57 protein-coding genes and 1 pseudogene (2 of these 58 cut by a window edge) are annotated in these 55,984 nt (G+C 65.2%); 28 read left to right on the forward strand and 30 right to left on the reverse strand.

Annotated features, from left to right (window positions below):
* Positions 1-163 carry the 5' portion of an amidohydrolase family protein gene (locus BLU74_RS08060; RefSeq protein ID WP_089766756.1) on the reverse strand. It extends 926 nt beyond the left edge of the window, so only the first 163 of its 1,089 coding nucleotides appear in the window; it begins with the start codon at positions 161-163; its stop codon lies off the left edge, out of view.
* A 192-nt stretch (positions 164-355) separates the two neighbouring features.
* Between BLU74_RS08060 and BLU74_RS08065 the strand changes: the two genes are divergently transcribed.
* Positions 356-1,504, forward strand: a complete 1,149-nt coding sequence (locus tag BLU74_RS08065; RefSeq protein ID WP_089766757.1) for a thiamine pyrophosphate-dependent enzyme — start codon at positions 356-358, stop codon at positions 1,502-1,504.
* Positions 1,505-1,507: 3 nt separating this feature from the next.
* The gene (locus BLU74_RS08070; protein ID WP_089766758.1) at positions 1,508-2,473 is read left to right on the forward strand and encodes an alpha-ketoacid dehydrogenase subunit beta; all 966 of its coding nucleotides are present in this window, start codon (positions 1,508-1,510) and stop codon (positions 2,471-2,473) included.
* Positions 2,474-2,552: 79 nt separating this feature from the next.
* On the opposite strand, the gene BLU74_RS08075 is transcribed toward BLU74_RS08070, so the two are convergent.
* The 12 genes from BLU74_RS08075 to BLU74_RS08130 all read right to left on the reverse strand — a co-directional run bounded on the left by BLU74_RS08075 (position 2,553) and on the right by BLU74_RS08130 (position 15,304).
* Positions 2,553-3,485, reverse strand: a complete 933-nt coding sequence (locus tag BLU74_RS08075; protein WP_089766759.1) for a VOC family protein — start codon at positions 3,483-3,485, stop codon at positions 2,553-2,555.
* 98 nt (positions 3,486-3,583) lie between these two features.
* Positions 3,584-4,369 carry an HpcH/HpaI aldolase family protein gene (locus tag BLU74_RS08080; RefSeq protein ID WP_089766760.1) on the reverse strand — a complete coding sequence of 262 codons (786 nt, stop codon included), beginning with the start codon at positions 4,367-4,369 and terminating at the stop codon, positions 3,584-3,586.
* Between the two features lie 127 nt (positions 4,370-4,496).
* Positions 4,497-4,862: a VOC family protein gene (locus tag BLU74_RS08085; RefSeq protein ID WP_089766761.1), complete on the reverse strand. Its 366-nt coding sequence runs from the start codon at positions 4,860-4,862 to the stop codon at positions 4,497-4,499.
* Positions 4,863-4,933: 71 nt separating this feature from the next.
* Entirely contained in the window at positions 4,934-6,505 is a 1,572-nt protein-coding gene (locus tag BLU74_RS08090; RefSeq protein WP_089766762.1) for a class I adenylate-forming enzyme family protein, read from the reverse strand.
* Positions 6,506-6,517: 12 nt separating this feature from the next.
* A complete protein-coding gene (locus BLU74_RS08095) occupies positions 6,518-7,600 on the reverse strand; it encodes an amidohydrolase family protein (RefSeq protein ID WP_175454599.1) in 1,083 nt (360 codons plus the stop codon).
* A gap of 204 nt (positions 7,601-7,804) precedes the next feature.
* Complete coding sequence (locus BLU74_RS08100) at positions 7,805-9,106, reverse strand: ABC transporter substrate-binding protein (protein ID WP_089766764.1); 1,302 nt, start codon at positions 9,104-9,106, stop codon at positions 7,805-7,807.
* Positions 9,107-9,253: 147 nt separating this feature from the next.
* On the reverse strand, positions 9,254-10,216 hold the full coding sequence (locus BLU74_RS08105) for a branched-chain amino acid ABC transporter permease (RefSeq protein WP_089766765.1): 963 nt from the start codon (positions 10,214-10,216) through the stop codon (positions 9,254-9,256).
* Complete coding sequence (locus tag BLU74_RS08110; RefSeq protein ID WP_089766766.1) at positions 10,213-11,100, reverse strand: branched-chain amino acid ABC transporter permease; 888 nt, start codon at positions 11,098-11,100, stop codon at positions 10,213-10,215. Before BLU74_RS08110 ends, BLU74_RS08105 begins: the two co-directional genes overlap by 4 nt.
* A gap of 249 nt (positions 11,101-11,349) precedes the next feature.
* The gene (locus BLU74_RS08115; protein WP_217635347.1) at positions 11,350-12,060 is read right to left on the reverse strand and encodes an ABC transporter ATP-binding protein; all 711 of its coding nucleotides are present in this window, start codon (positions 12,058-12,060) and stop codon (positions 11,350-11,352) included.
* Complete coding sequence (locus BLU74_RS08120) at positions 12,053-12,775, reverse strand: ABC transporter ATP-binding protein (protein ID WP_089766768.1); 723 nt, start codon at positions 12,773-12,775, stop codon at positions 12,053-12,055. The genes BLU74_RS08115 and BLU74_RS08120 overlap by 8 nt, the downstream gene beginning before the upstream one ends.
* 182 nt (positions 12,776-12,957) lie before the next feature.
* The gene (locus BLU74_RS08125) at positions 12,958-13,812 is read right to left on the reverse strand and encodes a methylenetetrahydrofolate reductase (protein ID WP_089766769.1); all 855 of its coding nucleotides are present in this window, start codon (positions 13,810-13,812) and stop codon (positions 12,958-12,960) included.
* A 142-nt stretch (positions 13,813-13,954) separates the two neighbouring features.
* The gene (locus tag BLU74_RS08130) at positions 13,955-15,304 is read right to left on the reverse strand and encodes an aminomethyl transferase family protein (protein WP_175454600.1); all 1,350 of its coding nucleotides are present in this window, start codon (positions 15,302-15,304) and stop codon (positions 13,955-13,957) included.
* 106 nt (positions 15,305-15,410) lie between these two features.
* Between BLU74_RS08130 and BLU74_RS08135 the strand changes: the two genes are divergently transcribed.
* The gene (locus BLU74_RS08135) at positions 15,411-15,812 is read left to right on the forward strand and encodes an acyl-CoA thioesterase (protein WP_089766842.1); all 402 of its coding nucleotides are present in this window, start codon (positions 15,411-15,413) and stop codon (positions 15,810-15,812) included.
* A 55-nt stretch (positions 15,813-15,867) separates the two neighbouring features.
* On the opposite strand, the gene BLU74_RS08140 is transcribed toward BLU74_RS08135, so the two are convergent.
* From BLU74_RS08140 to BLU74_RS08155, 4 genes are all read right to left on the reverse strand, one after another.
* The gene (locus tag BLU74_RS08140; protein WP_089766771.1) at positions 15,868-16,629 is read right to left on the reverse strand and encodes an IclR family transcriptional regulator; all 762 of its coding nucleotides are present in this window, start codon (positions 16,627-16,629) and stop codon (positions 15,868-15,870) included.
* A gap of 609 nt (positions 16,630-17,238) precedes the next feature.
* Positions 17,239-18,201 carry an NAD(P)-dependent oxidoreductase gene (locus BLU74_RS08145; RefSeq protein WP_245705762.1) on the reverse strand — a complete coding sequence of 321 codons (963 nt, stop codon included), beginning with the start codon at positions 18,199-18,201 and terminating at the stop codon, positions 17,239-17,241.
* 197 nt (positions 18,202-18,398) lie between these two features.
* Entirely contained in the window at positions 18,399-19,718 is a 1,320-nt protein-coding gene (locus BLU74_RS08150) for an aminomethyltransferase family protein (RefSeq protein ID WP_089766773.1), read from the reverse strand.
* Between the two features lie 254 nt (positions 19,719-19,972).
* Complete coding sequence (locus tag BLU74_RS08155) at positions 19,973-21,535, reverse strand: class I adenylate-forming enzyme family protein (RefSeq protein ID WP_089766774.1); 1,563 nt, start codon at positions 21,533-21,535, stop codon at positions 19,973-19,975.
* Positions 21,536-21,985: 450 nt separating this feature from the next.
* Between BLU74_RS08155 and BLU74_RS08160 the strand changes: the two genes are divergently transcribed.
* From BLU74_RS08160 to BLU74_RS08170, 3 genes are read left to right on the forward strand one after another with little or no spacing between them, the layout of a single operon-like run.
* A complete protein-coding gene (locus BLU74_RS08160; protein WP_089766775.1) occupies positions 21,986-22,567 on the forward strand; it encodes a DUF1684 domain-containing protein in 582 nt (193 codons plus the stop codon).
* Between the two features lie 51 nt (positions 22,568-22,618).
* Positions 22,619-23,734: an ABC transporter ATP-binding protein gene (locus BLU74_RS08165; RefSeq protein ID WP_089766776.1), complete on the forward strand. Its 1,116-nt coding sequence runs from the start codon at positions 22,619-22,621 to the stop codon at positions 23,732-23,734.
* Positions 23,731-24,537 (forward strand): ABC transporter permease, encoded by an 807-nt coding sequence (locus BLU74_RS08170; protein ID WP_089766777.1) that lies wholly within the window; start codon positions 23,731-23,733, stop codon positions 24,535-24,537. The genes BLU74_RS08165 and BLU74_RS08170 overlap by 4 nt, the downstream gene beginning before the upstream one ends.
* 57 nt (positions 24,538-24,594) lie before the next feature.
* Here the strand turns inward: BLU74_RS08170 and BLU74_RS08175 are convergent, their stop codons facing one another.
* From BLU74_RS08175 to BLU74_RS08185, 3 genes are all read right to left on the reverse strand, one after another.
* Positions 24,595-25,749 carry a LolA family protein gene (locus BLU74_RS08175; protein WP_089766778.1) on the reverse strand — a complete coding sequence of 385 codons (1,155 nt, stop codon included), beginning with the start codon at positions 25,747-25,749 and terminating at the stop codon, positions 24,595-24,597.
* Positions 25,750-25,975: 226 nt separating this feature from the next.
* Positions 25,976-26,170 (reverse strand): hypothetical protein, encoded by a 195-nt coding sequence (locus BLU74_RS08180; RefSeq protein ID WP_089766779.1) that lies wholly within the window; start codon positions 26,168-26,170, stop codon positions 25,976-25,978.
* Between the two features lie 195 nt (positions 26,171-26,365).
* Positions 26,366-28,873 (reverse strand): PAS domain S-box protein, encoded by a 2,508-nt coding sequence (locus BLU74_RS08185; protein WP_175454601.1) that lies wholly within the window; start codon positions 28,871-28,873, stop codon positions 26,366-26,368.
* 90 nt (positions 28,874-28,963) lie between these two features.
* Here BLU74_RS08185 and BLU74_RS08190 point away from each other — a divergent pair, with 90 nt between their 5' ends.
* Entirely contained in the window at positions 28,964-29,386 is a 423-nt protein-coding gene (locus BLU74_RS08190) for a dual specificity protein phosphatase family protein (protein WP_089766781.1), read from the forward strand.
* A 44-nt stretch (positions 29,387-29,430) separates the two neighbouring features.
* Here the strand turns inward: BLU74_RS08190 and BLU74_RS08195 are convergent, their stop codons facing one another.
* Positions 29,431-30,027 (reverse strand): beta-class carbonic anhydrase, encoded by a 597-nt coding sequence (locus BLU74_RS08195; protein ID WP_089766782.1) that lies wholly within the window; start codon positions 30,025-30,027, stop codon positions 29,431-29,433.
* Positions 30,028-30,177: 150 nt separating this feature from the next.
* Between BLU74_RS08195 and BLU74_RS08200 the strand changes: the two genes are divergently transcribed.
* From BLU74_RS08200 to BLU74_RS08215, 4 genes and pseudogenes are all read left to right on the forward strand, one after another.
* On the forward strand, positions 30,178-30,876 hold the full coding sequence (locus BLU74_RS08200) for an ABC transporter ATP-binding protein (RefSeq protein ID WP_089766783.1): 699 nt from the start codon (positions 30,178-30,180) through the stop codon (positions 30,874-30,876).
* Between the two features lie 16 nt (positions 30,877-30,892).
* The gene (locus BLU74_RS08205; protein ID WP_089766843.1) at positions 30,893-32,128 is read left to right on the forward strand and encodes an ABC transporter permease; all 1,236 of its coding nucleotides are present in this window, start codon (positions 30,893-30,895) and stop codon (positions 32,126-32,128) included.
* Positions 32,129-32,190: 62 nt separating this feature from the next.
* Positions 32,191-34,467: a PAS domain S-box protein gene (locus BLU74_RS08210; RefSeq protein WP_089766784.1), complete on the forward strand. Its 2,277-nt coding sequence runs from the start codon at positions 32,191-32,193 to the stop codon at positions 34,465-34,467.
* A gap of 62 nt (positions 34,468-34,529) precedes the next feature.
* Positions 34,530-34,691: pseudogene (locus tag BLU74_RS08215) on the forward strand (TetR/AcrR family transcriptional regulator); the annotation flags it as partial.
* A gap of 59 nt (positions 34,692-34,750) precedes the next feature.
* On the opposite strand, the gene tnpA reads toward BLU74_RS08215, so the two are convergent.
* Positions 34,751-35,149, reverse strand: coding sequence for an IS200/IS605-like element ISHti1 family transposase (gene tnpA, locus BLU74_RS08220; RefSeq protein ID WP_008525921.1), 399 nt, complete (start codon positions 35,147-35,149; stop codon positions 34,751-34,753).
* A 94-nt stretch (positions 35,150-35,243) separates the two neighbouring features.
* On the opposite strand from tnpA, the gene BLU74_RS18910 reads away from it, so the two are divergent.
* The 5 genes from BLU74_RS18910 to BLU74_RS08240 all read left to right on the forward strand — a co-directional run bounded on the left by BLU74_RS18910 (position 35,244) and on the right by BLU74_RS08240 (position 38,895).
* The gene (locus BLU74_RS18910; protein ID WP_175454602.1) at positions 35,244-35,384 is read left to right on the forward strand and encodes a hypothetical protein; all 141 of its coding nucleotides are present in this window, start codon (positions 35,244-35,246) and stop codon (positions 35,382-35,384) included.
* Positions 35,381-36,658: an RNA-guided endonuclease InsQ/TnpB family protein gene (locus tag BLU74_RS08225; RefSeq protein WP_089766785.1), complete on the forward strand. Its 1,278-nt coding sequence runs from the start codon at positions 35,381-35,383 to the stop codon at positions 36,656-36,658. The genes BLU74_RS18910 and BLU74_RS08225 overlap by 4 nt, the downstream gene beginning before the upstream one ends.
* Before the next feature lie 206 nt (positions 36,659-36,864).
* Positions 36,865-38,115, forward strand: a complete 1,251-nt coding sequence (locus BLU74_RS08230; protein ID WP_089766786.1) for a hypothetical protein — start codon at positions 36,865-36,867, stop codon at positions 38,113-38,115.
* 79 nt (positions 38,116-38,194) lie between these two features.
* Positions 38,195-38,554 carry a winged helix-turn-helix domain-containing protein gene (locus BLU74_RS08235; RefSeq protein ID WP_089766787.1) on the forward strand — a complete coding sequence of 120 codons (360 nt, stop codon included), beginning with the start codon at positions 38,195-38,197 and terminating at the stop codon, positions 38,552-38,554.
* The gene (locus BLU74_RS08240) at positions 38,554-38,895 is read left to right on the forward strand and encodes a DUF7521 family protein (RefSeq protein ID WP_089766788.1); all 342 of its coding nucleotides are present in this window, start codon (positions 38,554-38,556) and stop codon (positions 38,893-38,895) included. Before BLU74_RS08235 ends, BLU74_RS08240 begins: the two co-directional genes overlap by 1 nt.
* A 19-nt stretch (positions 38,896-38,914) precedes the next feature.
* Here BLU74_RS08240 and BLU74_RS08245 read toward each other — a convergent pair whose 3' ends face one another.
* Positions 38,915-39,931 (reverse strand): BGTF surface domain-containing protein, encoded by a 1,017-nt coding sequence (locus tag BLU74_RS08245; RefSeq protein ID WP_089766789.1) that lies wholly within the window; start codon positions 39,929-39,931, stop codon positions 38,915-38,917.
* 181 nt (positions 39,932-40,112) lie between these two features.
* On the opposite strand from BLU74_RS08245, the gene BLU74_RS08250 reads away from it, so the two are divergent.
* The 6 genes from BLU74_RS08250 (at position 40,113) to BLU74_RS08275 (ending at position 45,609) form a co-directional block, all read left to right on the forward strand.
* Positions 40,113-41,480, forward strand: coding sequence for a S8 family serine peptidase (locus tag BLU74_RS08250; RefSeq protein WP_139175686.1), 1,368 nt, complete (start codon positions 40,113-40,115; stop codon positions 41,478-41,480).
* 87 nt (positions 41,481-41,567) lie between these two features.
* Positions 41,568-42,173 (forward strand): ArsR/SmtB family transcription factor, encoded by a 606-nt coding sequence (locus BLU74_RS08255; protein WP_089766791.1) that lies wholly within the window; start codon positions 41,568-41,570, stop codon positions 42,171-42,173.
* A gap of 177 nt (positions 42,174-42,350) precedes the next feature.
* Positions 42,351-43,637, forward strand: coding sequence for an MFS transporter (locus BLU74_RS08260; protein WP_217635351.1), 1,287 nt, complete (start codon positions 42,351-42,353; stop codon positions 43,635-43,637).
* 119 nt (positions 43,638-43,756) lie between these two features.
* Positions 43,757-44,422 carry an SCO family protein gene (locus BLU74_RS08265; protein WP_089766792.1) on the forward strand — a complete coding sequence of 222 codons (666 nt, stop codon included), beginning with the start codon at positions 43,757-43,759 and terminating at the stop codon, positions 44,420-44,422.
* On the forward strand, positions 44,419-44,955 hold the full coding sequence (locus BLU74_RS08270; RefSeq protein ID WP_089766793.1) for a TlpA family protein disulfide reductase: 537 nt from the start codon (positions 44,419-44,421) through the stop codon (positions 44,953-44,955). The genes BLU74_RS08265 and BLU74_RS08270 overlap by 4 nt, the downstream gene beginning before the upstream one ends.
* Entirely contained in the window at positions 44,956-45,609 is a 654-nt protein-coding gene (locus BLU74_RS08275; RefSeq protein WP_089766794.1) for a cytochrome c biogenesis CcdA family protein, read from the forward strand.
* Between the two features lie 35 nt (positions 45,610-45,644).
* Here the strand turns inward: BLU74_RS08275 and BLU74_RS08280 are convergent, their stop codons facing one another.
* Complete coding sequence (locus tag BLU74_RS08280) at positions 45,645-46,319, reverse strand: MBL fold metallo-hydrolase (RefSeq protein ID WP_089766795.1); 675 nt, start codon at positions 46,317-46,319, stop codon at positions 45,645-45,647.
* 51 nt (positions 46,320-46,370) lie between these two features.
* A complete protein-coding gene (locus BLU74_RS08285; protein WP_089766796.1) occupies positions 46,371-47,144 on the reverse strand; it encodes a pirin family protein in 774 nt (257 codons plus the stop codon).
* 99 nt (positions 47,145-47,243) lie between these two features.
* Here BLU74_RS08285 and BLU74_RS08290 point away from each other — a divergent pair, with 99 nt between their 5' ends.
* The 4 genes from BLU74_RS08290 (at position 47,244) to BLU74_RS08305 (ending at position 52,231) form a co-directional block, all read left to right on the forward strand.
* Positions 47,244-48,026: an XdhC family protein gene (locus BLU74_RS08290; protein ID WP_089766797.1), complete on the forward strand. Its 783-nt coding sequence runs from the start codon at positions 47,244-47,246 to the stop codon at positions 48,024-48,026.
* Between the two features lie 86 nt (positions 48,027-48,112).
* Entirely contained in the window at positions 48,113-48,772 is a 660-nt protein-coding gene (locus tag BLU74_RS08295) for a (2Fe-2S)-binding protein (RefSeq protein WP_089766798.1), read from the forward strand.
* 2 nt (positions 48,773-48,774) lie between these two features.
* The gene (locus BLU74_RS08300) at positions 48,775-51,237 is read left to right on the forward strand and encodes a xanthine dehydrogenase family protein molybdopterin-binding subunit (RefSeq protein ID WP_089766799.1); all 2,463 of its coding nucleotides are present in this window, start codon (positions 48,775-48,777) and stop codon (positions 51,235-51,237) included.
* Positions 51,238-51,241: 4 nt separating this feature from the next.
* The gene (locus BLU74_RS08305) at positions 51,242-52,231 is read left to right on the forward strand and encodes an FAD binding domain-containing protein (RefSeq protein ID WP_089766800.1); all 990 of its coding nucleotides are present in this window, start codon (positions 51,242-51,244) and stop codon (positions 52,229-52,231) included.
* A gap of 77 nt (positions 52,232-52,308) precedes the next feature.
* Here BLU74_RS08305 and BLU74_RS08310 read toward each other — a convergent pair whose 3' ends face one another.
* Positions 52,309-53,004: an FxLYD domain-containing protein gene (locus tag BLU74_RS08310; RefSeq protein ID WP_089766801.1), complete on the reverse strand. Its 696-nt coding sequence runs from the start codon at positions 53,002-53,004 to the stop codon at positions 52,309-52,311.
* An 83-nt stretch (positions 53,005-53,087) separates the two neighbouring features.
* Between BLU74_RS08310 and BLU74_RS08315 the strand changes: the two genes are divergently transcribed.
* Both BLU74_RS08315 and BLU74_RS08320 read left to right on the forward strand, forming a co-directional pair.
* The gene (locus BLU74_RS08315; protein ID WP_175454603.1) at positions 53,088-53,999 is read left to right on the forward strand and encodes a DsbA family protein; all 912 of its coding nucleotides are present in this window, start codon (positions 53,088-53,090) and stop codon (positions 53,997-53,999) included.
* Positions 53,996-54,325: a hypothetical protein gene (locus tag BLU74_RS08320; protein WP_089766803.1), complete on the forward strand. Its 330-nt coding sequence runs from the start codon at positions 53,996-53,998 to the stop codon at positions 54,323-54,325. Before BLU74_RS08315 ends, BLU74_RS08320 begins: the two co-directional genes overlap by 4 nt.
* Before the next feature lie 13 nt (positions 54,326-54,338).
* Here the strand turns inward: BLU74_RS08320 and BLU74_RS08325 are convergent, their stop codons facing one another.
* The 4 genes in view from BLU74_RS08325 to BLU74_RS08340 are tightly spaced (at most 48 nt apart) and all read right to left on the reverse strand, a layout consistent with a single transcriptional unit that may run on beyond the window.
* Positions 54,339-54,758 carry a hypothetical protein gene (locus tag BLU74_RS08325; RefSeq protein WP_089766804.1) on the reverse strand — a complete coding sequence of 140 codons (420 nt, stop codon included), beginning with the start codon at positions 54,756-54,758 and terminating at the stop codon, positions 54,339-54,341.
* Positions 54,759-54,806: 48 nt separating this feature from the next.
* Positions 54,807-55,463, reverse strand: a complete 657-nt coding sequence (locus tag BLU74_RS08330; RefSeq protein WP_089766805.1) for a nucleotidyltransferase family protein — start codon at positions 55,461-55,463, stop codon at positions 54,807-54,809.
* Entirely contained in the window at positions 55,456-55,905 is a 450-nt protein-coding gene (locus tag BLU74_RS08335; RefSeq protein ID WP_139175688.1) for a VHS/ENTH/ANTH domain-containing protein, read from the reverse strand. The genes BLU74_RS08330 and BLU74_RS08335 overlap by 8 nt, the downstream gene beginning before the upstream one ends.
* A 24-nt stretch (positions 55,906-55,929) precedes the next feature.
* Positions 55,930-55,984 carry the final stretch of a thioredoxin domain-containing protein gene (locus BLU74_RS08340; protein WP_089766807.1) on the reverse strand. It continues 1,007 nt past the right edge of the window, so only the last 55 of its 1,062 coding nucleotides appear in the window; its start codon lies beyond the right edge, outside the window; the stop codon is at positions 55,930-55,932.

The raw sequence follows: 55,984 nt of genomic DNA on the forward strand, positions 1-55,984 counted from the left end.
TCGGAAAGAACGAACTGAGCGCCTGAGTGACGCCGCTGTCCTCCCAGAAGCTATCGTTGTACTTGGTCCGCCAGGGCTCGGGCATATACTCGGCGACTTCCTTGAACGAGTCCTGATAGTGCCAGTCGCAGTCGACGACGGTCTCACTCTCGACGTCGATCATCGGCTTTCTCTTCCCCCCGTGGCGGCGGTGTGTGGCCTCTCCAGCGTGACGTCGGGCGTCATCGTTCGAATTCTTATCGAATTTTGATTTAAATTTCTACCGGTGGAGGGGTCCGGGGACCGAGATCTATCATAGACGAAAGTGCGGTATACTTATTAGCCGGCCTGCGGTTGACCCGGGTACGAACGGGATATGGCACCGAACACATCGGAGGCGGCGGTCGATCTCGACGCCCCCTGGATCTCTCAGGAGGACCTCCCAGTCGAGACCTACCAGATCATCGACGAGGACGGGACGTACGATTCCGCCGACGTCCCGGATCTGGCCGACGAGGAGTTCTTGGATCTGTACCGCTGGATGCTCGTCGAGAAGCGCTACGCCGAGCGGATGATCAAACTCCAGCGGCGGGGCCAGATGGGAACGGTCGGCTCCAGCCGCGGCCACGAGGCCAGTATCGTCGGGAGCGGCTACGCCCTCCAGGACGGCGACTGGCTCCTGGGGATGGGGCGGGAGACGAGCGCGATGCTCCTCCGCGACGTTTCGCTGCGGGACATCATCCTCTTCTGGCGCGGCGTCGAGGACGCACAGCGGTTCCTGACCGAGCAGAACTGTATGATCGGCATCTCGGTCGGTGGCTACCTCCCGATGACGACCGGGATCGGTTGGGGGATGAACCTCACCGACAGCGACAGCGTCGTGACGGCCCACTTCGGCGACGGTGCGACGAGCACCGGTGCATTCCACGAGGCTGTCAACTTCGCGGGCGTCCTCGACGCGCCGGCGATCTTCTACTGTCAGAACAACCAGTGGGCGATCTCGACGCCCTTCGAGAAGCAGACCAACGCCAACACCATCGCCCAGCGGGGCCTCGGCTACGGCGTCCACGGCATCCGCGCCGACGGCAACGACGTGCTGGCGGTGTACGACGCGATGCGCGAAGCCCGGAAACTCGCCCGCGCGGGCCATCCGGTCCTCTTCGAGGCGCTGACGTATCGCACCGAGGGGCACTCGACCAGCGACGATCCCACGGAGTACCGCGAGCGCGACGCGGTCGAGGAGTGGCTCGAGCGCGACCCGATCGAGCGCTACGAATCGTTCCTCAAATCCAAGGGGCTCTGGGACGAAGTCGACAAGGACGCACTCGTCGCGGAGGTCGACGAGGAGTTCTCCGCCGCCGTCGAGGCCGCAGACGAGTACGGCCCACGCGACGTGGACGAACTGTTCGAGTACGTCTACGACGACCTCCCGCCGATCCTCCAGGAACAACTCGACGAGATGGAGCGGGAGCTGGCCGAACTGGACGACCTCGAAGCGTACATCGAGCGGCGACCCAAGGGGTGACCGATGGCTGAGACAATCATCAACGCCATCAATATGGCGCTGACCGAAGAGATGGACCGAGACGACCGGGTGGTCGTCTTCGGCGAGGACGTCGCCGAGACCGGTGGGGTCTTCCGGGCCACCGAGGGCCTGAAAGAGCAGTTCGGCGGCGACCGCGTCGTCGACACACCGCTATCGGAGATCGCCATCACCGGCGGTGCGGTCGGCCTCGCGGTGTTCGGGCTCCGCCCGGTCGCCGAGATCCAGTTCTCGGGGTTCCTCCCGCCGGCGTTCGACCAACTCGTGACGCACGCCAGCCGGATGCGCTGGCGGACGCGCGGGCAGTGGAGCGCGCCGATGGTCGTCCGGACGCCGTACGGGGCCGGCATCCGTGCGCTCGAACATCACTCCGAGAGCCTGGAGGGCGCGTACGCCCACGTGCCGGGCCTCCGGGTCGTGATCCCGAGCACCCCCTACGACACGAAGGGGCTGCTCAAATCCGCGATCCGGAGCCCCGACCCGGTGCTGTTTATGGAACCCAAGCACATCTATCGGTCCATCCGGGAGGACGTCCCCGACGAGGACTACGAGGTCCCGATCGGCGAGGCCGCCGTCCGGCGAGAGGGCGAGGACATCACGGTGATCTCCTGGGGCGCGATGATGCAGAAGACCCTCGAAGCGGTCGACCGAATCGACGCCGACGTGGAGGTGATCGACCTCCGGACGATCTCGCCGATGGACCGCGAGACTGTCGTCGCGTCGGTGCAGAAGACGGGCCGCTGCGCCGTCGTCCACGAGGCCCCCTACAGCGGCGGGTGGGCCGGCGAGATCGTCGGCACGCTCAACGACGAGGCGCTGATGTACCTGGAGGCGCCGGTCGAACGGGTCACCGGCTACGACATCCCCGTCCCACTGCTGTCGATGGAGGATTACTACATCCCGCACCCGCCGCGGATCGCGGCGGCCATCGAAGACGTGCTGGCGTACTGATCGGCCAGCGCAGCGCCCGGCTGATCGTTCGACAGCCAGTTCGGTGACGTACCGCGGATTGTGCCACGCGTGCCGTGACTCAGTACTCGACGCGTGCCTTCGACTCGATCTGCCCGATCCACTGGCGGTCCTCGAGGTCGCCCTCCTCCCACTCGATCGTGTCCCAATCGGGGTCGAAGACGACGTACCCGCCGGCGTTGAACTCGATGCGGTGACCGCTGACCGGATCCCGCACGTAGAGGAACTTCCCGCGGGAGATCGAGTGCTGCCCGATCCCGTCGGTCGGGATGCCGTGTTCGTTCATCGCGTCGTGCGCGTCGAAGAGGTCGTCCGCAGAGGGCACCTTGTACGCGATGTGGTGGAGCGCGGGCCCCATAGCCGCCTCCTCGTCTTCGATCACGGCGGCCTCGATCTTGTTGCCGTTCGCGCTGAGGAACGTCCCCCACCGCGAGCCGTCAGTGCGGTTGTAGCGCTCCTGGACGCGGAAGTTCAGCGCCTCCGTGAGCCACGCGCGGAAGTCGTTCGCGTCGGGGTCCCACAACTGGACGTGATCGATCCGCCGCGGAGCGATCGCGTTGGTCGTGGTCCGGTCGTACGTCTTGTTCTTGAGCTTCGAGCGCCGCTCGGCCGGCGGATCCGGCTTCTCCATTTCGTAGTAGAACTCGAACTCGTGGCCCGTCGGGGTCGTGAACCGGAACGCCTCGCCCTGCCCGGCCTCCTTGCCGGCGTCCACCCAGGTCACCTCGATGCCCTGGTCTTCGAGGACCGTCTCGAACTCCCCGAGGTACTCCGGCTTCCGCGTCTGCCAGCCGACGTGGCCGACGCCGGCTTCCTCGGCTTCCGAGAGGGCGATCGAGTGGTGATCGAACTCGTCGACCGCACGCAGATACGCGGTGTCTCCCTCGCGTTCGACTTCCTCGAATCCGACCGCGTCGACGAAGAAGTCGAGCGATCCCTCGAGGTCGGGCGTTTCGAGCGCGACGTGACCGAGGCGAGCCAGCTCTGGCGACATATATGGTCTGGTACTGCAGCGCTCATAATAATTCATTCGACACCGTCACACGCGGCTCCCGTCGCGACCGTCGATCGACCGCCGGCGCCTCCGGCCCGCTATCGGAGGTGGTCGACGGCGTCCAGTCGCTCTGTCAGGACTGACTTCACCGAGGCGAGGTCGCCGCCGAGCCGGATGATCTGGTGTCCGTCCTCGACAGCCGCCTCGATCCCCTCTGGATCGTTCGCGATCACGCCTGTCGGGATGCCGGCGTCGTGGGCGGCCTCGCGGATCTCGGCGATCTGTTCGACGACGTCGGGGTGGGTCTTATCGCCCGGATGCCCCATCTGGACCGAGAGATCCGAGGGACCAATGAAGACGAAGCCGAGATCCGGCACAGAGAGGATCGCTTCGAGTTCGTCTACGGCGGTGGTCTTCTCGATCATCACGCCGATGCAGACCTCCTCGTCTTCGGTCTGGATGTAGTCGTCGCCGCCGAGACCCCACGTCCGCGACCGGCCGCTGGCCATCCCGCGTTCGCCGGGTTCGCCGTCGTAGACGAAGCGGGTCGCCTTCACCGCCTCGCGAACCGCCGCGGCGGAGTCAACCCGTGGGATGAACACGTTGCGGACGCCCGCATCGAGCACCTTGCGAATCAGCGATGGGTCGCCGGTCGGGAGGCGGACGAACAGTTCCGTGCCGCCGACTTCTGCGGCCCGCGTCAACTCCTCGAAGATCGTACTGTCCCACGGCGTTGGCCCCATATGCTCGAAGTCGAGCCAGACGAAGTCGACGCCGAGTTCCCCGTAGATCTCGATTACCTCCGGTGCGAACGTCGAGGACCGCGCTCCGAAGACCACCCCATCGTTCTCGATCGTCGCTCGAAAGTCGTTGTGTTGATCCATACGGGGATGGTGCGACAGCACCCGGGTTATAGATTCCGATGGCGGCGGATCGCGGCGTGGGATGGTGCCAGCTCCGGACGGAGCCGTGGCTCACGCACTTGAAAAAACGCAGAATGTGGCTGCGACGTTACTCGCTGTCGTCGACGACCTGGAAGCGGCGACCGTCGGGATCGCGGAAGTTCGTGATCGTGCGGCCGGTCTCTTCGACGTCGTAGGGGCCGACGATGGAGTCGACGTCCTGCGCCTCGAGTTCCTCGGTGATCTCCTCGATGTTGTCCACGGCGAACGCGATGTGGTTGATGCCGGGGACTTCCTCGCCGTCGACGGTGTGGATCTCGAAGAGCGGACCGTCCTCCTCACCGGGGACGAGTTCGTAGGACTCGCCGTGATGCTCCGTCGTGCGCAGCTCCTCGTAGCCGAGTTTCTTCAGGAAGTCGGCCATCTCTGTTGCGTCGCTCGCCTCGATTTCGATGTGGTCGATTTCACCGATCATACGCGAAGGATCCTGTCGGACGGTACTAAGTATTCCGATACGCGGATCCGCCGTCAGCGACCGCGGTGGGCTCACTCCCGCGCGTCTTCGAGCAGATCGCGGACTGACTGCCGGTCCAGTTTCTCGGTCGCCGTCCGGGGAAACGCCTCCTCGAGGAAGTGGAACTCGCGGGGGCGCTCGAACCGCGCGACCGTCTCGCTCTCCAGACACCACTCCGCTAACTCCTCGGCGGTCACGTCGGGGTCAGACCGGCGGACCGCGGCGACGACCTTCTCGCCGAACTCCTCGTCGTCGACCCCCACGACGACCGCCTGCGCGACCCCGGGATGATCGAGGAGCCGTTCCTCGATGGGCGTGGGAAACACCTTGATGCCCTTCGATTTGATCATGAAGTCGGTCCGTCCCTCGACGAAGAGGTACCCGTCGTCGTCTTTGTAGCCGAGATCGCCCGAGAACCACCAGCCGTCCTCGAACGCTTCCTCGGTCTTCTCGGTGTCGTTCCACGCCCAGACGGCGCAGTCCGGGCCCTTCACGATGATTTCGCCGACTTCGCCGGGCTCTTTCGTCGCGTCCGGGGGACCGCCGGGGTCTACGATCCGGATCCGCGTCGCCGACATCGGCTTGCCCACGCTCTTGATCCGGTCGCCCTCGAGTTCCCGGTCGGAGATGTAGGTCCCGAGCACCTCGGTTGCGGCGTAGCTGTTGTACACGCTGTCGCAGATCCGCTCTCGGATCCCCGTCAGCGTCGATTCGTCGAGGGCCTCGCCGCTCGTGATGGCGCGGCGGAGCGACCCGAGGTCGTACGCCTCGAGGTCGTCGACGCGCAGGACCTCCTGCCACATCGTCGGGATCAGATCCGCCATCGTGATCGACCGCGATTCGATGAGTTCGACGTAGGTCTCGGCGTCCCAGTCCTCCAAGAAGTACGTGGCCGCGCTGGCGTACAGCGCCGGAAGGATCAGCGAGTACCACGCCGCGAACGAGGGCGTGAACACGTGCGCCTGGGCCGCCGTCCGGTCGAGGTGCAGCAGGTCCTGCAGCAGCAGCGCCTTGTGGCCCAGGCCGCGGTGGGTGTGGCACCACCCCTTCGGCCGCCCAGTCGTTCCCGACGTCCACTGGACGCAGGCCACGTCGTCTTCGCCGATCCGAACGTCGGGGGCGACGGGTTCGTGACCCGCCAGGAACGACTCGAGAGACTCCTCGTACGGCGCGCCGGTCCGTCCGATCGTGACCACGGCGTCGAGGTCGGTGGACACCCGATCGGCGAGCGCGGTCTCGAGCGTGTCGGAGAACGTCGCATCGAGCACCAAGACCGAGGGTCGGAGTTCGTCGATGCAGTACGCCAGCGTCTCTGTCGAGGCGCGGGTGTGGAGATTCGAGACGATCGCCCCCGCCTTCATCGCCCCGTTCCACAGCGTGACGTGATCGATCGAGCAGTCACACAGGAACGCGACGCGGTCGCCCTGCCCGATGTAGTCGCGGAACGCGTCGGCAGCCCGGAGACTGTCGTCTTCGAACTCGCGCCAGGTGACCTCGCGGCCGTCAGGCCCCTCGCCGAAGGCGACCCGGTTTGGGTTGTTCTCGGCGCCGATCGCCGAGAACTCGAAGAGCGGAGGCAACTCGAACGTGGCTGAAGTGTGCATCGGCTCCCGGGTTCAGATGTCGATGTACTTACGGAACATTCGGTGGTCCTCGACCTCGATGTCGAACAGTCGAACGGCGTTCCCGCCGAGGATGAGGTTGAGTTCCTCCTGCGGGAGGTCCCGATCCATCGCGAACTTCTGGATCTGCCGGAGCGAGGGGCCCCAGAAGTCGACCTGGTGCGCTGGCAGCCCGCGGTCGTTGAGTTGGTCCCAGTAGAACGGCGGCTCCTCGCCGGGCTGGCTGACCTCCGGCATCGACGCGCCCCAGTCGGTGCCCCACAGCAACTGGTCGACGGCGATGTTCGGGTCGTTCAGCGGCTTCTTCAGGAGGTCGGCCCAGTAGAGGCCGATCTCGAGGTACACGTCGTCGAAGGTCGCGGCGACCTGACAGCACTGATCGACGTGGTGTTCCCGCCAGGTCGCCTGCATCCCGCCGTGGTCGAAGATAATCGGGACGTCCGGGAACTCCGCTTTCAGCTGGGACGCCAGCGTCGGGTCCGACCAGTCCGGGTAGACGTCGAACATGTTGAGGCCGCTGCCGTATCCGGAGACGTAGCCGGTGTGCCAGCGGACCGGGACGCCGTGCTCGTCGGCCACCTCGAAGAACTTCCGGACCTCCTTCTTCCGCTCGGACCAGTCCATCGGCTCCTGGCGGGTGGGGTCGTACGGGACGCCCTCGCCGATCATCCGGAAGCCGTCCTTCTCGAGCCACTCGTCGACCTCCGCAGCGGCGGCCTCCGCACTCCACTCTTCCTCGCCGCGCTGGGCCGCCTTCATCGTCTGGACCGGGTAGGCGGCAGCGACGAACTTCTCGGGGTGCTCGGCCATCATCTCCTCGTGCATCTCGTTCGTGAATCCGAAAGTCCCGGGGAGAAGCACGGCCATATCGACGCCGTAGGTGTCCATGTCACGCAGGACGCGATCCGAGTTGTCGTAGACGATCACCTCGTCGTCCTCGGTGGCCTCGTCGCCGGGGACGGCGGTGATCATCTTCTTCGCCAGTTCGCCGTAGTCGGCGTCGCCGTCCATCTGGATCCGAGCCGCGTGGCGCTGGGCGTGGCAGTGCGTCTCAACCAGGAATCGACCGAGTTTCATACGCGTGTTATCGAGCCTCGGTTTATAAAAATATCCTTGGTGCTTCATAGTGCACTCTCCCGCGCTCGGCGCCGTATCGGCGGGTTACTCTACGAAACGCCGCGAAACAGTGCGAAACAGCCGCCCCCTCTGGCGGCCGCGACACGGTCGCCGTGTCGGCCGGTGGTCGTCCGTGGCAGCCGAAAGAAGTCGGTCGTTCGTGCCTCAGAGGCTGCAGCGCGCGCCCGGGATGACGTCCGGGTACTCCGCGAGCACCTCGACGTCCGGGACGTCGCCATCGCCGGCGACGCGTCGGCCGCCGTAGAAGTCCAGCGCCGCCTGGTGGTCCTCCTCGCGGAACATAATGTCCCCGAAGACGGACTCCCACTCCAGGCCCTCGAGGCCGGAGATGATGTCGTCGGTCGCGGTCGAACCGGTGTTCTCGACCGCCGTCGCGAGCGCCCGCATCAGCTCGAAGGACGCACCTGCCGTCGAGTTCGGCAGGAGCGAGCTGTCGAGCTCGCCATAGAGGCTCTTGAATTCGTTGTTGGGTTCGTTGTCGAGCTGTGGGTTGTAGAAGTGGGTCCCGAACCAGCCGTCCTGGACGACCTCGCTCGCCATCGTCGAGGCGGCGAACTGGCCGATCGGCTTCCCGGAGTTCATCATTATCACCTTCTCCTCCGGCAGTCCGAAGGAGTTCGCCTGCGGGATGAACTGCGCGGCCGCGCCCCAGGTGAGGACCCCGGTGACCACGTCGGCCTCGCTATTGGAGATCTCCGAGATGTACGACGACCAGTCCGTCTCGCCGATCGGGACCAGCGTGCTGCCGACGACCTCCCCGCCGACCTCGTTCATCGCCTCTCTGGCGAGTTCGAGGCCGTTCTGGCCGAGCGCGTAGTCCCAGGAGACGAAGTGCACCTTCGAGGTGTCGATGTCGCGGTCGACGTGGTTGGGGAGCTCCTGAATGAACTGGGTCCCCGTCGGCGCGAGGTGTCGGTTGCTGGGCCAGATGAAGAACCCGTACTCGTTGCAGTTCTCTGGGTTCTCACGAGCCTCGACGGACGACGCTGTCGTCAGCAGATGGGGGACTTGCCCCTCCTCTTTCATATACTGCATCACGGCGATCGAGTTCCCACTGCTCACCGGGCCGATGATAGCGTCGACGTCCTCGTCCTCGATGAGGGTTCGCGCCGCCTGGATCGACGCGTTCGGATCCGATTCGCCGTCCTCGATGATGAGCTCGAACTCGTTGCCGGCGATCTCACCACCGAGGTACTCTGTGGCAACCTCAAGCCCCCGTCGGTTCTCCTCGCCGGTCCGCGCGAATGGACCACTGAGCGCCATCACGGCGCCGATCTTCACCGGTTCGGTGCCGCCGCCACCCGATCCGCTGGTGGTGCCTCCGCCACCCGATCCGCTGGTGGTGCCGCCGTCGGATCCACTGTCAGATCCGTCGCCGAGACAACCGGCAGCTGTGGTTATTCCCGCTATGCCCGCGGCCTTGAGGAACGATCTTCGTTGCACCATCGTATACTGTGTGCATAGTTACCGGTGTTTATAATAAACTTTCGGGTCATAATCCGGCGAATATAACGTCATCCCGCCGCGTTTCGGCCGCGAAACGCCAGTGAAACATCGATTTCCCGCTCTCCCCGAAACGGCGGGACGGGGACGTTACTCGTCGCCCCGAATGAGGCCTATCAGGCCGTCAGGGAAGACGAAGACGAACACCACGAACAGCAGCCCGAGGAGCAGCCGGTAGCCGCCCTGCCAGATCGTCTGCAGGAGCTCTTGGGTGAAGACGAGGGCGATGGCCGCGAGGAACGGCCCGAGGAGCGTTCCCGTGCCGCCGACGATGATCCAGATGATCACGTCGCCGGTCAGGCCGAACGAGACGAGCGAGGGCGAGGCAATACCGACCATACCGACGTACACCGCGCCCGCAAGCGCCGAGACCGCAGCGGAGACGATCCATGCGATCATCAGTTCGCGGTTCGTGTCGTAGCCGAGGTAGCGCATCCGGAGCTCGTTCTGCCGCGTCGCGTTCAGCACGTCGCCGTAGTCGCTGCTGATCAGCCGGTAGATCCCCAGGCCGAAAACGGCGACGATGAGCAGCGTAAAGTAGTAGTACGGCAGCCCGTCGCCGAGATCAATCCCCAAGACCTCCGGCGGGCTGAAGAAGCCCAGACCGTTCGACCCGCCGGTGAGGGAGGTCGTGACGGTGGTGAAGTCTGTGACGATCGCCCCGAACGCGAGGGTGAAGAGCACGAAGTAGACGTTGCCGATCCGCTGTTTGATGGGGATATAGCCGATGACCACTGCGAGGGCGATCGCAAGGACGATCGCCACGGGGAAGCCGAGCCAGAACGATTGCCCGTAGTCGACGACGACCTTGGCGACGGAGTACGCGCCCAGCCCGAAGAACGCGGCTGGCGCGAGCGTGAGCAGGCCGGCGTATCCGAGCACAATGTCGACGGAGATGGCGAACAGCGCGAAGATGAGCGCCTCGGTGGCGAGGCTGGACTGGCCGGGCGCCAGGATCGGCACCGTCAGGAGCACCAACACCCCCACGGCGAGCAGGGGTCGCCGGGCGCTCCCGCGTATGAGCTCGCGGGCGTCGGCCATTCTACTGCTCATTCGTGCACCTCCGGCTTCCCGAAGAAGCCACGCGGTTTGTACAGGATGAACACCATCGCCGCCACGAAGACGAGGATGCGGACGTACGTCGGTTCGAGCACGAGCCACCCGAACGCGATCGTCTGTCCGACGATCATACTCACGACGAAGGAGCCCTTGAAGCTCCCCATCCCGCCGACGATGATGACGAGGAACGCCATCGTGATGTAGTCGAGCCCGATCGTGGGATAGATCGACGTGATCGGGGCGGTGAGGGCCCCGGCCAGCGCGGCGAGCGCCGTCCCGAGGACGAACGTGACGGTGTAGATCCGCGTGGTGTTGACGCCGAGTATCTCGGCGGTCGGCTGTCTGTTCGCCGTGGCGTGGATCTCCAGCCCCAGGCGCGTCCGTGTCAGGAGCAGCCCTACGCCCGCCGCAACGACGGCCCCGACGAGGATCACGAACAGCCGGTACGACGGGTAGGTCACGCCGAGTAGCTCCGTGGACTGGGGGATCGGCGACTGGATCGTGTACGACCGGCTCCCGAACTGCACGGCCAGCGCCTCCTCGATCACCAACCCGATCCCGAACGTCCCCAGGAACCCGAGGAGCGGTTCGTCGTAGAGCCAGTAGAGGACCTTCCGCTCGAGGACGTACCCCAACAACGTGACGAGCACGACGGAGATTCCGAGTCCGAGCCAGAAGTTGTCCATCGTCTGAAGCACGACGTAGGTCCCGTAGCCGCCGAGGGCCAGCATCGCGCCGTGCGCGAAGTTGATGAGACCGATCAGCCCGAAGATGAGCGTGAGCCCGCTGGCGACGAGAAAGATGATCATCCCGCGGCTCACGCCGTTCAGCATATATGTGACGAAGTTGTCAGCGGTTATGAGTGGCACTTCGTACATAGATGTCACACGGTGTCCGAATGATCGCAGCCGGATCCTTGACCACTTTCTGAGTCAACGGTCGTCATAGATAACACACCCGGACGGACTAACCACATCATATTATAATTTTTGTTAATCCAGAGAACGGTATTCTGTGGTAGCACGGCCGCACAGTGGGGTTCGGGAGGGCGTGGGGACGAGCGGTGACCCGCTCGCAGTGCGGCGTCTTCAGGGGTTCGGTTCGCGTGCGGTGAATACCTGGCTGTCTCAGACGGTCAGGTACCGCTCGTGGATCTCCTCGTCGCTGAGGTACTCCGAGTCGCCCTCCTCGACGATCTCCCCGGTCTGGATTATGTACCCGCGGTCGATGAGCGGGAGCATCCGCTTGATGTTCTGTTCGACGATCAGGACCGTCCTGTCGCCGGTCACCAGAGACTCCAGAATCTCGACGACGTCGTCGATGATCGCGGGCGCCAGCCCCTCGGTCGGCTCGTCGAGGAGGAGGAGGTCTGGATCGGAGACCAGGCCGCGGCCGATGGCGAGCATCTGCTGCTCGCCGCCGCTCAGCGTTCCGCCGCGCTGTTTCTCTCGCTCGCCGAGGCGCTCGAACTGCGAGAACACGTTCTGGATCCGCTCCTCGCGGACGTCGTCGGAGACGCCCGACGGCGTCGCCAGCTCGAGGTTCTCGCGGACCGTGAGCGCGGGGTAGATCTCACGGTCTTCGGGGACGTACGCGATCTGCTCGCGGATGATCTCGTGTGTGGACCACTCCGAGATGTCTTCGCCTCGGTAGGTGACTCGTCCGGTCTTCCGATCGATCCGGTTCACGAGACTGTCGAGCAGGGTGGTCTTGCCCATCCCGTTGCGACCGAAGATGCCGATGACCTCGTTGTCGCCGACGTCGATGGAGACGTCGAACAGGATCTGACTGGAGCCATAAAAGGCGTTGAGATCCTCGACGGTCAGAAGGTCACTCACCAAGATACACCTCCTTGACGTCGGTATTCTCGACGACTTCCTCGGGCGTCCCCGTCGTCAGGACCGCCCCGTTGTGCAGGACTGTGATCCGATCAGAAATCGCCCGAACCAGATCGATGTCGTGTTCGATGACGAGCATCGTGTAATCGCCGCGGAGTTCCTCCAGCAACTCTTTGACCTCGTCGGTCTCGGACTGATTCAGCCCGGCGGCGGGCTCGTCAAAGAGGATGACCTCCGAGTCGACCGCCAGCGTGAGCGCGATGTCGAGGAACCGCTGCTGGCCGTGTGCGAGGTTCTTCGCGACGGTATCGAGTTCGTCACCCAGGTGCGCGAGCTCCGCGACCCGTTCGATCTCCTCGGAGAGATCCTCGCGGCGCCCGAACGCGGTCCCGACCGTTCGGGTCGGGTCCCGGACCGCCAGCCGCAGGTGCTTGCGGACGGTCATCTCCGGGAAGTACTGCACGACCTGGAACGACCGGCCGATCCCTCTCTGCGTGATCTGTTCGGGCGCGAGCCCGGCGATGTCCTCACCGTTGAACTCCACCGACCCGCGGGTCGGCGACAGTTCGCCGGTGATCAGATTGATCGTGGTCGTCTTTCCGGCGCCGTTCGGGCCGATGAGCCCGTGGATCTCCCCTTGCCGCAGCTCCAGGGAAACGTCGTCGACGGCGACGAGCGAGCCGAACTCTTTGGTCAACCCTTCAACTGACAGCATAGTGCCTCCGTCGGTCGTTCGACGCTGTGTGTCCACGGGCAGTTGACACCGGCGTCGGGGAGATGTGTTCGGCCATCGTGCGTCTTCTACGCAGATATCTGCCTTGTGTGGAATAACCTTTTCGGGGTACGCTCAGCCGCTCGAACGACTGATTTCAGTGAGTTGAGAAGAACCGGTCGGGCTTACTGCAGCCGGCTCGTCCGCCACTCTTCGGTATCGGGGACCTGATTGAACGTGTAGACGTGAATCCCGCGGATGCCGTACTCGTCGGCGTGCGGACCGAGGCCGTCGACCAGTTCGTCGGGCCGGTACCGCCCGCGGGAGCCGATGAACTGCTTGACGAACCCTACGATGCCCGTCGTCTTCTTGAGGAAGCGGACCGAATCGCCCACGCCGACCTTCTGAGAGATGTTGAGCAGTTTCTCGTACTTCATGACGCCGGGGATCCCGACTTCGACCGGCAGGTCGATGCCGCGGTCGCGGATCGTCTCGATCCACTCGAGGATGGTCTCCGGATCGTAACAGAGCTGGGTAGCGATGTACGTCGCGTAGGGGGCCTTCTTCTCCATCGCCTCGGTGAGCGTCTCCTGTGAGAGGAATTCGTGGCCCTCGGGATAGCCCGTGATCCCGATCTCTTCGAACTCGTACTCGAGGTCGTCGAGCGCGACGAGCATGTCGTAGGCCGACTCGAACTCGCCGATCGGCTCCTCGCGGTCGCCACCGGGGACGAAGATGTCGTCGATCCCGACCGCCTTGAGTCGCTCACAGATTTCTGCGAGGTGCTCGGGGCCGCGGACGTACCGCGCTGAGACGTGCGGGACGACCTCGTAGCCCGCCTGTGCCGCCTCTTCGGCGGCCTCGATAGTCGCCTCGAGTTCCAGTTGCGGCGAGGCGGTGATCGTCACTGTCGCACCCTCCGGGAGGTGTGCGATCTCCTCGTCGAAACTGTCGAACGGCATCAGTTCGAATCGGGGGTTTTCCAGGAGCGATTCCGTAGTCGTCTGCGTCGTCGACGCGCTGAGTCCTTGCGAAGCCATCGTATGCGTTGGGGTGTGATCGGGTGCTGAAACAGCCATCACGGGCGACGTCTATGTTCGGCGTCGTGAGACCGTTTACCGTCACCCGATTCACCTATTAGAAGTAGGAACGGTCACGGCATAAACCTTGTCTTCCCGGACCCTATCGGTTGTCGGCGGTGTAGGGGACCGGCGCGACTGTGGCTGAGATCTCCGTCCGCTCGTGACGCTCGACGGCCGGATTCGCCGAGTCATCGGGTTCCCCCCAGACGACGGTCACGTCGGTTCCCGGCGTCGCGAGACCGACGTCGATGGTCGCCAGCGAGATCATCGCTCGCTCGTTGGCCGTGTACGCGCTCATTCGGGAGATCCCGACGACGTCGCCGTCCCGCAGGATGACGTCGTGGTGAGACGTCGAGCGCCACGGAATCGGGAACTGGACGAATCGCTTCGAGGGCCCTTCTTCGAACAGCGACGCAAACACGGCGATCACGTCCTCGCTGTCCCACTCTAAGGTGACGAGCGTCCGCTCGGGGTCAGCCATCTCCGCGGCGATCGCGTCCTTGCCGACGAAGTCGTGCTCCAGATCGACGAGGGGCTCGTACCCGATTTCGACGGGGGAGACGTAGTAATCGGTGACGTCCGTCGAATCGAGGCTCCCGGCGATAGAGTAGTGTCCCTCGATATTCCGCGCATCCAGCCACTCGCGATACGGCCGCATCGCGTCGCTGTCGTACACGGCGGGCAGCGGCATCCCGAGCCACCCGGACACCACCGACGAACTCCCGTAGCTCTTCCCACCCAGTTGGCGTATGCCGTACTCCGTCCCGGCGTCGAGCACCAGCCGTTTGATCGCCTCGCTGTCCTCCCACGGGCCCCAGAACTCGAAGCCCGCCTCGCCGGACATTCCGTGCCGGAGGATCGTGACGTCGTGGCCGTCCATCGATACATCGGTGAAATTGAAGAATCCGAGATCCGGCAGGGGCTCGTCAGTCACCGCGGCCATCACGTCGAGGGCGTCGGGGCCCTGGATCTGGTAGCGATACTGCTTCGGCGGCCCCTCGCGGACGCCTGCGGTCTCCTCGCGTTCCGTCTCGACGGCGTAATCGCCCGTCTCGACGTGGTATTGGATCCAGTTGACGCCCTGCGGCGGCCCGACGAGCGCGTACCCGTCGTCGCCGAAGTTGAAGAGGATCCCGTCACCGATGAAGTAGCCGTCGGGGTTGGCGAGGACTAACTGTTTCGCCTGGCCTCGCTGGAAGTCTGCGAAGCCGTTCACCGCGAGGTCGGCGAACAGGTCGAGGGCGTCGGGGCCGTCGACCCAGTAGTCGACCATGTGGTGTGACTGATCCGCGAACGAGCAGTTCTCGCGCCACGCCCGCTGCTCTTCGATCCAGTTCGTGTGTTCGTCGGGGACGTTCGGAAACCCGAACGCGCCCCGGCCCTGAGAACGGAGCAGGTCGACGGGGGAGTCGACCGTCTGTATCAAATCCTCGAGACTCTGGTTGGTCATCGTAAGTACGTAGAAGTCGCCACCTTCGCAGTTATACATTGTGCTCGGTGCGGTGCTCCCTGCCGCCGAACAAAGATATATATGTAGTGCGCGAAAGACTGGGACGATGTACGAGTTCGAGTGGAAGTGCGCATGGGGCGACGCTGACCCCCACGGCATCGCGTACTACCCGAACCTGATCGACGCGATGCACCGCGCGGGCGAGGAGTTTATGAACGACGCCGGCGTCGCTTACTGGGACGTGCCCGAGGAGTACGACATCCACTTCCCGATCGTCTCGATGGACACCGACTTCGAGCGGCCCGTCGAGGTGGGCGACGTGCTCACGATCTCCGTCGACCCCGACATCGGTGGTAAGAGCCTGGGGATGGCGTTCACCGCCACCGACGAGGACGGTAACGAACGGTTCAGCGCGCTGGAACAGCACGTCTGCGTCTCGAAATCAGACGACCGGCCGGTCGAGATCCCCGAGGAGGTCCGCGCGGCGCTGACTGACGCGGTGGCGTAACGCCGCCGACACCGCCGCGTTTTCACCGGCGGTCCGCGGTGCCGTGTCCGGTTTTTCAGTTCCCGTACTGATAGTTGATCGTGACGGTGTTCGCCATCTCCTGAAGCTTCTGCAGGAGGTCCGCCTGGTACGCTTCGTCCTGCAACCGACCGGTCGGGACGACGATGCCGAACGAGCCGAGGACGCCGTCTTCGACGAGGATCGGAACCGCGGCCATCCCCATCCCGATCACCTGTTCGTTCCAGTCCACGGCGTACCCGTCTTCGCGGATCTGTTCGAGTTCGGCCCGCAGCACGTCGGGATCGGTGATGCTGTGCTCGGTCCGCTCTTCGAGGCCCCGCATCTCGATGATCTCGTCGACGCGTTCCTCGGGCAGATACGCCAAAATAGCTTTGCCCGTCGCCACGGTGTGCATCGGGGTCGCCGCGCCCGTGTAGGTCCCCAGACTCAGCGCCTGCTGGCCCTCTTCTTGATGATACACGACCGCCCGCCCGTCGTTCTCGATCGTCAGGCCGACGAGTTCGTCGGTCTCGGAAACGACCCGTTTCATCTCGGGTTTCGCCACCTGAAACAGTCTGTTACGGTATTTCATCTTCCCACCGATGGTGAGAAAGTACGAACTCAGCCGATACTCACCGTCAGACCGGGTGACGTACTGCGTCTCGCTCAGCGAGCGGAGGTAATCGTAGACAGTGCTGTCGGGGAGGTCCATCCGCGCTGCGAGCTCTGAGGGACCCGCTCCATCGAGTTCCCAGAGGAGATCGAGGATCTCGAACGCCCGCGTCACCGTCGTGAGCGAACCGCGGTCGGTAGGCATACACAACAGTTGTCGTGGATCGTTGTGAACCTTCCGACTTGTTCGGACGGGAATCATCGAATCCGGACTGGGCCCGTTCCGGCGGACGCCGTGTGGGCTCGGGGGCGTCACCCGAATATACATAATTTTTCTCGGAGTTTTTCGCCTCTGGGCGTCCGTCCGAGATGATCGTGACAAATTCAGTCCGGTTATATCGGATGAAAATCGGCGATCGAGTCGGCTTCTTGCACGCCTATACTTTTGTTACTCCGAAAGTCCGTGCAAATAACATATGTACCAGTGTTACGTGAAACGGCGAGTGAGCTACAGACACGAGTGATGGGCCTGACCAGAGAAATATGAACTGTAATATCGAGTATATCGGATCAGCCTCGAATTCAGTGTCACGAACACACGACCAAAATTGCGAAAAACCGGTGGTAAAGCCGGGTATACGGGGGAAAATTGGCAGCGGATAGCGGCCTCAGCGTCTGCCGGGCCCCGCGGGAGCGTGGTGGAGTGTGGTCGAGGTCGACGGTCCCGCCGCGATCGAGCGCCTCTGAGTGTGCCGCCACACACGTGAAAAACTGCTTATTAATCCGATATTCCCGGATCAGTGGCCGTGAGAGCTCAGGAGCGTGCCTCGACGGCCACGTACCGCTCCAGAATCGACTCGCCGTCGAAGAGTCGGGTGACGTTCGCGGCCAACTGATCGATGTTCCCTGCACGGCACTCACTGGTCATCGCCGCGATGTGAGGCGTCAAGACCACGTTGTCGAGGTCCTGCAGCGAGGAATCCGCCGGGACGGGTTCGCTCTCGAACACGTCCAGGCCCGCGCCCCCGATCGTTCCGGACTCGATCGCGTCGACGAGAGCCGCCTGCTCGACGACCGGACCGCGAGAGACGTTGACCAAGAGCGCGTCTTCGCGCATCCGGTCCAGTTCGGTCGCGCCGATGAGCCCGCGCGTCTCGTCGGTCAGTTCCGGAGTGAGGATCACGACGTCGCTCGATTCCAGCAGCGTCTCCAGGTCGGTTTGCCGACCGTGGGCCAGTTCCGCGTCGATGCTCGGGACGTACGGGTCGGCGACGAGGCGGTCCACGTCGAAACCGGAGAACAGCATCCCGACGCGCTTGCCGACGTTCCCGAAGCCGACGATGCCCACAGTCGATCCGGAGATGCGCCTCCCGAGTGGATACTCGTCGCGCCACCGCCCCTCGGCGATGAGTTCGCCGGCGGTCGGGAGGCGACGGGCCGTCGCGAGTGTCAGTCCGAGGGCGTGCTCCGCGACTGAGAGGGCGTTGTGCCCGGGCGTGTGCGTCACGGTGATCCCCTGCTCGCGTGCCGCGTCCAGATCGATCGAGTCGATTCCGGTGCCCAGTTTGCCGATCAGGTCGAGATCGGTTGCGCGCTCGAGGACTGCGCGGGTGAGTGGGACCCGTGAGGTCACGAGCGCGACGTCGTACGACGGGAGTTCCGTTCGGAGCGTGGCTTCCTCGGAATCGAGACCGACGGTCACGTCCCAGTCGTCGGGAAGCCCATTCAGCAGTCGGTCCGTCGGGGTGATGTCCTGATCGACGATTGCGCGGGTCATACTCGCTCTCATAGCAGCCGGGTACTTGGCAGTTACTAGATGCGAAGCGCGTGTGTGAACCGGTGTGGGGGTCTCCCCCTCGCACGCCGAGGGGTCGGTGCGTCCCTCCAGCGTGCCGGCGCAAAAGAACTGTCAGGGGCCGAACCGGGTGGGACAGACGTCAGGTTCGGATTCGGATGGTCAGTCGGTGGCGCGGATTACCGCTTGTCTTCGCTGTACGGCGCGTTCGCGACCGTCGCCGTGACTTCCTTCTGTGCGTGGCGCTCGACGCGCTTGTTGTCGTTGTCTTCGGGCTCGCCCCAGACCAGCGTGACTTCGGTCCCGGGCTCGGCGTACTCGGTGTCGATGACCGCCAGCGAGAGGAACTCGCGCTCGTTGTAGATGTAGGACTTGTCCGTCGAGACGCCGACGTGTTCGCCGTCCACGAGGACCTCGTCGTACGGACAGGCGGCCGACCGCGGGTGCGGGAAGTCCATGAACTGGTAGGTCTCGCCTTCGCTGAAGAGCGACGCGAAGATGTCGACCACATCCTCGTCGTCCCAGACCAGGGTGACCTTCTTGCGGTCGGGGTCCTCGACCTCGTCTTTCAGTGCCTCGGCACCGACGAAGTCGTGGTCGAAGTTGACGATGTGTCCGTACCCGAGTTCGACCGGCGTGAAGAAGTAGTCCGTGATGTCGTCAGAGTCGAAGCTCCCGCCGATCGACAGGAGTCCGTCGCCGACGCTGAGCCACTCGAGGTAGTCCTCCATCCCCTCGTCGAAGATGGCGGGGACGACGAGCGGGATCCAGCCGAGGATCGCGTTCGGCGTCTGGTAGGACTCCGCACCGAGGGCCTTGATGTCGTACTCCTCGCCGGCGTCCATCACGGCCTGTTTGACCGCCTCGCCGTCCTCGTAATCGCCCCAGAACTCGAAGCCGGGTTCGCCGGCCATACCGTGCCGCAGGAGCTTCGCGTCGACACCGTCGATCGAGATGTCGCCGAAGTTGAAGAAGCCGAGGTCGGGAATGTCGCCGTCGACGGCTTCCTCCATCACCTTGATCGCTTCCGGGCCCTGTACCTGGAAGCGGAAGTTGTTCGGGTCGTCTCCGGTCTGGACCGGCCGTCCCTGGATGTGTCCGTCGACGTCGTAGTCGCCGGTCTCGATCTGGTACTGGAGCCAGTTGTGGGCCGGCCGACTGCCGACGCTCAGGAACTTCTCGTCGTCGAGGTGGAACCAGATCGCATCGCCGATGTAGTTCCCGTTGGGGTTGGCGACGACGAGCTGTTTCGCCTTGCCGGGCTCGGTGTTCTCGAAGCTGTTGACCGCGAAGTCCTTGTAGAGGTCGAGCGCGTCGGGGCCCTCGACGTAGTGATCGGTCATGTGATACGACTGGTCGGCGAAGGCGACGCTCTCCCGCCAGGAGCGCTGCTCTTCGATCCAGTTCGTAATTTCGTCCGGGACCTTGGTGAATTCGCCGACACCGAGGTCTCGCGTCAATTCGACCGGGCTGCCTGCCTTCTCGACAGCCTCTGCCATACTATCGCTGAAAGACCACGCTCTGTCACTCATTGTGGGAGTCCAGCTAAGTGGAGCCGCGTATTATACTTAAGGTTTCGGTAGACGGTCCGAGCGAATCGGAAATTTCCTCTTTCTATATAAAGATACCGTGGAATTTGGTATCACGAATCCCGTCGATTTCGGACTCGTTTCAGCACGCACGAGATTCTTTCACGGAGAACAGCGATGAAACGGATTCGACGCGCGCTCGGCCGTCGCCAGAGCGACGGGGTCTATTCGAGGTCCTGATCCCGGGCGCTCAGCCGATCGAGCTTCCCGGTCGAGGTCCGCGGCAGCGATCGATCGACGAAGTGATACTCGCGCGGACGCTCCATCCGGGCGATCTCGTCGCTTTCGAGACACCACTCGTCCAGTTCCTCGGCGGTCAGATCGGGGTCGTCCGCGTACACGTACGCGGTCACCTTCTCACCGTACTCTTCGTCCTCGACACCGACGACGGCCGACTCGTTGACGTCGGGGTGTGCGTTGAGTCGCTCCTCGATGGGCGAGGGGTACACCTTGATCCCTTTCGACATGATCATCAGGTCCGTTCGTCCCTCGAGGTAGATGAATCCCTTCTCGTCTTTGTAGCCGAGGTCGCCTGAGTACCACCAGCCGTCCTCGAACACGTCCTCGGTCTTCTCGGTACGCTCCCAGGCCCAGACCGGACAGTCGGGGGCACGGACCGCGATCTCGCCGACCTCGCCCGGCGGCTTGGGATCTTTGTACGTCCCGTTCTCCTCGATGATCCGGACCTGGACGCCGGGGACCGGCTTGCCCACGCTCTCGACGCGCTCTTCGGTCAGTTCGGCGTTCTCCATCACCGTCGCGTACGCCTCGGTCGCCGCGTAAGAGTTCTTGACGACGTCGCAGACGTTCTCCCGGAGCCGGTTGAGCGTCGTGGCATCGAGGACCTCGCCGGCGGACATCACCCCGTCGAGCGAACTCAGATCGTACTCGTCGAACGAATCGAGGTTGAGTACCTCCCGCCACATCGTCGGGACGAGCAGCGCCGACGTGAGGTCGTGTTCGTCGATCATCCGGAGGTACGCCTCGGGGTCCCACGAACTGAGGAAGTAGGTCGTCGCCCCCGAGACGAGCGCCGGCAACGTGACCGAGTACCACGCGGCGAACGAGGGCGTGAACACGTGCGGCTGTCTGGCCGTTCGGTGGAGATCGTAGACGCTGACCAGCGCGTTCGCGCGGAAGTACAGCCCGCGGTTCGTGTGACACCAGCCCTTCGGTTCGCCCGTCGTCCCCGACGTCCACATCACGACCGCCGTGTCGTCTTCGAGCACACGGACGTCCGGTTCCGTCTCCGAACGGCCCTCTAAGAACGACTCCATTCCCTCCTCGTACGCCGTCTGGGGCTCACCGACGTTGACGACGGCGTCGAGGTCGGTCGTGATCTTGTCCTGGAGTCGCTCGTCGAAGATCTCCGAGGTCGACTCGTCGACGACGAGGACTTTCGGACGGAGCGAGTCAATACAGTGTTGCAGTGTGTTCGGCGAGGCACGGATGTGGAGATTCGAGACGGTACAGCCGGCCTTCAGTCCGCCGTTCCAGAGGATGGTATGTTCGAGGGAGTTCTCACAGAGATACGCGATCCGGTCTCCCTGTCCGACGTACTGGCGAAACGCGTTTGCGGCCCGATTGCTCCGGTCGTCGAACTCGCGCCACGTCACCGTCTCGCCGTCAACCCCGTCACCGAACGCCGTCTTGTCCGGGTTGTTCTCCGCCGCGATCCGGGAGAGATCCTTCACCGCCGGCACCTCGACGGTCGAACTGTGGTGCATATCCGAAAAACTCGTGTTGAGGTGTCTTATAATTTGAGAAAGAACTACACTGGGCGTGTATCGCCGGACGGCAGCCACTTCGGCACCCCCAGACTGACTCTATCGCAGTTGCGGAGGGGCCCTCCGGAGCGGTTCCGGGTTCGCTCGCGACACCGTCGGCGAGTGATCGACGCCGCTCTCCGGATCTCCCGCAGGTGGGCAGTGGACCCAGAGCTAAGTATATGAGTGCGTATCTGTTGCGTTAGTATCTGTAACCCATTATGTGTAAAAACACCAGATAGATCTTGAAACCCAATTTTATTTACTTCTCACAGAAACCATCATTCAAATATATATTATTTTTCTCTTATATGCGTCTGTGCGTTCCCAAACGGGATACGCGAAAGCGTTTTTGTCCAACACGTACAATATTGAGTGCCGCAACCGTGGCGTCAGCGGCAGCATTCACCAATGAGTACACCCAGTGACGAAGCGTGGGCAGCGGCGGTCGAACAGAACAGAGAACGGAAGGAACGGTACTTCCGAGAGAACCAGCGATCACCGATTCCGTCGGCTCTCCGTGGCGAGGCCTTCCCGGGCCTGGACCACTACGACGTGGATCCTGCGTACCGATTCGAGCTCGAACTCGATCGCTACGACGAGCCCGAAACGGTCACCGTGGAGACGACTGCCGACGGCGAACAGACCTACCGCCGGGTGGGACGATTCGAGTTCGAGGTCCAGGGGACAACCGTCTCGCTCGACGCCTTCGAGCCGACTGACGGAAGCGACCGACTCTGGGTTCCGTTCCGAGACGCGACCAGCGGCGAAGAGACCTACGGCGCGGGTCGGTACGTCGACTTAGATCCCGCCGAGGATCAGCGCGAGGACGGGACTTGGATCCTCGATTTGAATATGGCGTACAACCCAACATGCGCGTACAACCCGGCGTACGAGTGCCCGCTGGTCCCGGCCTCGAACTGGCTCGAGGTCCCGATCGAGGCCGGCGAACGCGACTTCCCAGTCGACGTTCACGACCACGGCCACGAGTGAGGTCGCCCGCCCCGGGACGGGCTTTTGCCGCTGGCCGCCGTAACGGAATCGATGACAGGCCGAAACCGCGGATTGACCGCTACCGGCGACGGTGACGCGGGCGACGGGTCGGTCCAGTCGTCGGCCGCTGGAGTCGACGACCCCTCAGTGGACCCGACCGACGATGCCGGTGAGCGAGACGCCGTCGAGGGGCGGACGGCCACGGCGCGCTCCGGGGTCGCAATCGCCGTCGACGGGCTCTCCAAGCGGTTCGGGGACGGTCCGGACGCGGTCACCGCCGTCGACGACGTCAGCTTCGAGATTCGGTCGGGATCGATCGTCGGTCTGCTGGGCCCGAACGGGGCCGGCAAGACGACGCTTGTCAAGTCAATCCTTGGAATGATCCTCCCGGACGCTGGGACCGTCGAAATCGACGGCATCGACGTCCGGAAGCGACCGCGGGCCGCCTACTCACGCGTCGACGCGATGCTGGAAGGCGCTCGCAACGACTACTGGCGGCTCACCGTCCGCGAGAACCTCCGGTACTTCGCCACCATCGGGGGTATCGACCCCGATTCGGTCGCAGAGCGGCACGAGCGACTTCTCGAACAACTGGAGTTGGCCGAGTACGCCGACACGGCGGTACGGGACCTCTCACGGGGGATGAAACAGAAGGTCTCACTCGCGAGCGTCCTCGCTGGCGACGCGTCGGTCGTCTTCCTCGACGAACCGACGCTTGGCCTCGACGTGGAGAGCACGCGCACGCTCGAGCGGGAGATCCGGCGGCTGGCAGAGGAACGAGGACTGACGGTCGTCCTCAGCAGTCATAATATGGACGTGATCGAAGCCGTCTGTGATCGGGTACTCATCCTCTCAGACGGCAGGCTCGTCGCCGACGACACCGTCGACGCGCTCCGCCGACAGCGGGGCGCACAGTCACTGGCGGTCACGAGCCGTGACCTCACAGCCGACGTCCGTGCCGACCTGGAAGATCGCTTTGCCGTCACCACAGTCAGCCACAGCGGCGAGTCGACGAGCATCGAGATCGAGGTCGACGGTGCGGAGCTCTACGACGCGATGGCGCTCCTCCGCGATCGGGACGTCCGGATCGACCGGCTCTCGACGGTCGAACCCGACCTCGAAGACGTCTTCGTCGACCTGACCGGCCGACAGGAGTCCGAGCGGTGAGCAATCCACCGGCGTCGGACGCATCCCGTCCGGCCACGTACTACCACCTCGCGCGGGCCGTGCTCTACCGCGAGTACCTCATCTTCGTCCGCTACCCGGCCAACGCCATCGGGGGCATCGTCATCGGACTCATCTTCTTCGGCTTTCTCTTCTACGGCGGGCGACTGCTCGCGGGACAGGCGTTCACGGACTCCATCGAAGGCCTCGTCGTCGGCTACTTCCTCTGGTCGCTCTCGGTGGGCGCGTACTCCTCGATCTCGAACGACATCGGCAGCGAGGTCCAGTGGGGAACGCTCGAGCGGCACGTGATGACGCCGTTCGGGTTCGCTCCCGTCGCGCTGCTGAAGGGCGTCGCGAAGGTCGTCCGGACCTTTCTCACCTCGGGGGTTCTCCTGGCCGTGATGCTGCTCGTCACCGGCTCGACGCTCCAGTTGCACCTGTTCACGGTCGTCGTGATCGCCGGACTCAGCATCGTCTCGGTGCTGGGACTCGGCTTTGCAGCGGGCGGGATCGCCGTCCTGTACAAGCGGATCGGCAACTGGCTGAATCTCCTGCAGTTCGGCTTCGTCGGATTGATCTCCGCGCCGGCGTTCGACCTCGGGTGGGCGAAACTGCTGCCGCTGGCGCACGGGAGTGCGCTCCTCCAGCAGGCGATGGTCGACGGCGTCCGGCTCTGGGAGTTCGATGTTCGGGCGCTGGCGCTCCTCGTCGGCGTCGCGGTCGGCTACCTCGGACTCGGCTACGTCGTTTTCCGGGCGGCTACCCGACGAGCGCGGCGACTGGGTGTCCTCGGCGACTACTGACGGAAATTCGGTGGCGAGAACGGCCGTCGACGGACCGATTCAGGCGATGGTGGTCGGCTATTCTGCGACCGGGGCCGTGGCCTCGACGAGTTCTATGAGGCGGTTCCGCGGAATTTCACCCGTGACCGCGATGGTCGTGTCCTCGGACTCCCACCAGGCGACGACGCGGTCCTCACGCGTGGCGACGGTCACCGTCCGCCCGTCGACGGTCACGTTCTCCGTCGAGACGGTGTCGCTCGCGAGGTCCTCGTCCGGGGCGTTTGCGGTCCCAGCAGGCAGCGACGACGCGTCGGTCTGCACCAGCGTCACTGTCGCCGATCCGTTCGTATATCGGCTGACAGCCGTCGCCCCGTCGGTCCCACCGAACCGCGAGACCACGCCGCGTTCGAAGGTGAACGCGCCGTCCGCGAGCGCCACTGCGTCGAAGGAAACCGCCGCGTCGAGCGCGTCGGTCGAGTCGACGGGGGCGAGACCGGCCGCGCCGTCGTCAGCGGTCGGCGGCTGGAACGTGCTGTCGGCCACACTGACGTTGAACCGCGTCTCCGCGACGTCGACGACGACGGTCGCGTTCGGCGTCGTCACGCGCTGTTTGACGACGACCGAGTCGGCGGTCCGGATCCAGAGTCGGGCCTCCCCGTCGACAGACTCGTTCGCGTGGGTGATCGAGACGACGTGCACCTCGGTGTCCTCGTAGGACGTCGTCTCGACCAGCTCGACCGAGCGGTCGGACTCGTTCCAGTCCATCCCGACGGGCTCGGTGGGCTCGCTGTAGTTGTACTCCCCGGCGGGCTTCTCGCCGTCGAGTTCCCGGGTCGTCGTGTTCCCGAGCGGACCGATCGTCGTGGCCGTGTCGTTCTGATAGACGGTCACGGTCCCGGTCGTCGGCACGAACGTCCAGGCGGCGGTCCCGTTCGTGCCGGTGATCAGCGACCGGTTGTCGGACTCGACGATCACCCGCGATCGGTTCTCGTCCGTCGCGACGGCTGAGACAGACGCCGTCTTCGTCGCCGACTCGTTCGACACCGTCACCGTCGCTTCGACGGTCAGCGTCTCGGCCTCGGCGTATCGCTGTTCGGTCTGGTTGAGGACCGTCTCGCCGGTCGGCCCGTCCGGGGCGGCCAGCGTGAAGCCGGCTGCACCAAGCCCGGCGACTGTCAGTAGGAGGGCGACCGCGACGGCGGTGCGGGTCGTCGCTCGGTCGTCAATATTCATCTTATACGCGCTAGCGGCCGAACGCTAATGTATCCACGGGTCGGCTGCCGGAATCGTGGGTTGATTGGGCCGGTCCCGGTTCCAGCGTCGATGGCGAACTTCGATTGAACCCCCCACCGAAGATCCCACTACTAAAGGACGAATCGACAAATCCGCAACTTCGCCGCTGTCTCCCACCTGGAAGAGCGAGACAGCACGGTTGCGGCCCGCTCTCGACTTTGGGCAGTCAGTACGGGGCTTCCCAGAGGAGTACGCCGCCGGATTCGTCGTGTTCCGCTACTGGCTCTCCGATCGTGTCAACTGACTCGTCCAGCGTGGTGACTAACTCAGCGCGGTCAAGGAAGTTATTCGGTACATCTGACTCCGCGGCGATCTCCAGCACGTCCTCTGCGCCGGGGGTGGAGGCGACCCGGCCGCTCACCGACACGACAGAGCTGTTATTTGCCCCTCTCTATACAATGTAAAAAATGCGGTTATATTTTATCACATTGATCTAACAACTCGATGAATACACACATTAATACAACTAACATTTTCATTATTTCTGGGATGGTGAACGAACCGTTACAACATCGATGAACACCGTATTCAGCACCAGGTCGTGAGGTCAATCGTCTCACGATGGCAGTTCGAGCGCGACGACGTTGCCGGTCGGTTCGTTTTGTTCGAAGGAGATAGACCCACCCGAGCGAGAGACGACTACCTGTACGAGCCACAGTCCGAATCCACTTCCGTGGTACAACGGCGTCCGCTCTTCGTTCCCCAGCAGAATGTCCCGTTCCATCTCCGGGATGGCCGGTCCGTGATCCGCTATCTCGACCCGGATGGACTCTCCACGCTGGACGACAGAGACGGCGGCTTCCGGGGATTCGGATTTGTCGTGGACAATCGCGTTCGTCACGAGTTCCTTGATCGCCCGTTGCAGTCGTCTCGTGGCCTGCACCGATACGCCTTCGGGACATTGGACAGAGAGCGTCGCCCTCGGGTGCTCCGCTCTGACGTTCGTAACCACGCTCTGGAGAATTGGTTTCAGAGAAATCTCCTCGGGATCCGGAGATTCCTCCAACAGACCCGCAATCCGTCGTTCCTTTTCAGCCGCCTTGATCAACCGGTCGCTGATTTCAATGATCTGTTGAGCAGAGCGTGCAATCTTCGAATCGGCATCACTGCGAATTGTTTCGGCCGCCCCTCGAATCACGTTCATATCGTTGCGTAAGTTGTGTCGCAGGACGCGGTCGAGGATTTTCAACTGCTGTTGGCGCTCCTTTCGTTCGGTGACGTCACGACTATTAATCACGTAGCCTCCCACAGTCGGTGTCTCGATCTGTCGGCTTCCATAGGCCTCCATCCAGCGCCAGTATCCGTCTGCGTGCTGCGCCCGGTATTCAATTCCTTTTGGGACTTGTTCGGAGTCTTCTACCCAGGCTTCGAACGCTTCGCGGACAGCGTCCCGATCCGCGGGATGGATGTACTCCCATACAGTGTCGCCGATTACCTCGTCGGGGTCGTAGCCTAAAATCCGCTCCAGCGACGGACTCTGATACTGGAACCGACCACTGTCATCGACAACCGAAATGACGTCACTTGACTCCTCGACGAGCGCCTGAAACCGGCGTTCGCGCCGCCGGTGATCCGTGACGTCTCGGAGGATCACTAAGTGCTGGCCGGGGACAATGTCGGCCGAGGCAGCGTATTCGACGAGGCGTTCCGTTCCATCAGGCCGGGATATCCGAGCAGTACCACGGTCCCGTTTCGACGTTTGAATCTCCTGCCACGCCTCCTTGAACTTGGACGATCCCGGCGCGGAGGTGTCGATCGACTTCCCGATGAGTTCCTCCCTTGTGAGGCCGAACAACTCGGTCGCTTGTTCGTTAACGTCGATGTACCGCCTATCGTCATCGATTATCACCATCGCATCGAAGGCGTCGTTGAAGACCGACCGGAATCGATCCCGCTCTTCCTGCAGTTGTCGTTTGCGCTCTTTCTCCTCGGTAATATCTCGCAACGTCCCGACGGACCCCTCGAAGTTGTCTCCATCGTACGGCAGAACGCCCATATGGTCCTCACAGATAATCGGCTCCCCGTCACGAGGCTGCAGTGTCACCTCGAACGTGATCGTCTCTGGTCCCCCACTCGATAGCAACCGTCCTAACGCCCGCTCCGCTCGTTCGACCGCGTCGTCGGTTTTGATCAACGACGGCGTGTTCCCGACAATCGTCTCCCGGTCGTATCCAGTCAACTCGACAAACTCATCGTTGACGTAGGTGAAACGCCCGTTTTCGTCGATTACGTAGACTGCATCGGTGAGCGCATCGATGATTGTTTCGTGCTCCTCTAACTCCCGCTTGCGGTTCTCGCGGTCCGTGATGTCTTGGAACTTCGAGAAGATCGATCGCACCTCCCCATCCTCGTTGGTCACAGCACGGTTGTGCCATTCGACGGTCCGTACCTCCCCGTCCTTTCTGACGTTTCTGTTGATGACGTGTCTTCCGCCGTCTGCTTCTAACAGGTCGCTGACGGCGTCCTCAACCCGACTGTGATCGTCGTCGTCGACGATCACCTCCCACGGTTCACCCCGAATTTCGGCCTCCTCGTATCCGAGAATTTCCTCGGCCCGCTCGTTCAGCCGCTTGAATTTGAACTCCTCGTCCCACTGGATCGCCCCGAGTGGAGATTCATCGAAGAACAGTTTGAGGCGTTCTTCTCGTCGCTCGGCGGTTCGCTCCAATCGGTACTTCGCAACGAGATTCTCGATCCGGGTAGCGAGGAGGTGAAACTGCTCTGTTCCAGTCTCCTTACGAAGGTAACCAGTCACCCCCGCGGAGATTGCCTCACTGGCGACTTTCTCGCTCCCTCTGCCCGTGTACAAGATGAACGGCAGATCAGGATACTGCTCTCGGACGGCTTCGAGAAACTCGATCCCACCGCGACCGGGCAGATCGTAATCGGAGATGATACAGTCTGGGGGCCGGTCCGCCAGTATAGCCAGCCCTTCCTCGACGGTGGTCGCCGTTTCGATAGCGAGTTGCTCCTTCTCGTTTTGGAGTATGTTCCGAATTAGCTCATTGAAATCCGGGGCATCGTCGACGTGGAGAACTTGAATCGGTTCCTCGACGGCAACCATATACTGTACGGATATGACCCGCATTACTAAGTAGATACCGTGCCACTGCGCAGATTACCTTTATGAGTAGTCAGTCGAAGCAGGTCTGCTATGGACGAAGTATTCCCCGACCTGTACGTCGGGAGTATGGAGGACGCGGGAGACCAGTCATTGTGTCGGACTCACGAAATCGACAGGATCGTATCGCTTACGTTCAGTGATCCCGAGGGTGGCTTCCCACCGTGGCTTCCCGTGGAAAAATCCCCGATGATGGACGGTCCGAGGAACGACGAGGCGATCTTCGCGTCGGCCGTCGAAGACGTGCTGACGGCGCTCGAAGTCAGTGAGTGCGTTCTCGTACACTGTTCGCGCGGGAGTTCGCGGAGTCCGTCTGTCGCGGCTACCGCGGCCGCGATCTACGAAGAAACCGAATTAGCGGAGTCCTTCCGCAAGGTCCAGCACCGGCGGCCGGAAACCGATCCCCACGACGCGGTAGTGCGCAAGGCGGTCGCCGTTTTTGCAGATTTTACCTGACCGATACGCCTCATGACCCCACCCATGTGGTCTTCGGCCCGAGCCTACACCTGGCGTTCGCTGATCTCCGCGGCGATGCGGTCGCCGGGTTCGCGGAGTTCGCCGGATTCGACCTCGTAGACGTAGCCCGAGACGGTGACGTCGTCCGGAATGAACGACGACTGACGGAGGTACTCCACCTGTGCGCTGCACGCGGCGTCGATGTCGTCGGTCATCTTCACCCAGTCGATGAGGTCGGCGTCGCCGATGGTGAGTTCGGGGAGCGACGGGTCGAGGTCTGCGCTCTCTAAATCGCCCGCCTGCGCCTCAAGCCCCTCCCGGACCGCGTCGTCGGGCGCACTCATCATCCCACAGTCCGTGTGGTTGATGACGATGATCTCGTCGGTGTCGAAGAAGTTCGTCGTCAGGGCCGCCGATCGGATGACGTCGTCTGTGACTTTTCCACCGGCGTTCCGGTAGATCTGTGCGTCGCCCAGTTCCAGTCCGAGTACGTCCTCGACGGGGATTCGCTCGTCCATACAGGCGATGACGAGGAGGTTCTTGTCCGTCGGAATGTCTTTGCGGCGACGACGGGCCCAGTCCGACCGGTCGGCCACCGACTCGTCGACGTGTTCGTGATGATCCTCGTGGGAGTGTGACATCACCCGAGATACGGCCTGAAGTGTCAGAGGGGTTCGGGTATCGAACAGCGTTGCCGTCGTCTATGACGGCCGACGTGGGGCCGGATCAGTCGCCACACGGCCGCCGGTGGCAGTAACATTCAGGGTCGTCGCACCCCTTCATCGGAATAGATGGAGACGGTCCCCCCGCAGACGGCGCAGGTTGCGCTGGACGACGTGACGAAGGAGTACGACCTCGGCGGGACAGTCAGAGCTCTCGACGGGGTGGATCTCACCCTGGAACCGGACTCGTACACGGCCGTGATGGGCCCGAGCGGGTCCGGAAAGAGCACTCTGTTGAATCTCGTCGGGGCGCTCGATACGCCCACCTCCGGCGGCGTGTTCGTCGCCGGTGAGGAGGTGTCCGCGCTCTCCGAGCGCGACCGTGCCCGGCTCCGCGGTACCGAAGTGGGATTCATCTTTCAGACGTTCAACCTGATGCCGCGGCTCACCGCCGTCGAGAACACCGCCCTTCCGCTGGTGTTCGCCGGGTGGTCACCGGACCGGCGACGAGACCGGGCTGCGGACCTCCTCTCGCGGGTCGGCCTCGGCGACCGACTGGATCACCAGCCGAACCAGCTCAGCGGCGGGCAGCGCCAGCGCGTCGCCATCGCGCGAGCGCTCGCGGCCGATCCCTCGCTCGTCCTGGCGGACGAACCGACCGGAAACGTCGACACCGACACAGGAGCCGACATTATGCGCCTCCTCGACGACCTCCAGGCCGACGGTAACACTGTCCTGCTTGTCACCCACGAACGGCGAATCGCCACGCACGCCGACCGGATCGTGCATCTGCGCGACGGCCAGATCGAGCGAATCGAGGAACCCTGAGATGGCGGACGGATCGATGCCCCTCCGCGAGGTCCGGCGGCTCGCCTGGCGTGCTATCACCGCGCACCGACTCCGCTCGGTGCTGACAGTCCTGGGTGTCGTCGTCGGAATCGGATCGGTGATCGCCTTCGCGACGTTCGGCGCGAGCGTCCAGGCGGAGGTGGTTTCGCAGTTCCAGGGGACGGGCGCGAGCGAGATTTACGTCACGCCCGGTGGTGAGGACGGCGGCCCGCCCGGTGAGGACTTCACCCGACCGGCGTTCACGACCCACGACGTCGGCGAACTGCGGGACATCGAAGGGGTGCAAGCGGTCGTCCCACGCGGGATCGTCCCGACTTCCTCGGTCGCCTTCGGGGGGCAAACGCTCGCGAGGAGTCGGATGACCGCGACGACCGAGGCGGCGTTCTCGGAGACCGTGCTGGTCAGCGGCCGAGCGTTTCGCGCGGGGGCAGACGAGATCGTCGTCAACGAGGCGGCTGCGACGCTCTTCGAGCGGAACCTCACGGTCGGGTCGACGGTGACAGTCGCCTTCGGGGACCGGACCCAGAACGTGACCGTGGTGGGCATCGTCTCGGGCACCCGCGGCAGCGTCACGCCCACCTTCGCCGGCGGCACGCCGCGGTTCTACCTCCCGGCAGATCCCTTCTACCGGACGGTCGTCGAGTCGCCGACGCTCGGCGTCGACCAGCGGGCGTATCCCCAGGTGACGGTGGTCGCCACTGCGGGTGAGACCGAGTCGGTGAAGCGAGCCGTGGAAGCGTCGCTCCAGGCCGACTCGGACGCCGCTCAACTCCTCCCGCCGGACACCGAGATCGGCGTCCGATCGCGATCTGACATCGTCGAAGGCGTGCAGTCGGTCATCGATCGAATCACGCGCTTCGTGACCGGCGTCGCGGTGCTGTCGCTCATTGTCGGCGCGTTCGGCATCGCGAATATTATGCTCGTGAGCGTCACGCAGCGCACCCGCGAGATCGGCGTGATGAAGGCCGTCGGCGCGACCAACCGCGAGGTGATGGCGCTCTTTCTCGCGGAGTCGGTCACACTGAGCGGCGCGGGCGCGCTCGCCGGCATTCCCGTCGGTCTCGGCGTCGGATACGCCGCGACGCGATACGCCGAGGTGGGATTCACCATCGCGGTCGGGTGGATCGGTATCGCTGTGGGGATCGGACTGGTCATCGGCGTCGTCGCCGGACTGTATCCGGCGTGGCGCGCGGCGCGGGTCGATCCGATCGATGCCCTGCGCTACGAATAACGGGGGTTAACCCACTTTGCCACGTGATTTATACCATCTGAGAGCAAGTATCAGATACACCAATGACCGTCCGGAGCGACGAGATTCGTGTCCTCCACGTCGACGACGACGCGGAGTTCGCAGATCTGACGGCCACTTTTCTACAGCGGGCGGACGACCGTATCCGCGTCCAGACGGCCACCGGCGCTGCGGACGCACTCGACCGTCTCGAAGCCGATCCGGACGCCGTCGACTGCATCCTCTCAGATCACGATATGCCCGGTCGCGACGGGATCGAACTCCTCCGGACTGTCCGCGACCAGTTCTCGGACCTCCCGTTCATCCTCTTCACCGGAAAAGGCTCCGAGGCGGTCGCGAGCCGAGCGATCTCCGAAGGCGTGACCGACTACCTCCAGAAAGAGACCGGCACCGAACAGTACGAGGTCCTCGCCAACCGAATCGCGAACGCCGTTCAACACCGCCGCTCGTGGGAGGAACTGGCGAACCGGAACCAGGAACTCCGCGTCTACGAGCGGATGGTCAACTCGATGCAGGAGTCGGCGTGCGTCTACGACGAGGCGGGGCGCTTTCGGATGGTCAATCAGTACCTGGCCGAGGGCCACGGGACGACGCCGTCTGAACTCGAAGGGGAGATCAGCGATCTGATTCCGCGTCTCAGGGCGGAGCACGAGAACGACCCGTACCAGGAACTGCTGGACGGTGAGCGTGCGGAACTCCGTGGCGAGATGAAAGGCGAGTTCCCGAGACACGGTTATGGGGTCATCGAGTACCGAATCACGCCGCTCGTGATCGACGGCGAGATCGAGGGGGCGGTCGGCGTGGCCCGCGACATCACCGAGCGCCGTCAGCGCGAGGCGGAACTCGTCCGCCTCCAGGACCTCCTCGACGAAACCGAGCGCCTCGCCCACGTCGGTGGATGGGAGATCGACGCCGAGACGATGGAACTCGTCTGGACAGAGCACCTCTCTTCGCTGCTCGGCCTGGATCCGGAGACCGACCCCTCGCTCTCACAGGTCATCGAGACGATCCACGAGGACGATCGCGACCGAGTCTCCGATGCCATCTGCCGTGCACTCGACCACGGCGAAGAGTTCGAGATCGAAGGGCGCGTCCACGACGGCGATACGCTCCGGTGCGTACAGATTCACGGCGTGCCCAGGCTGTCTGAAGGGGCCGTCGAGGCAGTCCGCGGCGCGGTGCGCGACGTCACAGAGCACCGGCAGCGTGAGCGCGAACTCGATCAGGCTCGCGCGGAGTACGAGGAACTGTTCAACGGGATGAACGACGCCGCGTGGGTGATCGATCCGGATGGGTCGATCGTCGCGGTCAACGACGCCGCCGTCGAGCGGACCGGCTACTCCCGCGAGGAACTGCTCTCGATGCGCCCGCACGACATCGACGCGGGGACGGAGAACGAGGAGATCACCCGGCTGATCGAGACGATGCCCGAAGACGGCATCCAGATCATCGAAACGGTCAGAGAGACCAAAGACGGCGAGCACATCCCCGTCGAGATCGGGTCGAGTCTGATCACCTACCGCGGCCAGACGGCTATCCTGAGCATCGGACGGGACATCACCAACCGAAAACGCCGGGAGCAACAACTCGAAGAGTTCGCGAGTGTCGTCAGCCACGATCTCAGAAACCCCCTCAACGTCGCCGAGGGACGGCTCGAACTGGCCAGAGCCCAGTGCGACAGCGACCATCTCGACCGCGTCGCGGACGCCCACGATCGGATGACGACGCTGATCGAGAACCTCCTCGCGCTGGCGCGGAGCAGCGATGCAAACCCGGACTGCTCGCCGGTTTCGTTACCGGACCTCGCCGACCGGAGTTGGCAACTCGTGGAGACGGCGGACGCGACGCTGGAGACGGAGACTGACCGCTCGGTCTGGGTGGATCCATCGCGAGCGAAACAGTTGTTCGAGAACCTGTTCCGAAACGCTCTCGAACACGGGTCGACCGACGCTCTTTCAGCGGGCCAAGACCGAGTCGAGATAGACAGTGCGACCGACGATCGAGAGCCCACCGATCTCGTGCGGGGCGGCTCCGGTACCGGCCGCTCTGCGGACACTAACGAACGCGACGAGTCGAGCGTCACGGTCACCGTCGGTGACTTCGAGGATGGCTTTTACGTCGCGGACGACGGTCCCGGGATCTCCGCCGATGAGCGCGATCGCGTGTTCGAAACCGGATACTCGTCGTCCGCAGAAGGGATCGGATTCGGTCTGAGCATCGTCGCACAGGTCGCGGAATCACACGACTGGGACGTCGACGTGACGACGAGCGAGCGTGGTGGCGCGCGATTCGAGTTCACTGACGTCGACTTCGCGGAGTGATCCCCGACGAGTCGTCACACCGGTGAGAAACGGATTTGTACGCCCTGCGCAAAGAGGCGCCTATGAGCGAACCGGAGGCGGCCGCCCACAGCGGTGACACCCACGAGCAGATTATGGAGGCGACCTTCCGCGCCGTGAGCAAACACGGGTACACGGACCTCCGGGTCCGCGACATCGGGGCCGAGATGGAGCTCTCACGCCAGGTGATTCACTACCACTTCGACAGGCGGAACAGGCCAAGTGCCTCGGGGCTTGACCCCGAGGGTGAAGGCCGTGAGCTCGGCTAAACGTGTTCCGTTCGCTCGATGTACTGTTCAATCGTATCGGTCGAAACGTCACCAGCCGTCCCGACATAGTACGATTCCTCCCAGAACCCACCGCCCCACAGGTATTCCTGTAACAGAGGTTCGTGCTGTTGCCACATCTCTCGTGCTGTAATGCTCTTGACTGTCCGTACAATCTCGCTCGGGGCGTATTTGGGATGTGCCGACAGAAACAGATGTACGTGGTCGGGTGAGATGTGCAACGACAGTATCTCGTAGTTGTAGTCGTCGCACACCTCTCGAAAACTCGATTCCAGTGAGTCTTCTATCACACCCAGTATCGGGTGTCGATACTTCGGACACCACACGAAGTGGTAGTTAACGTTGTATACCGTGTGGTTTGACCGTTTCTCACCCATACTGTCAACACGCACACCAATCAAAAGTATTCTGTGGGATGACTCATAGCCTTCTACCAGTATACTTTTGACCGTGGGGCCGCAAACAGTGGATGTGACGAAACAACTCAAGGTATCCGACACTGTGTACGACGACCTTGACGAACTCAAGGAGGAAGAAGACCACACGAGCTTCGACAGCGTACTGCGAACACTCATTCTCCACTACCGTCACGTCAAACCAACCGAAGAATGACCGACGTACAGACTCTCGTGAAGACGCTGGATTTCCAACTGAACATCCAGAGTGACAACGAGAGTCTGCTGGAAGACGCCACGCTCGAATCACGGTGGGCCTACAACGAAACCATCCGTCTCGCCAAGCAGGGAGTTGACTGGGATGAAATCCCCGACCGCGTGGCCGACGACGCCGACCTCGTGAAAAACACCACACAGCGTGTCGTTGCGAAAGCACTGGGTGCGATGGAAAACTACCACGAGTACGACGACTTCGGCCTGCCGAGCCACACCAAAGACGGCGCGTACCCGCTTCGAGCCAACTACGAAGAAGGCTACAACCTCACGCTTCGAGACGACGGTACTATCGAGTTCCGTATCAGTGCCAAGCCGTACAAGCACGTCAAAGGTGTGCTGGAAGGCGACGACACCCATCTCGACATTCTGCGGGCGGCACTCGCTGGTGACGAGTGGACCATCGGAACAGCAGAAGCACTGTTCCACAATGGAACACCCGAGTTGCACGTCAACGTCAACAACACCGAGCGTACTGTCCGAGAGAAACAGGACTCTCGGACGGTCATCGGCGTGGACGTGAACGAAGACAATGTAGCACTGTCGGCACTGTCAGCAGAAGGCGTTGAGGATACGCTGGTCATCGACTTCCCCGAAATCAAGTTCGAGCGTCACCGCTACTTCACGATGCGAAAGCGGGTGCAGAACGCCGAGAAACCGAGTATGCACGATACGCTCGAAGGACGAGAAGAACGGTTCGTCCGTGACCGACTCCACAAGGTAAGTCGTCACATCGTGGGATGGAGCCAACAGTTCGAGACACCGTGCATCGTCTTTGAAGACCTCAAAGAGATGCGCGACAGTATCGACTACGGCACGCGGATGAATCGACGCTTGCACCACCTGCCGTTCCGCGCGCTCCAATACTACACGTCGTACAAGGCCGCCTTCGAAGGCCTGCCAACGGCGTGGATTGACCCTGAATACACGAGTCAGCAGTGTCCGATGTGTGGACATACGGAACGGGCGAACCGCAACAAAAAGCGGTTCAAGTGCCGAGACTGTGGGCACCAAGACCACGCCGACCGAGGTGCGAGCATCAACATCGCCGTCAAAGGTATCAATAAGTATCAAGACTGGAATGTGCCTGCTCTCAACAGTCTTCCCCAAGTGCGGAAGGTGCGACGGCAGGCATCGGGGGTCGTGGACGCCCCGACCGTGACCTCGGATACCGTGAGAGGGCATCATCCCAATGGTATCCTAGGCGTGTCCGACTAATCCACGGGAAGCCTCGGGGCTTGACCCCGAGGCAGTTCACCATACCGCTCTTTCACGCCCCCGGCTGAAAGTATCTTACCATCTGGTAAAAACGACCGGGAGTTTGCACCGCTCGAACCTGACATAAATAACTACCGACGAGCCGCGGCGGCCCGTGGCTCGGACCCGGTTTATAGGTGGGAGCCGCCTCCAGAGAGAAATGCCGTATGTCCCCCGACGCAGATCGGCCCTCCACCGATTACACGCGCAGAGCGGTTCTCAGCCGAACGTCTGCGGCCCTCGCGACGTCGCTCTCGGCGCTGACCGCCGGGTGTCTCTCGGGGCTCCCGCCGCTCGGATCCGACCAACGATACGGTCGGCTCCGTGCGCCAGCGGTGGAGCCACCGTCGTATCGCCGGTGGCTTCCGGCTCTATCGAGCGTCGCGCAGGTCCCGCAGGTCCCCGGCGGCTATCACTTCACGGTTCTCACGGACGCCGCCGGGCGGTCTGATGCGCCAGAACTGATCGCCCTCCGACGGGCCCACGTCAAAGCCGCTACCGACTACTTCGGGGTCGGCTTCGCGGCCTACGATCGGATCATCACGACGATGTTCGGGACCGTGCTCGAGGCCGACTTCGACCCCCAGACAGTCACCGAGACGCTCCCACAGACACGGTACGCCCACGACGGGACCTACCGCGATTACGACGTGTTCGCTCGCGAGGACGTGCCGCGACGGGTCGCCGTCGGCGACGGCACACTGGTCTGGACGAGTGCGTATCATCACGACGCCCCCGCTCTCGAAGCGCTCGTCGACGCCGGGGCCGGCGAGCGTCCACGGTTCCACGAGGCCAGCCGGCCATTCGATCGACTGACGACGGCCGCCGGCGGCCCCCCGTACCTGGGCGTCAACGCCCAACTCCAGGATCCCACGGGACGGGCCGCGCTCCTGGCGGATTCTTTCCGGTTCGGCGAGGACGCCGCGTATCAACTCGTCCAGTACCGCTACAGGGACGACCCGCCGACCGCGCAGCAACTCGAAGACGCACTCCGTACGGACGACTTCCGATTCGCCGACCCGGCGAGGGCGTTCGACGTCGCCGTCGACGGCCGTCTCGCCACGGTCGAAGCGCGCGTTCCCTACCGCGACGACGGGGCGGAGCCAGTCGACTACCCGCAAGTCACCTGGGGCGTCGACGTCGACGCCGACGCGGACACGGTCACCTTCCGCCACGAGGGCGGCGACGCCGTCCCGGCCCACCGCCTCTTTTTCGACGTCGGTCGCCCGGCGGCCCCCGGCCGGATCGACAAGCGACCGATCTGGCAGGGCGTCGAGACCGTCGACACCGGATCGACTGCGACGGTCGACCTGAGCGACCTCGAAGACCCGACAGACGTGAGTCTCGTGTACGCCACGAGCGACGTCGCCTTCCACGTCCTCTTTGGAGTCGAGCTGTGGGGTGATCGAGATGGGTGATGTCGCGGCCTGCCGGTGCTTTCTCCGCCCTCTCCGGGGTTCGGTCTCGTCTCGGACCCAACACCTATACTTCGCTCCAATGACCGATGATAGCGAGATGGCCGATCCGGACCTCGACACCGTCGTCGCGCTGCTCGACGACGAACACGTGCGGTCGATTCTGACCGCCACGAGCGACGGTCCCTACTCGGCCGCCGAACTCGGCGAGCGCTGCGGCCTCTCGACCTCGTCGATCTACCGGCGGCTGAACCGCCTGACGGACGCGGATCTCCTCGAAGAGCGGACGCGCCCGCGACCGGACGGTCACCACGAGACGGTGTACGTGTCACGGCTCGACCGATTCGAGGTCACGATCCGTGACGGAGAACTGTCCTGGACGGTCGAACGCCGAAGTACCGACGTCGCGGACGAACTGACGCGCCTGTGGGGGAAGTTCTGATGTCGACGCTCGGCCCCGCCGTCGGCGTCGGGTCCCCGATCGCGCTGCTCGCGGGCGCGGCGGCGACGCTCTCGGCGCTGATCGGGCTCTACATCGGCTATCAGGCGTACCGCGGGCTCCGCCGCAATGAGGAGCGCTCGATGCGGTGGCTCTCGGTCGGGATGATCCTCCTCTTCGGCGTGACCTACACGCTCGCGGTCGCCGGCCAGGGGCTGATCGCCTTCCGGGTCCTGCCGATCCGGTTTCAGACCTCGGTCCGGCTCCTGGTGCGGCTGATCCAACTCGGCGGGCTCGCCTGCATCGCGTACTCGCTCCGGATCGCCGCCGGGCGGTCGACGTAGCGGGGCGGCGTCCCCGCGCTCACCCGCGGAGCAGGACCGCCGCCAGCGCCGCGCCGCCGACCACGAACGCGCCGCTGACGAGGACGCCCGTCGGGAGCGAGCCCAGTCCGGTCCCGTCGGAATCGGGGCGGTCGGTCGCGGTCGTCGCCGCGTCACCGTCCGCGTCGGCCGGCGTCTCCGAGGACTGCGCCTGCACGACGAGCGTCCCCACGTCCTCCGCGGCGCCCGACCCCTCGGAGCCGGCGTACAGCGTCACGTCGTAGGCCGCCGGATCGAGCATCGCGCTCAGCGAGGTCTCCGAGCGGACCGAGACCGTGTCGCCGCCGGAGACGCTGACCGTCTCGCCGCCGCGGCCCGCCAGGGCGGTGTCGACGTAAAGCACCGCCTGGCCGTCGCCGTCCTCGTCGCGCACGACGGTCTCGAGTTCGTAGTTCGCGTCGGTCTCGTTGCCCACGACCACGACCGCCGCGTCGGCGTCGCCGCTGAACTCGATCGGCAGCGCCGCGACGCTCCCGGCGTTCACGACAAAGATGTTCTCGCCGAACGCGACCGGCGCTTCCTCATCGGCAGTCGCGGTCGGCGTCGGCGTCTGCTCGGGGATCGGGGTCGGCGTGTCCGCCGGAAGCGAGTCCGCGCAGTCGCCCTCGCAGGCGACGATCTCGCCGTCGACGGTCGCCTCGGCGGACCCGTTCTCGAAGCGCGCGGTCAGCTCGAACGTTCCGCCGGGGTCGATGTCCGAGAAGTTGAACGCGACGGCCCAGGACCCGTCGTCGCGGACGACGCCCGTCCGCGTCTTGAGGAACGCCGGCGAGGTGTTCCCCGTCGAGCGCACGCGGACCAGGACCTCGGTCCCGACGGGCGCAGCGGCGGTGCCCCGAACGGCCTGCGACGGCCCGCTCGCGACCGTCACGCGGTCGCCCTCGTGGGAGACGGTGAGGTCCTCCGCGGCCGCTGCCGGGCCGGCGATCGCGACCGGCGCGAGCACGCTCGTCACGAGGACGAGCGCGAGCACCGGCCGCGCGAGTCGGCTACGCATCGTCCACCCCCCGGAGGCTGCGGGCGGTCGCTGGCTCGTCGCCGTCGTCGAGTTCGGCTGTGGAGGGCATACGTGACTGCAGTGCGGGGAGGGGCTAAGAAGGCCCGATTGCTTCGAGAGCCGTTTACGCTACCTCGGCGTCCGAGGGATTCAAGCGTCGCGGCGGCGAACCCTCGGCGACGTGACAGCGGACGACGGCGGCTCGCGCGGGCGACACATCAGCCGGCGGCGCGCGCTCGCGATCGGCGGCGCGGCGGCGCTCAGCCTCGCGAGCACGAGCAGGCTCCCGAGCGCCTCTACCGGGAGCGACCCCGACGAGGCGAACGCCTCCGAGAACGGGGGCCGCGAGGGTGACGCCGACGCCCTCGGCCGAATCCACCGCGCGGGCATCACGGGGGAGGGCGTCGACGTGGCGGTGCTTGATCCCACGGGATTCGATCCGACCCACGACGCGGTCGCCGGCGGGATCCGAGAGATCCGCCAGTTCGGCTCCCGATCGGCCGTCGCCGAGCGGACCACCCACGGGACCGGGGCCGCCGCCGCGGTGGCCGAACTGGCGCCGGACGCGCGGCTCTCGCTCGCGTCGTTCGACACGCCCGCGGAGTTCGTCGCGGCCGTCGAGTGGTGCCGCGAGCGGGAGACCGACGTGCTGCTCGCGCCCGTCGCGGCCCACGGCTCGGTCGCGACCGGTCGGTCCGACGTTGCCCGCGCGGCGGGGCGCGCGGTCGACGCCGGCTGCGTCCTCGTCGCCCCGACGGGGAACGCCGCGCTCGGGCACTGGGAAGGGCCCGCCGCCGCGCTCCTGGGCGACGGCGAGACCGATCCGCGCCGACTTCGGATCCGCCCGCTCCCAGGCGCCGACTCGGTCCGCGGACGCTTCCGGGCCTGGCTCGTCGCCGACGCGTCGGTCGAGTCCGACCTCACGCTCGCGCTGCTGCGGGCCGTCGACGGCGGCCGGCGCTGGAACCTCCTCGCGGTCTCGCGGGCCGTCGACTCGCGGGCGGGCCAGCGGCTCGCGGCCGACCTCGACGACGGCACGCACGCGCTGGTCGTTCGCACCGACGGGGCGGAGGCGGACCGCCGCCCGGACGCGAACGCCAGTCGGATCGAGATCGCGACGCCGACGCACGCGCTGTCCTCGGCCCGTCCGCTCGGGAGCGTCGCCGTCCCGGCGAGCGTCCCGGGCGTCGTCGGCGTCGGCGTCACGGACGCCGCGCGGACCGAAGCGGAATCGGCCGACAGCGCGGCCGCGCCGGTCGCTCCCTACAGCGGTCGCGGTCCGGTGGCCGGGGGCGACCTCGGCGTCGACGTCGTCGCCCCGCCCCGGCCGTGGATCGCCGACGGGCGCCCCGGAACCTCCGCGGCGGCAGCCCGCGTTGCCGGCGTCGCCGCGCTGCTCCGCGCCGCCGACCCCGAACTGGAACCGTCCGCCGTCACGCGGACGCTCCGGGCGTCGGCCGCGGACGTCGGTCGCGCGGGCCCCGACGTCGTCTCCGGGCACGGTCGGCTCGCCCCCCTCGCGGCCGTCCAGCGCGTCAGGGCGCGGTAATACGGCGATCGAACCGTCCCGCCGACCGCTTAAAGAGCAGTTTGAGCTACGCCCACATTGATGACCCGCGTAGCCGTACGGCGAACTATGTCATCGCCGATCGCCGGGCTGGTCGATCGGACCCGCGCGCCGGACGCCGAGCCCGCCGTCGTCGACGTCGCCGACGAGGACGCGGGGGCACTGGTCGACGCCCTGCGTTCGGAGACGGCCCGGGAGCTGTTCAGCGCGCTGCACGAGGCTCCCGCGCCGCCCTCCGAGCTCGCGCGCGAACTCGACACGTCCGTCCAGAACGTCCACTATCACCTCTCGAACCTCCAGTCGGCTGGCATCGTCGAGTCCGTCGGCACCCGCCTCTCCGAGAAGGGCAACGAGATGACCGTCTACGGCCCGGCCGCGGATCCGATCGTGCTGGTCGGTGATGCCTCGCCGGCCGAGCGTGGGACACTCAGGCGGTCGCTGGCAGACTGGGCCACCGGGGTCTCGGTGCTCGCGCTGACCAGTCTCGCGGTCCAGATCGCCGCCGAACGGTTCCTGACCGGCCCGGCCTCGCTCTTCGAGCCAGCCAGCGTCGGGGCGGTGCCCGAGCATCCGCTCGTCCGCGGCGTCCTCTTGCTCGCGGAACCGGGCCTGCTCTTCTTCCTCGGCGGTCTCGCGGTGTTCGCTCTCGTGGTACTGCTGGAGAGGACCCCCTGATCTGACAACGCAAGCGGTATCCTCTACCGGTCCGGTAGGTCGGGTGTGACATCCGCGGACCGCGATCCCGACGCCCACGACCCCAGTGGGGAAGCCGACCCTGAGGGCACCGACGGCGCGTCCGATACCGACAGCCCCGAGGACGCGACGGACCCGGAGATCGAGTTCGACGGATCGCTGACCCGCCGCCGCGTCATCGGGACGCTCTTTCTCGTGGTCTTCATCGACCTGCTCGGCTTCGGAATCCTGATCCCGGTCATTCCGCTGTACGCGCAGGCGTTCGGGGCGAACGAGTTCGTCGGGAGCCTCCTCATCGCGACCTACTCGCTGTTTCAGTTCCTCGGGGCGCCCGTCCTGGGTCGGCTGTCGGACGAGCGCGGCCGGCGACCCGTCCTGCTGCTCTCGCTGTTCGGGAGCGTGCTGGCGTGGACGCTCTTCGGGATCGCGGGCGAACTCGGCCCGCTCCTGGGCGCGACCAACGGGCTCGTGGTGCTCTTTCTCGCTCGGGCGCTGGCGGGCGCGATGGGCGGTAACATCGCCACCGCGAACGCCTACATCGCAGACGTGACGCCACCCGAAGACCGCGCCAAGGGGCTCGGGATCCTGGGCGCCGCATTCGGTCTCGGCTTCGTGTTCGGGCCGGCGATCGCGGGCGTCGTCTCCGGTCCCGCTGCGCTGAATCTCCTCCGCGGGGTGCTCCCGGCCGCGGTTCCGGTGTCGGAGTTCACGATCCCGTCTTTCACCGCGGCGCTGCTCACCGGACTCAATCTCGTGCTCGCCTTCGTCGTCCTCCCGGAACCACCCAGGCGCGCGGACGCCCGCGCCGCACCCGAGGAGTCGCGACTCACCGAACTGTACGAGGCGGTCACGTCGCCGGGGGTGGGCCCGCTGATCCTCTCGTTCTTTCTGGCTTCGTTCGCCTTCTCGGCGTTCGAGAGCCAGTTCATCTTCCTCACGAACGACCGCCTCGGTTACGGCACCGCGGCGAACGCGGTCCTTCTCACCTACATCGGCGTCCTCATCGCCATCATCCAGGGCGGCCTCGTCGGACCGCTCACCGATCGCTTCGGCGAATATCGGCTCGCCGTCGGCGGGGCAGCGATCCAGGCCGCGGCGCTCGCGCTGGTGCCGTTTTCCACGTCGTGGACGTTCGTTCCGCCGATCGGTCCAGTCGCCCCGGGTGCCGTTGCGCTGGCCATCGTCGCGACGCCGCTCGCGTTCGGGAACGCGCTCACGAACGTCTCGCTGAACGCGCTGGTCTCGCTGAACGCCGGCGACGACGAACAGGGCGGCGCGTTCGGCCTCACCCAGTCGGCCGGCAGCCTCGCGCGAACGTTCGGGCCGGCCCTCGCCGGGTTCCTCTACGTCACCGTCGCCTACTGGACGCCGTTCGTCGTCGCCGGCGTCCTCTTTCTCCCCGTCCTGTTCGTCCTCGGCGGCGTCGCGCGCGAGCAGATCCGGTGAGTCGCCCCCGGCGATCAGCACGCCGGGGACCGACCTGCGCTCTCTCGGGCCCGAATCTCAGCGAGTGGGAACCGGTCGGGCCCCTTATGCCCGCGTGACTGCTATCGACTGTGAGCGCTATGCGACGACGGACCTACCTCAGCGGCGTGGCTGCTGCGGGCGTCTTCGGCACGGCGGGCTGTCTCGGCCTCGGCGACGCGAACCCGGATGTCGCGCTGAGTGAACCCGACCGGGAGTACGAGAGCGAGGACCTCCCGTACCCGGCGTGGGGCCAGCGGGTCCCCGACGTGACGCTCCCGGCGGCGATCGACGATCGAGCGGTCGCCGTTCGGGACGTCGAGACGCCGACGCTGCTCACGTTCTTCTATAGCCACTGTAACACGGTCTGTCCGGTGTTGATTCAGACGATGCGGAGCGTCCAGGCGCACGCGATCGAGAACGGGTACGAGAGCGAGGTGGCGTTCCTCCCGACCACGTTCGATCCGCAGCGCGACGACGCCGAGCGGCTTCGCACCTACGGCGAGAAGATGAACGTCGCGCTCGACGCCGGTGACTGGCACTTCCTCCGTCCCGAGTCGAAAGCGCGGGCCAAGTCGGTCGTCCAAGCGCAGTTCGGGGTGAATTTCCAGCGGACGCACCCCGAGGACATGGAGATGTACATGTTCACGCACTCGGCGCTGACGTTCCTCGTGAACGGCGACGGCTACGTCGAACGGGCCTACCGGACGAAGCAGCCGCAGGCCGAACAGATCATCGACGACCTCGCGACCGTCCGGAAACGATGAACCGTCGGCGACTGCTGACAGCGATCGGCGGCCTCGGACTCACCGGCGCGAGCGCGCTCGCACTCGGCGGCGACCTCCCGGGGGCGGGGACGGACGACGCCGGGCTGCCGATCCGCGTCGAGACGATGGCGGCTCGTGGTTCGTCCGCCGGCGAGACGCGAGTCCCCGTCGCGGACACGCCCACAGTGATCGACCTGTTCGCGACGTGGTGTGCGCCGTGCAAAGCGCAGATGGACGGGCTTTCGACCCTCCACAGCGAGTACGACGACCGCGTGGCCTTCGTGTCGGTGACGAACGAGCGGGTCGGGGGGACGCTCTCGCGCGACGACATCAGGGCGTGGTGGGGGCGACACGACGGCGACTGGACCCTCGGCCTCGACCCAGCGAGCGATCTGATGGCGGCGCTCGGCGCCTCGGGGCTCCCGTTTCTCGCCGTCGCGAACGAGGTCGGCGAGATCCGCTGGACGCACGCTGGCGTCGCCTCGACCGACACGCTCCGAGACGAGATCGACGCCGCGCTCGCGGAGGCGTAGATGTCGACTGCCGCGACCCTCGGGGCTACGGGGTTCGCGGTGGGCGCGGGCGTCGCGACGTTCTTCGCGCCCTGTGCGTTCCCACTCCTCCCGGGCTACGTGGGCTACTACCTCGATCGAGCCGACGGCCCCACCGGCCTCGCGGCCGGCGGCGTCGCCGCCCTCGGTGCGCTCCTCGCGCTCGGGGCTGTCTCGGCGCTCGCGTTCGCCGTGGGACAGCGACTCACCTCGCTGTTGCCCGTCTTCGAACCGCTCGTCGGCGCGGCGCTCGTCGCCTTCGGACTCCTCGTTCTCTCGGGGTGGTCGGCGCCGACGATCCCGCTGCCGAAGCGGCCCGACTCGCTCGTCGGGTTCGGCGTCTTCGGGGCCGTCTACGCCATCGCAGCCGCGGGCTGCGTCGTGCCGCTCTTCCTGGGCGTCGTCGCGCAGGCGTCGGCCCTTCCGCCGGCCGGCGGCGGGGTGGTTCTCGGCGCGTACGCCGTCGCGGTCGCGGCGCCGCTGTTGGGGGTCACGCTCCTCGCCGACGCGGGCGTGACGGCGTGGCGCGATGCCGGCCGGTACGTCGGACGCACGAAGCAGGTCGCGGGCGTGCTACTCGTCGCCGCCGGAATCGGCCAACTCTACCTCTCCGTGGTCGTTCTCGACGTCCTCTGATCCGGGTGGACGCGACGAGGAGGCCGCGGCCGCGCTCACACCTGTTCGGCGAGCGCGTCGAGCGCGTCGCTCCCACCGGAAACCAGCGGCGAGCCGTGACCCATACACGCGATCTCGAACGGCGGTGCCCGCTCGGCCAACTGTCGGATGCTCTCACCGACTGCGCCCGTGTCGTAGCTCATCACCCACTCCGAGGGGTTGAGCGCCCCGTCAGATTCGGTCACGAGATCGCCGAGCAGGCCGACGTTCAGGTCCCGACTGACGTAGGCGACGTGCCCGGGCGTGTGGCCGGGTGTGTGATACGCGGTGAACGACCCGATCTCGTCACCGTCGTCGATCGTCTCGATCGCTAGCGACGGCTGCGACGTCAGTAGTCCGGTCAGCCGCTGGAACGCGCCCTTGTGATTCGAGAGCGGCGGAGCGCGCTGGCCCGCAAGGATCTCCGCGTCGAACGCACCGGCGTAAACCGACGCGTCCAGGTCGGCGGCAAGCGCATCGAGTGTCCCGACGTGGTCGAGGTCGTAGTGCGTGAGGAGGATCCGCTCGATGTCGGTCGCTGTCAGCCCGATCTCCGCGAGGTTCGTTCGGAGGGTGCTCTCGTCCCAGGGCGTCCCGGCATCGACGAGCGTCGGGACGTCGTCGAAAATCAAAAACGCGTTGACGCCGCGCAGTTCGAAGTGCCAGACTCCGTCACCCAGTTCAGTCGCCATACGTCCCCAACGGTCCGACGTGATTTGAACGCTGGTGCGGCCTGCGGCGCGTCAGAACACGAACGGCCCGCGCTGACGGATCGGTTCCCCGTGGGGGCGGCCGGCGACGGCGACGACGCGGAGTCCGGACTCGGTCGCGATGTCGATCTCTCGGCCCGTCTCCTCGCCGTCCGCGGTGGCACGGGCGATCGGGTAGACGTCTCCCGCCGCAAACGCCTCGCTGGCGACGGTACCCGACCCATCGACCCCGTAGCAGAAGCCCGCCCACCCCTCGGGGATCGACCAGGTCCACGACCCGTCGACGACAGCGTCGAGATACTCCATCTCCGTGTGGAGAGCCAGCGGCGACCCCTCGCCGACGACGGTCGTGACAGTCGCGCCGCCTTCCTCGCGAGTCGGGAGTTCGTCCGCACTCGCGTCCTGGTAGTCCGCATCGACCTCCTTGTCTGCTCGGGGGAGATTGACCCACAGCTGGAGCCCGTTGCAGGCGGCGCCGTGGGCGGGGAACTCAGCGTGCTCGATCCCGCTCCCGGTCGTGATTCGCATCGCTTCGCCCGCCTCGGCGGTGTTGGCGACGCCAAGCGAGTCCTCGTGGGACATTCCGCCCTCGATGAGGTACGAGAGGATCTCGAACCCCTTGTGGGGGTGCATCGGGAAGCCGTCGTCGGGGTCGATGTAGAACCGCTCGAAGAGGACGAATGGGTCCAGGTGGTCGGCGTAGTTGCTTGTGGGGAAGGCGCGATTCGAGTTGACGCCCGTCCCGTGCTGTACCCTCTCGCCGGCCAGCGGACGAGACCCCTCCGCGGCGTCCTCGCTCGTCGTCATACCTCGACGGAGGCTCCTGAACGTGATAAGGTGCGTGCCCCCGGCAGCCCGGCCACCGTCGCATAACTATAAACACGAACAAAGATAATTGAGGTTACGATGGGACTCTACCAGACGGCTGCAGACCTCACCGCGGCCGGGGAAACCGTCGCGCTGGTGACGGTGACCGAAGTCGACGGGAGCGCGCCGCAGGACCCCGGCGCGTCGATGCTGGTTCGTGCCGACGGAACGACAGAGGGAACGATCGGCGGCGGGACCGTCGAAGAACTCACTCGCGAGGCCGCTCTGGAGGCGATCGAGACGCGCGAACCCCGGAGTGAGACGTGGGAATTGCGCCCTGGCGGCAACACCGGGATGGTTTGTGGCGGCGAGATGAGCGTCTTCATCAACGTCCTCACCGCCGAGGCCCGACTCGTCATCGCGGGGGCAGGGCACATCGCCGTCCCGCTCTCGGCGATGGCGCTGACGATGGGCTATGAGGTCTGGGTGATCGACGACCGCGAGGAGTACGCCGATCCCGACCGCTTCGACGACGCAGTCACCGTGCTCGCCGACGACTACGACGAGGGAATCACTCGTGCCGGCATCACGGACAACACCGCCGTCGCGATCGCGAGCCGGAGCGGGACCTTCGACCGGATCGCGGCACAGGAGGCGCTCGAGCGGGGCGCGTACTACGTCGGCCTCGTCGCCTCCGACACCAAGGCCGCCCACGTGATCGACGGCCTCCGCGACGACGGGGTCGACGACGAGGCCCTCGCGCGCCTCCACGCCCCGGTAGGGATCGAGGTCGGTGGCGGCGACCCCGAGGACGTCGCCCTCTCGATTCTGGCGCAACTGAACCGAGTTCGGACCGGTCTCCCCCCGACGCTCGACGGATAACGAGGAGCGTTTTTTGCCGGTTTTTCCGTCTGAGACACGCGGTTTCCTGCACAAGATTCAAGACTGTCCTTATTGATTATTATGCTATGTCATCCGATGGCACAGAAGCGGACAGCGAACCACCCGCGCCCGAGGACGGTGGCTTCGATAGCCCTTCCCGGCGGGAGGTCATCAAAGGGGCCATCGGTGGAACCCTGATCGCGGCCAACGCCTACCTCTTTCAGAACATCGGGGAGGCGTCAGCCGACACCGATCCGGAGGCCCCGGGCGTCCGCGAGCGCGTCTCGAATCAACTCAAACTCGACGTGAACGGACGGACGCGGTTCGTTTCCGTCGAAGATCAAGAGCGGCTCGCCGAGACCCTCCGGTACAAACTCGGTCTGACGGGGACCAAGTTCGGCTGCGACCGTGCGATGTGTGGTGCGTGCACGGTTCAGGTCGACGGTGAGCCGATTTACTCGTGCTCGTACTTCACGCGTGACGCCGTGGGCCAAGAGATCACCACCGTCGAGGGACTCGAAGAAAATGGGGAACTCCATCCCCTGCAGGAGTCATTCATCGAGAACCTCGGGGGACAGTGCGCGTACTGCACCCCGGGAATGATTATGTCGGGCAAGTCTCTGCTGGAGGAGAACAGCGATCCCAGCCGCGAAGAGGTCAAAGAGGCCCTCTCGGGTAACCTCTGTCGCTGTGGCAACTACGAGAGAGAGATCGAGAGCGTACTCAGCGCCGCGGAGAACCTCTGACCATGTCCAACCACGACTTCCAGTACGTCGGCCAGGACTTCGAGGTGCCCGATGGCCGCGCGAAGGTCACCGGCGAGGCAAAGTACGCCGACGACTACCTCTTCGACAACGCGCTGCAGGCGAAGACGGTCAAATCGCCGTACGCGCACGCCCGGGTGCGATCGATCGACACCTCGGCGGCCGAGCAGCTGTCGAGCGTGAAGGCGATCATCACCCACGAAGACGTCCCCGATTCACCGATCGGTCAGCCGATCCTCGACGGCGAACCGAAGACGTTCGGCTATCCGGTGGCGGCCGTCGCCGCGGACGACGAATACGCGGCCGCCGCGGCCGTCGAGGCGATCGACGTCGAGTGGGAGGTGCTCGACCACGTCGTCGACCCCGTCGAGGCGCTGAAGCCGGGCGCTCCGAACCCGCGATCAAACGGCAACGTTCCGACGGGCGAGGCCGCCGGGGAGAGCGCCGAGGGGCAGGGCGGCGGCACCGCGGCCATCGACACGGTGAAGTGGACCGACGCGGACTTCAGCGGCCGCTACCCGGAGAACCCCGGTGAGTACACGTTGAAGTGGTCGTGGGGCGACGTGAGTCAGGGGTTCGACCGCGCGGACCACATCGTCGAGGACGTCGTCACGGCCCAACCGATCCCGACGAACCCGATGGAACCCCGCTCGACGGGTGCGCACTGGCAGTCAAACGGGAAGGTCAAGGCGTGGGTGTCCAGTCAGAGTATGAGCCTCACCCACACCGGACTCGCGGGGATGCTCGGCGTCAGCCCGCAGAACCTCACGCTGATCAACAACTTCACCGGCGGCGGGTTCGGCTCGAAGGGGACGTCCTACCCGCAGATGGGGGTCCCGGCGTACCTCTCGAAGCAAATCAACCGTCCGGTGAAGATCCGCGGCACCCGTAAAGAGGAGTTCCACTGGGGTAACGGCCGGTCGACGCTCGTCTCAAAGATCCGGATTGGAGTCGACGACGACGGCCGAATCACCGCACTCGACATCGAGAGCATCGCCGACAGCGGGGCGTACTCGAACTCGGCGATGTCGACGTTGAGTTCGGCGTACAACTGTATCCTGCAATGCTATCAGCCCGAGACGGCGCGGCTCCGCGGGATCGGTGTCTTCACCAACACGCCGAAGCGGTGGCCGATGCGGGGTCCCGGTCAGAATCAGGCTGGGCTCGTGATCTCGCAGGTCGCCGATATGGCAGCCGAGGCCGCCGGCGTCGATCCGCTCGACCTCAAGATCACGAACGCCGCCCAGCAGGAGACCGACGAGTTCGACCCCGAGACCGCACCGAAGACCGGGAACGAGCGCGCGCCACTCACGAGCGCTCACCTCGGCACGGCATACGAACAGGCCGCCGAGGCGGTCAACTACGATGAACTGCGGCAGCGCTCTGGGACCAGAGAGGGCTCGAAGGTGTACGGCGTCGGCACCGCGTCTGCCTCCCACCAGTCGGGCTACATCGGCTTCGACGGGCTGGTCGCCGTCCACACCGACGGGACGGTCGAGGTCCGACAGGGCGCGGGGAACCTCGGGACCGAATCGTTCGCGGCGGTGGCGCGGATGGTCGCCGAGACCCTCGACGTCCCCTGGGAGCAGGTCGAGGTGTCGTGGGGTCGCAGCGACAAGTCCTCGTTCACTCTGGGGCAGTTCTCCTCGAACACGACGTTCACCGAGGGCCTCGCGAACGTGAAAGCCGCGGAGACGGCCGCACAGTACCTTCGCGAACTGGCCGCAGAGGAACTGGGCGGCACGGCGGAGGCGTACGACGTCTCCGGCGGGATGGTCAGTCACGGCGAGTCCGGCGAGAGCCTGACGCTGGCGGAGGCCGCACAGGTCGCCGTCGACACCGGCGGGAAGTACACCGCCGAGGAGATTCCGGACTTCTATCAGGAGAACCTCGTGCCGCTCACCATCGCCGCTGCACAGGGCGTGATGGGCAACAGCCTGGTGGCGTTCGGCAAGACCACCGGCGAGGACCTCGGCGGGTTCGTCACCTCCTTCGCCGGGGCGATCGCAGAGGTGTCGGTCGACGTGGAGACCGGGAAGGTGCGCGTCGAGGAGATGGCCAACTGGAACGACTCCGGGACGATCGTCCACCCCGATAGCTACCACGCGCAGATCGAGGGGGGCGCGATTCAGGGCATCGGCTACGCGTTGAGCGAACACTACCTCCACGACGAGGACACCGGCATTCCGCTGAACACGGACCTGTACAAGAACAAGCCCCCGAGCATTCAGGACTACTCCGAGACGCCGCTGCAGACCGGTGGCGTCGGCGAGCCTGATCCGTTCGGGCCACACGGGGCGAAAGGCGTGGGCGAACCGCCGTACGGTGCGGCCGCCGGGGCAGTCGCCAGCGCTGTCAGAGACGCCATCGGCGTGACGTTCCACGAGTTCCCGATCTCGCCGAGCAAGGTACTCGAGAAGATCGACAGCGGAGAAGCGGACATCTAGGACAATGCAACAGGACATGATCCCGCCGCTGACGCACGTGGACGCGACGAGCGTCGACGACGCAGTGGCGACCCTACAGGAGCACGGTACCGACGCCGCGACCATCGCCGGCAACACCGACGAGATCAACTGGATGAAAAATCGGATGCGGACGCCGGAGGTTCTCGTGGATCTCAAAGGTATCGACGAGATGCGCGGCATCGAGTCCACGAGCGACGGCGGCGTCCGAATCGGTGCGCTCACGACGCTCTCGAACGTCGTCGACAGCGACGCCGTCAACGCGGGCTTTTCAGTGATCGCGGATGCGGCCGGCGAGATCGCCACGCCACAGATCCGCAATCAGGGCACCATCGGTGGCAACATCACGCAGGACTCCCGCTGTTGGTACTACCGCAACGGCTTCGACTGCTATCGAGCCGGCGGGAACACCTGCTATGCGATCACCGGCGAGTCGCGGGACCACGCGGTCACGGACTACTCGCGTTGTATCACCGCCCATCCCTCCGACGGTGCGGTCGCACTGATGGCGCTGGAAGCCGAGGTCGTCATCGAGGGCCCGAGAGGCACTCGGCGCGAACCGCTCTCGGACTTCTTCGTCGGCCCCGAGGAGAACATCACCGTGATGAACGACCTCGCACACGAAGAGATCCTCACGCACATCGAGGTCCCGAGTACTTGGTCGGGCGCGAGTTTCTACTACGAGAAAGTCACCGACCGCGAGTCGTGGGACTTCCCGATCGTCAACATCGCGGCGGCGATCCAGACGTCCGGCGGGTCCGTCTCGGACGTCCGGATCGTGAGCAACGGCCTCGCACCGACGCCGAAGCGGTTGCGGAACGCCGAGAGCGCCATCACGGGACAGCAAATCACCGAGAGCAACGCGGCGTCGGCGGCCGGGACCGTCCTCCCGAACGCCGCACCGCAGCCGGATAACCGGTTCAAACTCGGACTGGCCGAGAACCTCACCGAGCGCGCCCTCCTCGGTGCGGAGTAGGCCGTCCGCACTCCCTCGCATTCGTCCGCGACTGTGCCCTTTCTCCGGCTTCACGTCGTTGCACTCCCAGCCGAGCGCTATGCGCGAGCGGCGACGATCGATATCTCGAAGCGCGCGAACTCCTGTGCCAGACTCGGGACGTCGCCGAGGGTCCGGAACTCGATCCGCACGCTGTAGGAGCCGTCCGGTTGGATCGTTCGACTGGGCCGGACCGTCCGCGCGCCGATGACAGACCCGTTGGCGTTGTAGAAGGTCGCCACGACGCGATCGACGACCAGCGGCTCGCCGCGAGTGTTGGTGATTTCTCCCACGACGTCCACCTGTGATTGGGCCTCCCGAGCCACGCTGGCGTTCTCGACGGTGAGCCCCGGGACGACCTCTCCGCCGCGGTCATAAGAGAGCGCGACCTCGTATCGGTCGGCCTCACCGCTGGATCGCATATGGACGTCGAACGGGGCTCGGTCGCCCGCTTCGAGCGTCTCTCGCAACGCGGCCTGGGTCACCTGGCCGATCTGGGTGCCGTTCCGGTAGAACGTGACGGTGACAGTGACGTTCGTGATCGAGGTGTCGAACCCGTTGACCACCTCCCCGACGACGGTGGGCCGCCCCGAGCGATCGAGGTGGATGGTCGTTCCTCTGACGAGCGGCTCCGTCGCAGTCGTTTCCGGCCCGTCCTGTCCCGACCCGAGCGCGAACTGGGCGCCGGTCAGTCCGCCGTACACGGCCACGCCGACGATGAGCATCACCGTGAAGACCACGCGATAGTCCGTCATCACGCGCCCCCGGGGATTGAGACACGACGATGCCGCCCCGAGCGACGGTGGATTCTTTGTCTTCCCCGCCGAGGCGAGTACTGATGCCCACGTCGCTCGACGTCCACTGTTTCTTCGATCCCCTGGACCCGCGGGGCTGGGGGAGCGAACCGGCGGTCCGGTGGCTCCGCGCTGCACACCCCGACGCCACGTGGCAGTACCACGCCGTCCCGCTGCTCGACTCCTGGGATCGCTACGACGGCCCCGAGTTTCCGGCCGGCCGGGAATCGGCCGCCGCGGTCTGCGCTCGCGTGAGTGAGGACAGCGGGATGCCGATCGACGAGTTCCTGTGGTTCGAGGACGCGCCGTCGACGTCCCACCCCGCCTGCCGCGCCGTCGCAGCGGCGTTCGGCACCGGGACGGACGCCGGTCGTCGCCTGCTCCGGGCCGCCCGCGAGTCGACCTTCATCCGCCGGACGAACCTCGACAGCCCCGAGGCCGTCCGGGCGCTCGCCGACGCGGTCGACGGCGTCGATTCGGACGCGGTCGCGACCGCTGTTTCGGCGTCCACAGCGACGATCGAAGACCCACCGTTCGAGCCGACCGCCGTCGCTGGCGTCGAGGCCGCGGGCGACCGCCCGAAGCTTCCGGCGCTCGTCCTCGATGGGCCAGACGGCCGTCGCGGGTTCTCGGGACTGCTCGACGTCGCCCAACTGCGCCACGTGCTGCAGACGGTCGGGGTCCCGGCGAACACGCCCGAGTGGACCGTCGACGACGCCATCACGACCTTCTCCGCGGAGGGATGGATCGCGCTCGCCGAACTGACCGCACTCGCCGGGTGCTCCGACGACGACGCGGCGGTGGCCGCCCGCGATTCTGCCGACGTGGTGGAGCGGGAGTTCGCCGCTGAACCGTTCTTCCGGGCGGACGAGTTCGTCGACGAGGCGGAGCCGATCGAAGACGACGACTCCGCGGCCGCGTCGAACAGCAGTACGGCGGCCGGTTCGTCCCGATGAGCGAACCGCTCCGGGTCTTCGACCTCCGCGGCGTCTACGTCTTCCGGTACGAGGGGTCGGTCCCGCCGGCCCTCGAGAGCGCCTACAACGAGGTCGAAGACCGATACGAGGTGAGCCAACGCGAGGACCTCGACGCGCTGCCGATGCCGTACGAACTCGTCGAAGACCCCGACGACTTCCGCGTTCGATTCCGCGGTGACCCCCCCGCAGAGGTGCTGGAATCGGCGGTCTTCGTTGCGGACGGACCGATGGCGACAACCGTTCTCTGCCCGGACAGCGACGCTCGCGAGCGAGCGGTCGCGGCTGGGGGCGACCGCGTCGACTGACGGGGGACACGTCTTAGGCCAGCGTATCGGCGAGGAATCCACCCGCGTAGCCGAACACCGTCCACGAGATCGTCAGCATCGCCAGGACCGCCAGCGTGACCGACCACAGGGTGACGCCGATGTTCGAGGTGATGAACGCGGGCCAGGCGCCGACGAGTCCCGTCAGGAGGACGAGCAGCGTGACTGTCAACGAGCCGAACACGCCGGCGACGGCCCCGTTGACGGACCGATCGGTCGCGTCGACCGAGAGCCGGCCCGCGACGACACCGGCGATCAACGGCCACCCGACGAGGAGCGCGAGGAATCCGACGACTCCCCCGAGCCCCAGTCCGAAGAGGTGGAGCAGGCCGAGTAGTGCGAGTACTCCCCCGCCCACGACGTCCGCCGACGCCGGGAGCGACCGCGGTGCTGTCTGTGTGGTATCTGTTGTCATAAATCAGGATAGATGGACCGACAGCATAAACGTACCGCCGGGGCGGCGCTACGGGACGGGCTCGTATCGTTTGACGGCCTCCCAGTACTCCTCGGGCGTGTCGATGTCGACGAAGATGCGGTCGTCCTCGACCGGCACGTCGCGAGTGTCTGTCGTCTCGTCGTAGACGACGGCCCGTGCCCCCTCGTCGGGGGGCGCGTCGAGCAGGTCCGCAAACACCGACGCTGAGAACAGCGGCGGGTGTCCTCGGCCGCCGTCGACCGCTGGGTGCACGACGTCGGCGTTGCGGTGCTCCCCATCGAAGGAGTCGATCAGGCGCTCGACGACCGACTGCGGCACGAGCGGATAGTCGACCGGCGTGAGCAGCAGTCCGTCGGCGTCGGCCTCGCGGGCGACCTCGACGCCGCAGCGCACCGAGGAGAGCATCCCGTCCTCGTAGTCGGGATTCAGTACGACGGTCGCGCCGGAGAGGTCGGCTCGGCGGCCGACTTCGTCGGCCTCGTGACCCAACACGACGACGACGCGGTCGACGCCCGCCGCGCGGTAGGTCTCGACGAGTCGTTCGACGAACCGCTGGCCGTCGAAAGTGAGAAGGGGCTTCGGGAACCCGCCCATCCGGGTCGATTCCCCCGCTGCGGTGATCAGCCCGACGAGTTCGGTCGTCGGGGCGGAGCCGCCACCGGACTCACTCCGGCGGTCAGACATCCTCGACGGCGCCGCCGCTCCCACCGTCGGCCGAGCGTTCGAGGTGGTCGGTCAACTCGTCGAGGAAGAAGAATTTCATCACGACCGACTGGAACACCGACATCCCGTTCATATTGTCCACCTGCTGGGAGGTGATCCGGTCCTGTTCGCCGAGCAGTCGCAGCGCGTTCCGCGCCTCCTCGACTTCGGGTTCGAGTCGCTGGATGAACTCCTCGTATGCCTCCGTGTCGAGGTCCTCGTGGACCTCCGGCACGGCTGCAGCGGCCGCATAGCCCGCTTCGAGGCCCTCCTCGAAGTCGGTGACGAACTCGCGGATCTGATCGGTGCTCGATTGAACGCCCTCGCGGCCGACGCCCTGACCGGCGAAGGAGATGAGGAATTCGTAGGCTGTTTCCATTCGATCGATTGCGTCTCGGAGGTCGGTTACAGGTGTGTCTGACATACGCGTAGGTTCGTCGGGTCGGTGTTAGTCGGTTTGGTTCGACAGCGTCCACGCGCCACTGTCGGTCGATTCGACGACG

The sequence above is a fragment of the Halobellus clavatus genome (assembly GCF_900107195.1).
Taxonomy (GTDB): domain Archaea; phylum Halobacteriota; class Halobacteria; order Halobacteriales; family Haloferacaceae; genus Haloquadratum; species Haloquadratum clavatum.

Bases quoted from the DNA above. Each gene is read 5' to 3' on its own strand.
- BLU74_RS08105 (WP_089766765.1), bottom strand. From the start codon at position 10,216: ATGAGCAGTAGAATGGCCGACGCCCGCGAGCTCATACGCGGGAGCGCC.
- BLU74_RS08265 (WP_089766792.1), top strand. From the start codon at position 43,757: ATGCGACGACGGACCTACCTCAGCGGCGTGGCTGCTGCGGGCGTCTTC.
- BLU74_RS08155 (WP_089766774.1), bottom strand. From the start codon at position 21,535: ATGCACCACAGTTCGACCGTCGAGGTGCCGGCGGTGAAGGATCTCTCC.
- BLU74_RS08200 (WP_089766783.1), top strand. From the start codon at position 30,178: ATGGAGACGGTCCCCCCGCAGACGGCGCAGGTTGCGCTGGACGACGTG.
- BLU74_RS08075 (WP_089766759.1), bottom strand. From the start codon at position 3,485: ATGTCGCCAGAGCTGGCTCGCCTCGGTCACGTCGCGCTCGAAACGCCC.
- BLU74_RS08315 (WP_175454603.1), top strand. From the start codon at position 53,088: ATGCCCACGTCGCTCGACGTCCACTGTTTCTTCGATCCCCTGGACCCG.
- BLU74_RS08275 (WP_089766794.1), top strand. From the start codon at position 44,956: ATGTCGACTGCCGCGACCCTCGGGGCTACGGGGTTCGCGGTGGGCGCG.
- BLU74_RS08335 (WP_139175688.1), bottom strand. From the start codon at position 55,905: ATGTCAGACACACCTGTAACCGACCTCCGAGACGCAATCGATCGAATG.
- BLU74_RS08240 (WP_089766788.1), top strand. From the start codon at position 38,554: ATGTCGACGCTCGGCCCCGCCGTCGGCGTCGGGTCCCCGATCGCGCTG.
- BLU74_RS08270 (WP_089766793.1), top strand. From the start codon at position 44,419: ATGAACCGTCGGCGACTGCTGACAGCGATCGGCGGCCTCGGACTCACC.
- BLU74_RS08255 (WP_089766791.1), top strand. From the start codon at position 41,568: ATGTCATCGCCGATCGCCGGGCTGGTCGATCGGACCCGCGCGCCGGAC.
- BLU74_RS08190 (WP_089766781.1), top strand. From the start codon at position 28,964: ATGGACGAAGTATTCCCCGACCTGTACGTCGGGAGTATGGAGGACGCG.
- BLU74_RS08195 (WP_089766782.1), bottom strand. From the start codon at position 30,027: ATGTCACACTCCCACGAGGATCATCACGAACACGTCGACGAGTCGGTG.
- BLU74_RS08305 (WP_089766800.1), top strand. From the start codon at position 51,242: ATGCAACAGGACATGATCCCGCCGCTGACGCACGTGGACGCGACGAGC.
- tnpA (WP_008525921.1), bottom strand. From the start codon at position 35,149: ATGGGTGAGAAACGGTCAAACCACACGGTATACAACGTTAACTACCAC.
- BLU74_RS08070 (WP_089766758.1), top strand. From the start codon at position 1,508: ATGGCTGAGACAATCATCAACGCCATCAATATGGCGCTGACCGAAGAG.
- BLU74_RS08325 (WP_089766804.1), bottom strand. From the start codon at position 54,758: ATGACAACAGATACCACACAGACAGCACCGCGGTCGCTCCCGGCGTCG.
- BLU74_RS08230 (WP_089766786.1), top strand. From the start codon at position 36,865: ATGTCCCCCGACGCAGATCGGCCCTCCACCGATTACACGCGCAGAGCG.
- BLU74_RS08245 (WP_089766789.1), bottom strand. From the start codon at position 39,931: ATGCGTAGCCGACTCGCGCGGCCGGTGCTCGCGCTCGTCCTCGTGACG.
- BLU74_RS08095 (WP_175454599.1), bottom strand. From the start codon at position 7,600: ATGAAACTCGGTCGATTCCTGGTTGAGACGCACTGCCACGCCCAGCGC.
- BLU74_RS08285 (WP_089766796.1), bottom strand. From the start codon at position 47,144: ATGACGACGAGCGAGGACGCCGCGGAGGGGTCTCGTCCGCTGGCCGGC.
- BLU74_RS08130 (WP_175454600.1), bottom strand. From the start codon at position 15,304: ATGACCAACCAGAGTCTCGAGGATTTGATACAGACGGTCGACTCCCCC.
- BLU74_RS08175 (WP_089766778.1), bottom strand. From the start codon at position 25,749: ATGAATATTGACGACCGAGCGACGACCCGCACCGCCGTCGCGGTCGCC.
- BLU74_RS08135 (WP_089766842.1), top strand. From the start codon at position 15,411: ATGTACGAGTTCGAGTGGAAGTGCGCATGGGGCGACGCTGACCCCCAC.
- BLU74_RS08310 (WP_089766801.1), bottom strand. From the start codon at position 53,004: ATGACGGACTATCGCGTGGTCTTCACGGTGATGCTCATCGTCGGCGTG.
- BLU74_RS08210 (WP_089766784.1), top strand. From the start codon at position 32,191: ATGACCGTCCGGAGCGACGAGATTCGTGTCCTCCACGTCGACGACGAC.
- BLU74_RS08185 (WP_175454601.1), bottom strand. From the start codon at position 28,873: ATGGTTGCCGTCGAGGAACCGATTCAAGTTCTCCACGTCGACGATGCC.
- BLU74_RS08080 (WP_089766760.1), bottom strand. From the start codon at position 4,369: ATGGATCAACACAACGACTTTCGAGCGACGATCGAGAACGATGGGGTG.
- BLU74_RS08110 (WP_089766766.1), bottom strand. From the start codon at position 11,100: ATGTACGAAGTGCCACTCATAACCGCTGACAACTTCGTCACATATATG.
- BLU74_RS08295 (WP_089766798.1), top strand. From the start codon at position 48,113: ATGTCATCCGATGGCACAGAAGCGGACAGCGAACCACCCGCGCCCGAG.
- BLU74_RS08330 (WP_089766805.1), bottom strand. From the start codon at position 55,463: ATGTCTGACCGCCGGAGTGAGTCCGGTGGCGGCTCCGCCCCGACGACC.
- BLU74_RS08100 (WP_089766764.1), bottom strand. From the start codon at position 9,106: ATGGTGCAACGAAGATCGTTCCTCAAGGCCGCGGGCATAGCGGGAATA.
- BLU74_RS08085 (WP_089766761.1), bottom strand. From the start codon at position 4,862: ATGATCGGTGAAATCGACCACATCGAAATCGAGGCGAGCGACGCAACA.
- BLU74_RS08225 (WP_089766785.1), top strand. From the start codon at position 35,381: ATGACCGACGTACAGACTCTCGTGAAGACGCTGGATTTCCAACTGAAC.
- BLU74_RS08125 (WP_089766769.1), bottom strand. From the start codon at position 13,812: ATGGCTTCGCAAGGACTCAGCGCGTCGACGACGCAGACGACTACGGAA.
- BLU74_RS08165 (WP_089766776.1), top strand. From the start codon at position 22,619: ATGACAGGCCGAAACCGCGGATTGACCGCTACCGGCGACGGTGACGCG.
- BLU74_RS08145 (WP_245705762.1), bottom strand. From the start codon at position 18,201: ATGACCCGCGCAATCGTCGATCAGGACATCACCCCGACGGACCGACTG.
- BLU74_RS08280 (WP_089766795.1), bottom strand. From the start codon at position 46,319: ATGGCGACTGAACTGGGTGACGGAGTCTGGCACTTCGAACTGCGCGGC.
- BLU74_RS08205 (WP_089766843.1), top strand. From the start codon at position 30,893: ATGCCCCTCCGCGAGGTCCGGCGGCTCGCCTGGCGTGCTATCACCGCG.
- BLU74_RS08320 (WP_089766803.1), top strand. From the start codon at position 53,996: ATGAGCGAACCGCTCCGGGTCTTCGACCTCCGCGGCGTCTACGTCTTC.
- BLU74_RS08290 (WP_089766797.1), top strand. From the start codon at position 47,244: ATGGGACTCTACCAGACGGCTGCAGACCTCACCGCGGCCGGGGAAACC.
- BLU74_RS08235 (WP_089766787.1), top strand. From the start codon at position 38,195: ATGACCGATGATAGCGAGATGGCCGATCCGGACCTCGACACCGTCGTC.
- BLU74_RS08120 (WP_089766768.1), bottom strand. From the start codon at position 12,775: ATGCTGTCAGTTGAAGGGTTGACCAAAGAGTTCGGCTCGCTCGTCGCC.
- BLU74_RS08065 (WP_089766757.1), top strand. From the start codon at position 356: ATGGCACCGAACACATCGGAGGCGGCGGTCGATCTCGACGCCCCCTGG.
- BLU74_RS08160 (WP_089766775.1), top strand. From the start codon at position 21,986: ATGAGTACACCCAGTGACGAAGCGTGGGCAGCGGCGGTCGAACAGAAC.
- BLU74_RS08150 (WP_089766773.1), bottom strand. From the start codon at position 19,718: ATGGCAGAGGCTGTCGAGAAGGCAGGCAGCCCGGTCGAATTGACGCGA.
- BLU74_RS08140 (WP_089766771.1), bottom strand. From the start codon at position 16,629: ATGCCTACCGACCGCGGTTCGCTCACGACGGTGACGCGGGCGTTCGAG.
- BLU74_RS08090 (WP_089766762.1), bottom strand. From the start codon at position 6,505: ATGCACACTTCAGCCACGTTCGAGTTGCCTCCGCTCTTCGAGTTCTCG.
- BLU74_RS08300 (WP_089766799.1), top strand. From the start codon at position 48,775: ATGTCCAACCACGACTTCCAGTACGTCGGCCAGGACTTCGAGGTGCCC.